The organism is Pelagimonas sp. (assembly GCF_050633425.1).
In the GTDB taxonomy this organism is placed as follows: domain Bacteria; phylum Pseudomonadota; class Alphaproteobacteria; order Rhodobacterales; family Rhodobacteraceae; genus Pelagimonas.
Window position 1 is genome coordinate 1 of record NZ_JBOEGM010000008.1, and the last position, 57671, is coordinate 57671.

Sequence of the window (57671 nt, forward strand, 5' to 3'; positions counted from 1 at the left end):
TCGGCGCAAACGCAGCGAATTGGCGCTTTGTCCCGCACTGCCGACTTGCAACCCGAAATTTCGCTGCAAGGCTCATCAATGGCCGGTTTTCTCGCGGCAATGCGGCGTTTTCATGCAGTGTTGCCAGGATGGCGGCAGGACTTTGCAAACTCCGCTAACTGCGCTTCGCGGACATTGGTGCGATCCTGGGTCGCAGGGTGCTGCCCACTTCGCCCCAAGATGACCGCTGTCAGCCCTGAGCGGACATGATCTGCTGGCCGCTTCGCGTGTGCAGCATCTACGGGTCGGGCGGATTGCCGACATTCGCTGCGTTTGTGAAGGAGCCGCGCCAGACGGGCAAAAGCGGCCATTCCAAGCTCCAAAAGTCTGAACATTGACACCGCGCTAGACCTCAGGTCTGCAAAGAGCAGATAACAGATAACATAAATTTGGCGGCGATTGCCAGCAACTTAGTAAAGGCGTTCCTATCCAGATTTGGGCCCAAAACATAGGTGTCGTGACGAGGAAGAATCCTTCTGGTCATTCCCCGCAGCCATGTATCAGCCGAAGTCTGGATAGGAACGCCCTCAGTGATCAATAGTTGAACGATCAAAGCTAATCGGATAAAACGTAAACGCTTTTGACCCGGTAGTTTATCTGAGCTCAGTAAATTCTTTTTTCTACGCGAGCGAACATGCTTCTGGGGACTCCAAGTATAGATCAACACAACTGTAGCACATATGCCGTTTTCTATTCGAGGACTAAAATTGGCCCAAGATGAACGTCGAAACTCAATTTTGAAGGCAGCCATTGATGCTATACATCATGACGGTTTGCCTTTTATTTCCAATGATTTAATAGCGAAGAAGTCAGGTGTTTCACGACAGCTAATTAGGTACTACTTCAAATCCAAAGAAGAGTTGATGATTGAGATTTGCGATATGCTTGCGGCAGCATATCGCAAAGCCTTGGTTGATGTGGCGCTATCAAATGACTCGGCCAATCGTTTGGAGCAACTGCTCGATTTTTACTTTGACTTTTTAGAGGGCAAGACCAAGCCACGTGACGATCAGGTTTACGATGCAATGATGTCTTTGGCGGCGGGTTCACCAGCGGTAAAGGAAAACTTACGAGGGCAATACAGCTTGCTTGGTAGCGTCGTGTCACAAGAAATCACTGTCAATTACCCCAATATCACTGTCGAAGATGCCGATCAGCTTTCCTACCTCTTTGTGTGTTTGATGTATGGTCATTGGAAAATGGTTGCGACGCTCGGCTTAAATGAAACGCATAGGGTTATCACCCGCAAGGCTATCGATCGACTAATTTCATCGTATCAACAATCCCCTTCCAAACCAGAAGACCAGCCTAAAATCTGGTCAGTTTAAATAAGTGTTTTTCATTTTGAAAAAATTCAACTTGAATTTGCACCTCGAGGACTCAGGGGGTCTCTTTTTTCTTTTTGTTTTCAAAGCATTAAAAAATCTTAGGCAGCTTGAAATTCTTTTTCACATGGACAAACCCGTGGATAAATAATTGACACGCGTCAGTGTGGCAGCCCTAACTTGGTTAATTTTGTCAGCCTACATCATTTTGGGGACCTTTAACGGTCGCCAGTGACGTTCAATGGATGGATTATGCACAACGTTTTTTCAACGGACCTCGGGCTATGCTGTGACACACATGGCAACAACCGTTCTAGTCGCACCTCGTTCGCTCGTCGAAAGAGATTACTGGCGACGACAATCCTTGCGGCTATGCCAGGACTTGCATGGGCGGATGAAAATTCCGACATAGCCGGGGCCGTGACCGTTAACAAAGCCCTGATGGCCGATCTGGTGATGAACACCACGACAGCTTATTTGGCCGGCACGCCATTGGATGACGCCGTGGTTTTGGCACCGGTGTCTCCGGCTCAAAACTCGGCTCCCCTTCCGATTGAGGTCGACAATATACTCGTTGTATCCACGGCAGATGGCATACCAGCAATTGATGTTGGCGTGGCAGGCGAAGTGCACGTTTTCAACGGGGGTGTTGTGTCCAGTAGCGGATTAGCCTCATCGGCAATCGAGGTAGATGACACAGCGGCGGCGTTGTCAGTCGAGATCAGCGGTGGGGCACGGGTTGCGACGACAGGAAACAACAGCGCGGCGATCAACGCAGGTTCCTTTTCCAATTCCGTTTTGAACGTGAATATCAACTCAAGCGGCGCACTTGCGGCATTGTCCACCACTGGAGACAACGCAACGGGCATTCAAATGGGCGATGGCACGGGCAATCTGTCAACGGCTACCATTTCGATCATTGGTGCAACAACGTCCACCGACGGGCCGGGTTTGGTTTCCGATGGGGCAGATTCAGATTTGATTGTGGCCGATCTTGTCGGGCAATCTTCTGCCAGCGTTACTATCGAAAACTCCTCGCTTTTGGTCAACGGACCCGAGTCTGAAATCTTGCGCCTGTCACTAGGAGAAGCCAGCGATTCCTTGGTTTTGCTCGACAATAGCACGTTGCGTTCCACTGGGATTGAAAGCGCTCTTGTGATCATTGCAACCGCAGACAGCGGTATTTCAAACACCGCTATTGTTGGCAGTAATCTGTCCGCAACCGGCGCGCAATCCGGAGGTGTTGGTATTTTGACCTCCGGTGGTGATTTGCATTCGGACACAACGATTGTCGCAGATTCAACATTGCAGACGACGGGGGCGGCGCTGGTACTCGAAGCAGCAGGCTCTGGATCGACACGTACACTGGTAATAGAAGACAGCCAGTTTTCGTCGGTGGATGATGCTTCGCCCGCAATGCTTGTTGGGGGTGTTGGGGACAATTCCGCGGCGGATGTCACCATACGTCGCAGCACAATTTCAACAGACGGGGATATGTCGGAAGCCTTGCTTTTGGGGCGCAGCGGTACGGGATCTCAGCAGACTGTGATTATGGAAGGTGTTGATCTTAGCACGCGCGGAGCCGCGTCTACGGCGCTTTTGATAAATGGCGCATCTTCGCAAGGCGAATTGGCCTTTGTCGCAGTTGGGTTAGACTTAGCAACAACGGGTGATAACGCGCTGGGTTTTCAGGTGGCTCATCTAGCCGGGACTGACGGCCGAGATGCGATGGCGATATCGGATGCAACTATCTCCACCACTGGCAGAGATGCGATTGGGTTTAGTATTGGCGACGAGACGGCACCGGGTGCTGCATCAAACTACACGCAAGAATTTGCTTTCGCTGGTTTCGACATTTCTACGTTGGGCGACAACGCAACCGGAGTTTTGCTCAGCTTTCCTTCAGGCGACATCGCTGGGTCTACTTTTTCATTTGCCGCAGGTGACTTTGTCATTTCGACACAAGGGGCGCATTCTGCCGGGCTTATCCTCGGAACGTCGCCGATCAGCGCGACCGGTTCGTTGGCTGCTTCCACCTTAGGAGGGGCCCAGATTACCACCCTCGGGGATCACTCCTCGGCCTTTGTCCAACATGGCTTGGGGTCGAATGGCAGCGACAATACCGAAATGTATTTCCATGGTGACCTGACCTTATCGACCCAGGGTGAAAATGCGATTGGCTATGATTTGGTTGGGCTTGGTAATGACTCCAGACTGGCCTTGGATCCAACGGTTGTTTCTACCATGGGTGACGGATCACACGGGGTTCGGATCGCTGAAACGGGTATGGGTGCTCGTCAGACTGTTTCGCTAACCGGGCTGGAGGCATCAACGGGCGGGGACAATGCAACGGCGTTGCTTATCGGCGGACAGAGGCAATCAGCTTCGATTTTATCACTCGATATGCTTAATCTATCTCTGGCAACTCATGGTCATGGATCGCAGGGGTTTGAACTCACAGCTCTGCCGGGCTCTGACTCAAGCGCTGTGATCTCTGCCGATCAAATTGTGATCGACACCCAAGGCGATGGGGCAGACGGTTTTACATTAGGTGCGGCCAATCTAGTGGCCCCCAACCATGCCGGAACAACGAATGTTTCTCGGACGATTACCCTTAATAACTTGGATTTAACGACCTCTGGTGATGGATCAGCGGGATTGCGGATAGCAGGCATTGGCGACGGTGCCACCGACAGTGACCAATCAACGCTTATAACCAATACATCGGTTGCGACGTCTGGGCTTGGTTCAGTCGGAATTGATCTCACGACCTTCGGTAGTGACGCAGAAAATGCCGTGGCCATCACGGCAATAGAAACCGTTGATATCACCACTGCGGGTGACAATGCGACGGGTTTACGCATTTCCGGGGGCGGAACGGGCGGCAATCAGCATTTGCTGACACATGGGTTAGAAGATTTGACCATCGTGACCACCGGTGCGATGGCGACCGGGATTGATCTGACCTTTGCTGGAGCATCGATGCCAAATGAGAGCGTTGATGTGATCGCAACAGACCTTGATGTGAGTGTTTTCGGTGTCGGATCCGACGCAATGGTTATCACAGGCACGCCGGTTGGAAGCCGCCCTATGTCGGTGCGCATTGACTTGGAAGCCGATGACCGTTTGGCCTCTGCTGACGGATATGCCTTTCGCGAAACTGGTATGAACACGAGTTTGACTGTTCAAGGCACCGTTGCCGGGGCAATGGATTTTGGCACGGGATCTGATTTTCTGACATTTGCAGGGGCGGATTTGGACGTCACAGGCCTGCGCGGTGTTGATGCCGGTGACGGCACAGATACTTTGATCTTTGATCAAGTCAGCATTGATTTCACCAATACTGACAGAGGTTTCGAGAATTTCGAACGGATGATTTTTGACGATTCCAATATCACTTTAGATGGTCTTGATATCGCACAAGGATCAACCTTGCACGCAAGTGGTAGCAGTCGCTTAACCGGCGATGTGACTGGCGGCGGTCAGATATCGCTAAACAACGGTTTGGCAACGGACGTTTTCACTATTGACGGCGATATCAGGGGGCCTGTCACCTTGTCGATGGACGCTATCCTAGACAGTAGCGAAGATGCAGATTTGCTGATTGTACTTGGGTCTTTGGCTCCCGATGTCCAAGGTTCAATTGTGATCAACAACATCGGTGGATTAGGTGCACCCACCGGAGAAGAGGATGATGCTGGGATCCTGTTAGTAGAAATCCACGGCCAATCTGACGAAGCCAATTTTGCTTTGGCAGGAGAGAACCTTCAGGCAGGTGCTTTTATCTATGGTTTACACCATTCGACAGCAGGGGATTTCTATTTGCAATCGACAGGTGGGTTGTCAGATGCCGCGCACCTTTATCCCAAAGCCACGGATTTGGTGTTCACGGCGCATCATACTTTGACTGACTTGCCACGCGGGTTGACCTCTCGCCAAGGTGTCATCAGCAGCAAAAGCAAAACGCAACTTGCACCATGGGTGCGGGTGTTTGGCGGGACTGGGCAATTCGGATCAGAAACCGGGCGCGGTGATTATTCCGAAAACTCTGATACCACATTTTCCTATTCCGGACTGCAATTGGGGACAGGCTTTGAGCTCCCAACTTCAGCCGAAGGTGATCTAACAGTGCAGATGGCAGCACACTACGTGACCGGGGCGCAGTCGGTTCGACGTAGCGGTGATTTCAGCCAAAACGCCGGATCATTTGACACCGATGCTTATGGTGCAACGGTTGGGTTTACGTATGAGTTACCCTCTTATGGCTATTTCGAAACGGCATTGTCCTATAGCCGCGCGGAGTTTGAATTTGACACAAGTTCAGGAGCAGAAGCTGACACCACTGCAAAGGTCGTCACATGGGTTGCAGAAGCGGGCAGATACTTTGACTTGCAAAACGATTTGCGTCTAACGCCCTGGGCGCGATTGGCCTTGGAACAAGCGCGCGTGAATGGGTTTACCGATAGCAATGGCACCGATCAGGACAGCTATACCGTAAACCATATGTTGGTATCCGGTGGCATCAAAGCCGAAAAAAGCTTTACGTCTGCGCGTGGATTCGGTGCGATCTATGGTGGTCTTGGTTTGGCACATTACACGTCGACCGGCACAGACATCCGCTTGCAAGGCGTTGGCATTGATGATTGGCGTGACAATTCTACGTACGCTCAAATTGAACTCGGGGGCCGGTGGCAAAACGAAGCTGGCACGTCCGAACTGTCGTTCGACCTAGCTTCGGAACATGGGTTGACAGACACGTCAGATCACAACCTGAAGGTAGGTTTTGAGGTCGCTTTCCGGTTTTGAAACGATTTTTAGGCAAAGTGCATAGTATAGTTCTCAAAGCTGCAAAGGGCATGGAACAGTTTTTCTCAGAGCCGCCTAGTCGTTGGCTTTGAATTCTCTCGCTCAGGGGGGCAAAAAGCTGATGTCATCGCCGATGGACGAAGCGTAACCCGAGTGAGGAATAGCTAAGAACATTGAAAGCTCAAACAATGTCTTTGGTAAAAAAGACACATAGGCTGGAAAGGTAGAATACCGGTCCAAAAGAGGACCGTCTGAGGAGATGCTTGCCCAACCGGTCATAGGTGAACATGCTGAAAACTCTCACTTTGTCGGCTCAGCCGCACTTGGACCACTGAAAATGCTGCACTCCTTGTCGAACGGCCGGTTTGGCGAAGCTGCAACGAGGCATTTAGTAGATCGATGAAAGTCCGGTCACGGCCCACACTGCGCTTTGCACGTCCTCAAGCGCACCCTCTTGTCATCTCAGCCCATAGTCCAACTTCAAGACCGCCTCACGTTTCTGCTCCATCGAACTGCCACCATAATACACCCCGTAACTCATGGTTTTCTTCTGGTGCCCTAAGATGTCCGCAGAAAAGCTAAGCGCATGACTCTTGAGTACCAACACCCTCTTCCGCCAGACGAGCAAAAGCGCTACACAAACACTACACACGACGGCTAAAGTCGAGTACGTAAGTCATTGAAAGATAACACAGGAAGAGGTTGGTCATGTCCGTGTGGGGGCACCATTTTCTCTTTAAGATCAAGGCCGTACAGTGCAACGTGTTTGTCTTGCTTGTTCGTCGAAAAATCCGGAAGCTTATCGGAAGCCGATTTTTGCTGGCTTTCGCTGTTGCGTAAGAATCACTTCAAAAGAAAACTTTTCCATCGCCGTTCGTCGGCTGGCAGGCGATGAAAGTCTGAATGGGTCATAGTGACCAAGTACTTGCAATGCGACGCCATCGGGACGCTACCTTTTCGAAGGCTGTATAAGGGCCTTCGAGAGTAGTGGCGGGCCTAAGTCAACGCAGCCTATTCTGAACGGAGATGGCACGTAGCGGTTCAGTACACAGGGGGCGGATAGTGTAAATTCGCCGCGCCTGCGAAAGCTTCGTGCTGGACGGTCACAAGCGGCCATTCATGTCCAACCTGAGCTTGCCCTCATGCTACGCTCCGTACCAAGGTCAGCAATGCGCAGGAAGTAACCTTTGCAAAGTGGGGCAATCCCCCTGACAACCCAACTTCGCCACGCTGCAACGCCGCGAAAAAACCGGTCATCGGTAAACCTTGCAGAAAAAATGGCGCGAACCGTCGAAGATACGTCCTCACACTGGGTATTAGAAAGAATGCAGAGTAAAAATGAAAGGGCGGCAGCAATATAGATGTTGTTGCAAAGTGGAACCAAACTGTGCAAGTTCTTCTCGCGCCATGTCGTGAGGTCAGGTTTTGTTGAAGTTCTTTTCTTCTGTTATCGCATTTGCGCTTTGTTTGGCATCGAGTGCCGCGGCTGATGACAAGACAAAATGCAGGTTTGGCTTTGAAGTTGATAGCCAATCATCCGCATTTCAGGCGTTAACAACACCAAATAACTTGCCCTTTCAAGGCGTGTGGCAGTCAACACGACGTGCCCCTGCTGCGACAAGAACCTTTGCAAAACACATTGGTCGTCTTCAAGTTTGCTTAACAACCGCAGACGGCAAACCGGTGCTTGTCCGGAATGGGCTTTCTACGGTTCAGATCAAGAGCCCATATTTGACCTTCTGTACCGCCGCCCTTTTGCCAGACAACAAATTGCTAACCAATGCGCACTGCTTTTTCGATCAGCGTTTCGTCGACGCCGGTTTAACAGTCGAAGAGGCGCGCGTTGATTTCAACTATTTGTCCAAGGATGACCATGGGGCGGTCCGTTCCTATGATGTGTTACCTACTGAACTCGCGCTTGATCGCGATCTTGATGCTATGGTTTTGCAGTTAAAAGACAATCGCGCCAATGAGGATTTGGGTGGGCATATCCCAATGCGCATGATGGCAAAGGTCGAACCCTTTCAAGAGCTGCGTATGATTCATCACCCGAACGGCGGTCCTCAGCAGTATTCAGTTGGGACCTGTCAGGTGCACAGCCTTCAACAAGAAATCCCAGACGATCGATCCCCGTTCAGGCATACTTGCGAAAGCATGGGCGGGTCTTCGGGGTCATTGCTGCTTGATGCGCATACACTGGCCGTCGTCGCGCTACATAATACAGGTGGGCTGTCTTCTGAGCGCGACAGTTACAACGGTGCGCATAAGATCGATAAAATCAACGCTGTTTTAGGTCTAGAGTTTACGGAGTTCACGCCAAACACCCCACAGATGTCTGTTGCGCAACAGGCCTTTAGCGATATCATCTTGATGGACACCGCATCACAAAAGCTGGCAGCGTTGCGCCTTCTCATCAAAGACTTCCCCGATGATCCGATCGAGAAACAGGTCAAGTTAATGATTTCTAGGTTGGAAATTCAACAAAACCAAGAAGACATTCGCGAGCAGGATGTAACGCGCACCCAGGCGGACAAGACCCTAACTGCATCGTTGCTTCTTTCTGATCCAGAAGATCAAATAAAAGCGTTGCAGAACCTGATAGGCAGGTTCAGTGACCAACCTGCGGCCAAACAGGCGGCATTGGTTCTAAAACGGTTGCAGTCACTCGAGGCCGATGGGGATGACGCTTTAACCGACGATGCTTCGGAGGTGCTCCATTTCACCGGGGTAACTAAGAAAGAACCTGAAGAGCCAAACTTAATTTTTACTCCCGTTTCGAAAGCAGCCAACCCTGATGACACTGATGCTGAAGAAACCATGAGTTTGGCGGCTATCAAAAAACAGGCTTCCGAAATTCTTGGTGATGTACAGCACCTTGATGTTGAAATCCACTTCCACGAAATCGCACAGGCCAAAGCGCTGCCAAACACGTATCTGGCCGCATCAAAGGCGCTCCAGGAAGTGCTCAGACAGCAGGGGTGCTCTGTTGGCCGCGGGCATAGCTTGAGCAAGAAAACCGTAGACGGGCAGTTTGGAAGAAACAGCGCCAAGGGCCTGGAAGCCTTTCAAGCTGCTAGCGCGAAGATCCCCCAATGTGCACCGACAGAAATCTTACCTCCGCTGAGCTCAGCTGAACGACAAATGGACGCCAAAGTAGCCAATTGGGTGCCCCGCGCATTGAGTAATATCTTGAACATATCCAAATGCATAGCCCATTCAGAACAACCGATTTGCGGCTGCTCTGATCCGGTGTTTGAAAACAAGGATGGCGTTTGCAGCCTCAAAACTTGTCCCAAAGGCAAGACCTTGAACCCCAGAACTGGAGCCTGCGCAGCGCCAGTTGCGGCCTGTGTTGGCGGCAAGGTTAGACGCGGTCAACGCTGTGTTTGCCCGTCAAACATGCAGGAAAACAGCAAGGGTCAGTGTTACTTGCCAAGAGCCACTCCGCCGCCAGCGGCCGCTAAGAAGAACTGCTTTGAATGGAGAGATGGAGAGACTAAATGTCTTTGAAAAGATTTCGCCTGCTTTTGAAGGTCGCATTGGTCGCAAGCATCTCGGCCACTTCGGTTTTCGCTCAAAGTCTCGTGGGCAAAGAGTTTGCCTGCCTCAATGGCGACCGCCAACAGAACTTCTTTGTCGGTTCTGACAGAGTGTTTGTCGCCTCCAAACGAACCCGTTCAATAGACAGGAATTGGACGATCCATACGGGCAGCACGAAAGGTGCGAATGTGGGCGGGGTTTTTGGGACGCTTGGGGAAATGCGGTTTAACAGCGTTTACTCCACCAATCGCATTTTTAAAGATGCGAATTACTTGAGAAAATTCAAAATAGAGATGACCAAGGGGGGCTGGGCCTGCCCCCGCCAAGGATCAAAAATGGGGAATTGCGGAAAAGAAGTCGTTATGGCCAGAAGTGACGGCAAGCGACTAATGATAGGCAACCATATCCTCTTCAGATCAGCAGGATCGTCTGGCAAAAATCACATCATCGGGTTGCAGGGGTATGGTTTTAATCACCCCATTCGTAAAACCGAGCGTTCAGAATACTGGACTATTTATCAGTTAAACTCTAACGGAAAACTGTCGGGCTACTTTTATGGTGGCGGACCTGACTTAACTGACAGCGGCCATAATGTGACATCGGCTGCGAGCTTGGTAAAAAAGATGGTCCCAGAAAAACTTGGCAATTGTGTGCTGCTAAACTAACGCTCTCGCTAGTCAATTGTTGTTGCGGAACCAACAACTTCGACTATTTCTCCGCCAATGGTCCGAAGAGACCACTTTTTTATTGTCTCAGCTGCTAGGCATGAGGGCGAATCCCCATTCAATTGAAAGACCGCTTGTTTCCCGTCTATGTGAGTCAGATGGCCTGTAGCGGTCAGAGTGCCCGTTGCACTCACCTCTGAACGTCCAAATACGATTGGGCAGTCATTGCTCAAATCCAGATCAAGAGGACCATCGTAGACGAAAAAATCCGCCAGAAAATCGGTTTCTAGCGAGACTGACAATGTGGTCACACCATCTGCAAAAGCGACAAAAACTCGGCTGGCTGTAACTTTTAGCTCGACTGGGCCTGCCAAAGCATCCAATTGAATCGTACCAGAACACAGTATTTTGCAGTTCTCGGGGTAATAGGTGACCGTAACATCTCCTTCTGGCACAATTTTTTCGAATTCACCTCGTAACTGAGCATCTGTTTTCGAGCTGTTATCACAGCCACAGGCCAGCGCAAAAGCTGGGGCCAACATCAAGGCCAGCATCAACAGAAATCGCATAAATTTTCCCGCCAGTTAAGTCGCCTAGATCCCTCAAGATTGTTATCACATTTCAAACGATGTCTAGACAGAAGATTGTCGAAAAAGCCCGCTTAGCTTACGTGCGGACACAATCTGATGCAGAGCTTGCAGCGAAGGACGGCCTTTCTCAATCCAACTGCATTAATGGGCTTTCATCAACCCAAAAATTTTAGCGGTTTTACAAACTCCGCTTCCTACGCACTCCCGACCTTGAAGCGGGGCATAACATCGCCAGGACCATCGGGACCAATCTAAATGTCCGCTTTCGGGAAATCAGGTGAGAGTTTTTGCTCCGGCAGAAGAGTGCTCGCCGCGCCTTGAGTTAATGTCCAAATAGGGCTGTCTCCCGTCATCCGGTGTTGCAGTGACAGCGCATCTTGGGCGGAAACCTGGCGCTGCACCGCTGCAAGGCAGCTCTGAGCCCATTTTGCAGGATGCTGCACGGCGCGTGAATGTCGGCTTCAGTCTCAGGTGGTTAAAAGGTGACAAGACCAACTTCAGCTTTCCTAAGTTTGTGCGCCCCAAGATTTTCAGCGTCTTTATCATTTGATCACAACGTAAAAATGACCGCTCTTGGCGCGGCTCGTATAGAAAACGATGCGAGATTGCGTTCGAACTTTCAGTTGGCGGTCTTGAGCCAATCTTAACCGCACTGCCGGATACTGCGCCAAAAAAGTGAGGATAAGCATGGGCGCGAACAACACACCACTGTTTGACTTGATCGAACTGTCGTCATTGAATTCGAACGCGACGTTCACGACCGCGCCCGGCGGAGGTGACGATATCATTGGCCTAGTCGACAACGCCACGTACACGGACGGGGATTCGTCAAACTCCGCTACGGAAATCGCTGAGCTTAACGAGACCTTCTCTACCAACGGTGGCACGATCACCATTGATGGGATGGAGTATAGCATTCAGCTTGTCGTCCCGAACGGGTTCGGAGACGATGTGACGATCACCTACAACGGTGGCGGATCTTCGGTCGACCTGTCGGGCGATGGGTTGTCCTCCGACATCACGTTCATCATTGCTTCACCTGTTGGCGGCGGTACCGATCGGTACTTCGCAGTAACCGACGATGCTGTTGGCGATCTGCCCAACATCACTTCGATCCAGATCCGCGATCTTGACTGGACCCCTTCGGGTGACGACGTTTTGATTGATCTGGACCAGAACAATGTCGTCACAGTCTGCTTTGTTAAGGGCACATTGATGGAGACAGAGACGGGGCCGCGTGCGGTTGAGGAGCTATCAACTGGCGACCTGCTCCAGACCCTGGACCATGGCCTGCGTCCGATACGATGGTGCTGGACGAGGACGTTTAGGTTTTCCGCCGAAACCCCGGACAAGCAACGTCCAGTACGCATTCAGCCTGACGCTTTGGCGCCGGGTGTTCCGCAACGCGAGTTGCGTGTTTCGCCGCAGCATCGAATGCTGGTGGCATCAAAGATCGTCGAGCGCTTGTTCGGGGTGGACCAAGTGTTGATCCCTGCAACCAAGCTCGTCGGCCAGCCCGGCATCACCCGCGACACTATGGTCAAGGTCGTCACTTATTGTCACCTCTTTTTGGGCAGCCATGAAGTGATCTTCGCCGAAGGCGCTCCAGCCGAGAGCCTTTTACCGGAAAAAGAAGCGTTGCGTGCTCTATCGCGTGCTGCCTACGCAGAATTAAAGGCAATTGTCGACACAAATGTCCCCCCGGCCCACCCAATCGTCGAGCGCGGCCCGCTGCTGCGCGAGCTCCTACGGCGACACAGTAAGAACTCTAAACCGCTCTGTGAGAAAAAACTCGATGTCCGTATGCCTCCGTGGAGGCGACCGAACGAGTTGGCATTTAGCGTAAGGTGATCGCCCACAAGTTGAAAGTAGCCATTCGGAAACTAGCCACCGTTTTCTTGCTGGTTCTCGCTGAAGCAGCCGCTGGTTCGGCCGCAGCGAACGACAGCAAGGTCCCGCAGTCCTGCCGCTCAACCGTCAAAAATGCTGCACTGTGTGTCGAATGGCAGGTTTGGTGAAGCCGCAATGTAGCGCAAGGTCATTCAGCCAACAGCTGGTAAGGGCCGAATTTGTGCGAAACTATCCTGTCAGTTAACATTCATCGCACATTTTTTAAAATGGCTAACCGCACCTCTTTTGCTGTGGTTTTGTGCCGCGAGGGCTATGCTCCGCCTTTACTCACCGCGCAGCACTGATCCACGTCTCAAGCTTCGACTGTCCTCAAGACGTCTGTTCGGATGGCGGGGGCGCGGCTGGCGGTGTAGGTGCTGGTAGGGCGGAAAATCTTTCCTTCTTTTGGTCGTAGATGCCGTTGCTCAATTGAGTGGCCCTTTCTGATGTTGCGGATTTGAATAGATGAAGCCGTCGCGGTGGAAACCGCGATGCAGGGTAGGGATACATGGATGGAATGGCGTCACGGCATGTGGTGCGTCCGGTTGCGAGGTCGTGGTAAGCGGTCTTGATTTTGCTGACGAACGGGCGTGGCACCTCGCAAGCAGGGGGGAAGAAACCTGTGAGGTGCTGTGCATGGACGGTGTCGAACCACTCGGTTGCCTAAACGCAATCCGCCTTCATATCCTGATCAATGTGTTGCTCAAATCGGCCGCGGCGGTTGACGAGGACATCGAAGAGCGGCAACCGATCCGCGCGGTTATCCAGCGCGCAGATGGGTTCCTATGCTGGGGAGAGTCTTTGTGAAACTTGATTGGCCCATGTCCCGCCAGATGGCGGCAATGGACAATGAAGCAACTGGCGAGGTGCCTTGATGCGCTGACGACGGTTCCCTTTACAGCGGGTCTTGCTTTGGCGGCTGCAAAGAAAACTGAACCGGGCACGCAGGTTACGGCTCCTCTGGAGCGGGTCCATGGAAGGCCGGCTCAGTCTGTGGAGCAGCTGGTAACGTCGCAGCCATCAGCAAGCGCATCTATTTCGCAAGCTATGCCAACTCCCGCGAAGGCTCATGACAGATTGAGTAAGGCTGTCGCCTAAGTGGTTATTGAAAAACTCCTGCCTCGACTGATGGGGGCATGGTTTCCCGACACAGGAAAATTTCATGAAACGAAACTTTTTCGGCTGAGCAGGCGGCGATCAGCTCGGCAAAACCTGACGCTCGATGAGACTTTTCAGAGACCGCAGGCAAGGGGATCGTACTTCTAGATGTTCTTTGTTCGTCTCGCGCCCAGGTTTGAGTTGCGCCCTTTTTGCGCCTTGCTGACCTTGGTGCTGGCCGCAGCAAAGGTTGGCTCTCCGCCTCGTTTGCAGAGCCTCGGGTAGACAACGATATTTAAGGGCATCACGCACGCGGTAAGCTGTTCTCAGAGCATCGCAATGGTGGCTCAGGGCAGGTCACTTTGTAAAGTTTCTGCATGCGGATCGGCGAAACTATTGGGTGTGCCGCACTCGCGCAGGACGAACATCTGTTTTGCCTGCTGCGATGCGTATGTTCCAAGGCGCAGACCCCACTGGTTTGCGCTTGCCAGTGTGGTTCACGGCTTCGAAAAGCTCACGGTCGTCATGTCTGATCAATCTCGGCTGACGGATGCACAGTTGGCGCGCCTTTGGCCTTTCTTTGCGATGTCCCTTGGCAATCCTAGCGTGGATGATAGGCCAATGTTGAACGTGACCATCGCCTTTGACCGCAATGGTTTACGGTGGCGATCCGCTTCTAAAGCCTATGGTCGACACAGTTGAAACCGAGCGAAGCGTCAATGGGGCCTCGCAGGTGCCGCAAGTGCTTTGGAAGTGGTGGGGCGATGCAGAGTTTTGCCCGGATGTTGACGGGGATGGCTGCCAAGCGTGGCAAGACGACGGCCATCATCAAACCACTGCCTGGGAAGTGAACGCGACCTATCCTAAGGCCCGCCGAATGGCGACTCGCATGGGCGTGTCACTCGGGGGGCGGCACGTCGAAATGGTCGTACCAAAAGCGGTATGAAGACAATGCTGCAGGCTATTTGGGATAACCGTCGACCTCAGTTTGAGCTGTGTGTCACCGGCGGTCAGCGCTGCCATGACATTCGCGCGCGGTCTTCGTTGAAAGCTTGCTGAAGGTGGTCGGTTAGTACGTGGTCGGTTAGTACAAAGCCATCAAGGGCCGTGCGGCAGGGGAGGTGCTATTACCCTCTTGGGCACCTTTGAAACAGCAGCCCAACATTCGCCCCGTTTCACAATGGCCGTCGCGTTCATAGTGGCCCGGTGGGACCATGTGCCCGAGGTGCTTTGCGCTGTTCGACAAAGGAAACAACAACATCCTGCGTGAAACGTGACCCGAATGCATTGTTTTCGTGGCTGGCAGCACCGTCATGTCACCTGGCACGCACATGGGGCGCAATGCCATGGGCTGTCTCTAGAATATAGGGGAGCAGCTCTGTTTGGATACGTTCACTGTTCCACAATTGTGATGAGACCGAGCATTGGATGGCCGCAAAGGCACGGCCGTCCGGTCCTTTTATCGGGGCCGAGATCCCCGTTTGGTTCAAAATTATCTGGCTTTGCGACAAGGCATACCCCTGGTGTTCTGCTTCCTCGATGCTGCGGGTGATGTCGGCTTTGTCCAAGGTGGTCTGTGGGGTGAGCGCGTTGACGCTCCATGTGTTGATCAAGACGTCGCGCTCTGCCTTTGGAAATGTTGATAAGATCGCGCGCCCTGCGGCTGAGCTAAGTGCCGGCAATCTGCGTCCAACGATACTGGAGGAGAACTGGCTGCTGCGTCCCGGGACACGGCTGATATAAAGCACGTGATCGCCCGACAATTCGGCCAAATTGACCGTCGCGTCCAGTCGGTGTGAGAGCTCGATCAGCTTTGGCATGGCCAATCGGACGAGCGGATTGGACCAAAAATAGGCATAGGCCATTTCCAACCAAGCGTGCGAAGGACGAAACCGTTTGGTCACCGGATCTTTGTCCAGCATCCCTTCAATATGCAGCGTATTGGCAAGGCGCTGGACCGCGCTTTTTTCCAATCCGGTACGCTTTACCAGCTCCCCAAGAGACAATTCGGTCGCCGATTCGTCGAAGGTGCGCAAGATTTGCAGGCCTTTGGCCAGGGAACCGACGTAGAGGGTGTTCTGCTTTTTGTCCATTTTTTACGCTCTTGCAGGATTAAAGGGCGGTGTCAGGCATTTTTCCTTGACGCTGCGGCTTTGGATGCGGATCAATGTATTTATGAGTAATATAAAGTATTAAATAATAATACAACAACAAACACAATCCTCAACGGGAGACTATGATGACACCTGCACTTCTAAGGTCCACGGCCATCGCACTGGCGCTTTGTACATCCGGCGCGGCTTATGCAGACAAGGCAAATGACACCATGTCAGTGGCTTTCACGAAAGAACTGGAATCTGTCGACAGCTATATGAACTCAGCCCGCGAAGGGATCGTGATTCAGCGCGCTGTCTGGGATGGTCTTTTGTACCGCGATCCGGTGACCAATGAATACAAGGGCAATCTGGCCACGTCTTGGGAATGGATCGACGATCTCACAATCGAATTCAAGCTGCGCGAAGGCGTCACCTTTCATAACGGCGAAGCCTTCAACGCCGATGATGTTGTCTACACCGTTGATTTCGTCTCCAACCCTGAAAACGGTGTCAAAACCCAGCGCAACGTCAATTGGATGAAATCCGCTGAGAGAATTGACGACTACACCGTGCGTATCCACCTGAAATCGGCCTTTCCTTCGGCGATCGAATTCTTGTCTGGTCCGGTGTCCATCTATCCCAATGAATACTACGCCGAAGTTGGCCCCGCGGGCATGGCGCTAAACCCTGTTGGAACGGGTCCTTACAAAGTGACCGAAGTTGAGCCGGGTCAGCACTTTGTTTTGGAAGCCTACGACGGCTATCACGACAGCCCCAAAGGCAAAGCAACGATCAAGAAAATCGACATCCGCACCATCCCAGACATCAATACCCAGATGGCCGAAATGTTTAACGGCACGCTGGATTTGATCTGGCAGGTTCCATCGGATCAGGCTGGGAAACTTGGTCAAATGGATCAATTCCAAGCGGTGAACGAAAGCACCATGCGGGTTGGTTTCTTGTTGCTGGACGTCGCTGGCCGCACACCTGACTCACCCTTTACAGACCTGAAAGTTCGTCAGGCCGTCGCACATGCGATTGACAGAACCGCCATCGTTGATGCGCTCCTGAAAGGCAGCAGCCAAGTTATCAATTCGTCATGTTTCCCAAGCCAATTTGGTTGCGACACCGACGTGACATCCTATGACTACGACCCAGAAAAAGCCAAAGCGCTTTTGGCCGAAGCAGGTTACCCAGACGGGTTCACGACTGATTTCTATGCCTACCGCAACCGTGACTACGCAGAGGCGATTTCCAGCTATCTCAACGCGGTTGGCATCAAAACCAACTTCAACATGTTGAAATATGCCGCTTTGCGCGATTTGTCAGCGACCAGTGGCGTTCCTGTGAACTTCCAGACATGGGGCTCATATTCGATCAACGACACCTCCGCCTTCACGGGCCAGTTCTTTAAACTGGGCGATTTGGATGCGGTCCGCGACCCTGCGCTGGCCGAGATTTTGGACGTCGCAGACACCTCCACCGATCCGGCTGTGCGTGTTGAGAACTACTCCAAAGCGCTCAACATGATCGCGGACAACGCCTACATGGTGCCGATGTTCTCCTACAACACCAACTATGTGTTCACCAACGAAGTCGACTACACGCCAACCCCGGACGAAGTGCTGCGGTTCGCGACGATGGCTTGGAAATAGGGGTTTCCCTATGGGCCGGGCATTGCAGTGCTCGGCCCGTTTTAGCTTTCGATCCCTTTCCTAGAAACGACCAATCGCGTCGCTATTATAGGTGACTCTTCGTGCTCAAATTCATCCTCAAACGGTTGGGGCTGGCCTTTTTGGTTGCCATAACCGTCTCCATCATCAGCTTCATTCTGTTGTATCTTTCCGGCGATCCCGCAACGGCGCTTGCGGGTGAGGGGGCGACCTCTGCCGATATTCAGGCCATCAATGAACTCTACGGTTTTGATCGGCCCTTGGTGATGCAATACCTGTCATGGTTCGGCGGCGCATTGACCGGTGATTTTGGCGAAAGTTACTACTTCAAGATGCCGGTATCGACCCTGTTGGCAGACCGGCTTTCGGTCACGATGTTGCTTGGGGTTTGCGGCATCAGCTTTGCGCTTTTGACCGCCGTGCCATTGGGTGTTTTGGCGGCAATGCGCCCCAATTCTCTGATTGATCGCTTCTCACTCTTTCTGTCCGTCGCAGGTCAGGCGATGCCGTCCTTCTGGTTCGGTCTGATCCTCGTTGTTGTCTTTTCGATCAAACTGCGGTGGCTGCCGGCCTCGGGGGCGTCAACGCCTGCGCATTTCATCTTGCCGACGATTGTTTTGGGCTATTACGCCATGCCTGCCATCATGCGTTTGACGCGGGCAGGGATGCTTGAGGTGCTGTCCTCCGACTACATCCGCACGGCGCGCGCCAAGGGGGCACCCGAACATGTCGTCTTGTTCAAACACGCCCTGCGCAACGCGATTATTCCGGTTGTCAGCCTCGCTGCCGTGCAGATGGGCTTCATGCTTGGCGGGTCTATCGTGGTTGAATCCATCTTTGCGCTGCATGGCGCGGGGTTCTTGGCCTATGAAAGCATTTCGCGCAACGATTTGCCCACGGTACAGGCGCTTATCCTGATTTTTTCCATGTTCTACATCGTGTTCACGTTCTTGGCCGATGTGCTCAACGCGTGGCTTGACCCACGCATGAGGAGCTCGTGATATGACAAACGTTACCCCCTCAACACTTGGCCCGGATCCGCTGTTGCAAGAGGTTGTCGGCCTGACACCCGCGCAAAAAATGCGCAAACGTGTCTTTGGCCATCATGGTTTGATTTTTGGCGGGATCGTCTTTGGTCTGCTGGTGTTGGTGGCGCTCTTTGCCCCCCTGTTGGCGCCCCATGATCCCTATTCGCAAAGCTTGATGGCGCGGATGCAGCCGCCTGTGTTTTTGGATGGCTCCTGGGAGCATCCGCTCGGCACCGATCACCTTGGGCGCGATTACCTGTCGCGGTTGATTTATGGCGCGCGTGTGTCGCTGTTGATCGGTGTGGTCGCCGCTTTGATTTCTGGCACCATCGGCACCATTTTGGGTGTCTGTGCTGGGTATTTTGGCGGGCGCGTTGACGCGGTTGTGACCTTTTTGATCAACGTGCGTTTGGCGATGCCTGTGGTTTTGGTCGCCTTGGCGGTGGTGGCGCTGTTTGGCGGCTCGCTGACTGTGGTGATCTGTGTGCTTGGCTTCTTATTGTGGGACCGCTTTGCCGTGGTCATGCGCTCCTCGACGATCCAAGTGCGCAACCGTGATTATGTCACGGCCGCCTCTGCCATCGGGGCCTCGACACCGCGTATCATCCTGTCGGAAATCATGCCCAATATCCTCAACAACTTGATCGTTGTTGTGACCTTGGAAATGGCCCATGCCATTCTGTTGGAAGCGGTGCTGTCCTTCCTCGGTTTGGGCGTACAACCCCCAACCCCGTCATGGGGCCTTATGGTGTCCGAGGGCAAAAACATGATGCTGTTTGAACCTTGGCTGGTGTTGATCCCCGGTGCCGTGCTGTTCGTTTTGGTGTTGGCCATCAATCTTTTGGGTGATGGGTTGCGCGATGTCACTGCCCCAGAAAGTCGGAATTAAATCATGACACAGTCACATGAACCCCCCGTGCTCTCGGTCAAAAATCTGACGATTGATATTCCTACCGAAACCGGAACTCTACATGCTGTCCGCGGCATTGATTTCGATCTCAAACGGGGTGAAACCCTATGTATCGTGGGCGAAAGCGGGTCGGGCAAATCTCTGACCTCTCTGGCTCTGATGGGATTGTTGGGCCGAGGTTTGCGTCCACGCGCCGATAAAATGGACTTTGATGGCATTGAGCTGACCAAGGCCAATGCCAAGACCATGCGGAACTTGCGCGGCAAACGGATGTCGATGATTTTCCAAGAGCCGATGACCTCGCTCAATCCGGCCTACACCATCGGTGATCAACTGATGGAGGCGCTTTTACTGCACGGCGGCAAGAGCCGCTCCGTGGCCCGCGCACGCGCCATCGAGCTGCTGCAAAAGGTCGGGATCACCGCCGCAGAAAGCCGCTTGTCGCAATATCCGCACCAACTGTCTGGCGGGTTGCGCCAACGGGTGATGATCGCCATGGCCCTGATGTGCGAGCCCGAGTTAATCATCGCGGACGAGCCGACCACGGCGCTCGATGTGACGATCCAGGCACAGATTTTGCGGCTTTTGATGGACCTGCAAAAAGAGATGGGCATGGCGCTGATTTTCATCACCCATGACCTTGGCGTGGTGGCGCGGATCGCTGACAAAGTGGCGGTGATGTATGCGGGCCAGCTGGTGGAAACCGGCGATGCCAAAGAGATTTTCAAAGCCCCATCCCACCCCTACACCCGTGGTCTGATCAATTGCATTCCTTTGCCCGGTACGACTGCGCGCGGCTCAAAACTTGGCACTATTCCGGGCATCGTTCCGTCTTTGATCGGCGATGTGACAGGCTGCATTTTCCGCACACGCTGCGCCTATGCAAGCGACGCCTGTCGCGGTGACATTCCGCGCCATGTGTCGGGCGATGGCAGTCACGCGTTTCGCTGCGTGGATGACACGGGCTTTGCCCAAAAAGAAACACAAAACGCGGAGGTTTCAGCATGACCAAAGCGACCACACCGGTGCTTGAACTGCGCAATGTGACCAAGACCTATACCGTCAAACAAGGGTTGTTTGGTACGGCCAAACCCTTGACCGCGCTCAACGATATTTCGCTCAAACTCGAACGCGGTGACGTTCTGGGGCTTGTCGGAGAAAGCGGATGCGGCAAGTCGACGATGGCCAAAGTCTTGCTGGGTTTGGAAAAACCGACAACGGGCGATGTTTTGTTTGATGGAAAACCGCTGGGCACCGAAAACCGGATGGAGGTGGCCCGTCGCATTCAGCCGATCTTCCAAGACCCGTATTCCTCGCTGAACCCACGCAAAAGCATCGAAGATCTGATCGCCTTGCCATTGCGGGTGCACAACGTTGGCGACGAAGCCTCGCGGATGAAATCTGTGCGCGAGATTTTGGATATCGTCGGGCTGCCCAGCCGTGTGTTGAACACCTATCCAAGCCAAATGTCAGGCGGGCAAAGGCAGCGGGTCGCCATCGCGCGTGCGCTGGTGATGAAACCTGAAATCGTGATCTGCGACGAGCCAACGTCAGCCTTGGACGTGTCAGTTCAAAGTCAGATTTTGAACCTGTTGGGCGAGCTGCGCGAAGAGCTGAACCTGACCTATATGTTCATCAGTCACAACCTGGCGGTGGTGGAACATTTGGCCACAAAGGTGGCGGTGATGTATCTGGGGCAGATCGTCGAGGAAAACACCGTCGAAGGTCTGTTTGATCAAACGCGCCACCCTTATTCCAAGGCGCTTTTGGACTCTGTGTTGACGCCTGACCCCGACATGGACGTGCCTGATACGCAGCTTGGCATGGCTTATCCAAACCCGATTGATCCGCCGTCAGGATGCCATTTTCACCCGCGTTGCGCGCTTGCCACTGAGTTTTGTAGCGATCATGCACCGCGGAGCCAGTCGTTCGAGCATGGGCGGATCAAGTGTCATTTGCATGATGCTGAGACCTCAATGGGAACGTGACGCGGCGCAAGGCCGATCATGCCAAAATGCTGGCATACGAAATTCAAAACCGAACAAAACCGACAAGGATAATAGGGTATGACCCGCGCAGACGCAGTGAGCCAAGCAACCGAGTATTTTGAAAGCGGTCGCCTTCAGTCCGAGCTTGCGGATTTGGTTAAATACAAGAGTGAAAGCCAAAATCCTGCCCAAGAGGCCGTGCTGGAACAGTATTTGGTCGAAGCCATTCAGCCGCGCCTTGAGGCGATGGGTTTTGAGTGCAGCATCCATGAAAACCCGAGCACGAAAATCAAAGGCGGGCCGTTTTTACTTGGCGCGCGCGTTGAGGACCCGGCCTTGCCCACGGTTTTGACCTATGGCCATGGTGATGTGATCTGGGGGCAAGAGGGCGAATGGCGGGAGGGCCTGACGCCGTTTGAATTGATCGAAGAAGGCGAGACCCTGTACGGACGCGGCTCTGCGGACAACAAGGTGCAGCACTTGGTCAATATCGCAGCGCTTGAGACCGTGTTGAAGACGCGCGGCAAGCTTGGGTTTAACGTCAAAATCGTCATGGAAATGAGCGAAGAAATCGGCTCTCCCGGTTTGTCCGAGATGATGGACATGCATCGTGAATACCTGAAAGCCGATGTGTTTATCGCCTCAGATGGCCCCCGCCTTAGCCCCGAGCGCCCGACAATGTTTATGGGCGCACGCGGTGGGGCTGGTTTCGATCTGGTTGTGGACCTGCGCGAAGGGGCCCATCATTCGGGCAATTGGGGCGGGCTCCTGGCCGATCCTGCGATCATTTTGACCCACGCCTTGGCGACAATCACTGACGCGCGTGGGCAAATCCAAATCCCCGAATGGCGGCCCACAAGTCTCAGCCAAGAGGTCCGCGACGCCTTGGCGCTTTTGCCGATGGACCACACAGATGACCCCAAGGTGGATGAGGATTGGGGCGAAGAATCCTTGACCCCAGCGGAACGGGCTTACGGCTGGAACAGCTTCACGGTGCAGGCGATGAAGGCCGGCATCCCCGAAGCACCGGTGAACGCCATTTCGCCTATGGCCTTTGCCCGCTGTCAGCTGCGCTATGTGGTGGGTACGGATGTGGGTGACATCGTGCCAGCCCTGCGCCGCCATTTGGATGCCCATGGGTTTCAAGCTGTGCAGGTTGTGCAATTGGACAAGGGCGTGTTTGGCGCGACCCGTTTGAACCCAAGCCACCCTTGGGTGAGCTACGTCAAAGCCTCTTTGAAAGAAACCACAGGCAAAGACCCGCATGTGATCCCCAACTTGGCTGGGTCTTTGCCGAACGATTGTTTTGCCGATGTTTTGGGTCTGCCAACGGTGTGGGTGCCGCACAGCTATATGGGCTGCAAACAGCACGCGCCCGATGAGCATGTGTTGAAATCCGTCTGCCGCGAAGGCGTCGAGGTGATGACAGGTCTGTTTTGGGACATCGGGACATCCGTTCCGGAGGTCTCCTCAGACGCTTAAGCGATTTGAGAGCGCACTCACCACGTGTTGTGCGCTCTCTCAGGCCGGGCGTTGCGGGGATGTTTGCAGCCGTCAGGACATTGACGTTTGCTGCAACCGTCCTCTCTTGTGACCAATCAGAAAACCAGTGCCTGACATTATCCCCCAAAAGGAAACGATCCCGACGCAGCGCAGGATGTTGAGGTCTGAGGTCGAGACTCCGGTAATGCGACGACATATTCTGCAAGATGACCGTTTCTGCCAAATGATCGTCAACAAGATGTCGTTGGCGTTGGGCGGGTTGTGGATCAAGACCGACACATCGGACCCACGGCCGCTGAGATCGGCACAGTGGAAGCCGCGTTTGGACATGGGGTGTGGCCGCAAGGTGCGAGCAAGGAGAGACGGTCGTCGTATCTCTGAGAAAGCAATCTCACACTTGCCTCTCAAGGTCGCGGGCATGACGGGTTTGGTGACGCCACGGCCCAGAACTTTCAGCCCAGCGTTTTCATTGTTTCGAACGGTGCGTCTGATCCGATCACACCAAGCCCCCTAAAACGGCTCGGTAGCGGCGGGCCTGAGGATGATTGGCCAAAAGCCAAGGGCAAAACCCGCGCGCAACCAATTTCAGCACGCCTTTGTTGCCCACCCCTGCGGTCGCTGTTTCAGGTGGCATCACTCCGTGCAACCGCCTGTCATCCCAATAGAAACCTTAGCTGCATCTCGAGTTGGCATTGCCCCATCTGTTGGCCAGACACGATCGGTCGGTTTAGCATTTGCGCGGTCTCGCATAGCGCGGTTGGCGTGTCACGCGTGATGACATCACAGACCAGCGCCGCAGATTCGATATCCTTGCTGGAGAAGGGCACCGGGTCTCCAATGCTTTTCCCAAGCGTTGTTGCATTGATCAGGATGGGGCAGGGGCCGGCGCTTTGCGAAAGGGGTACATCCGGCCAATACTCAGCCAGCAGCGCTTGGAGAGCCTGCGCACGCGCGTCATTCGTTTCCGCAAGGACCAGTTCGGAAATCCCGTTTTCACATAGCGCATCGACGATGGCGATTCCGGCACCACCGCCCGCCCCAAGGATATGCGCTACGCCATCTTTGATCTTTATCCCCGTTGCATGGATTGCCGCGCACATCGCCAACCCATCCGTCGCATCGCCGATCAACCGTCCGTTTTTGCACCTCACCGTGTTCACAGCCCCCAACCGGGCTGCGCGTGGCGTGCATTCATCCATCGCCGCGAAAGCCGCCTGTTTGTGGGGATACGTCACCGAGCACCCGATCATGTTGGCACTGGCGCGCAGGACATCCCAAAACCCATTCGCGCCAGAAACGGGGACATCCATGGGAACCATAACAATGTCCAACCCTCTGTCTTGGAACAGCAAATTGAACGCAGGCGGTGAAAAAACACCTGAAACCGGATGTCCGATAATCGGGAAAATCTGGGTGGTTCCTGTGATGGGCATTGGGGGCCTTTCCAAAAACGGTCTTGACTCACTCTCCGAAATTCCAGCAATAATATCCAACATTTTCTGAAAAGGTGGATAAATTGCTTTTTGGTGGTCGAAAGTCTGAGGACGATACCGTTGTTGAAATGCTGGCCTCAGCGATCCGGCGGGACATCTCCTTTGGTGTGTTGCGCCCCGATCAGAAACTAAAGCTCACGGATCTGCGCCAGTCTTATGGCGGTTCGAACCATTCCATGCGCGAAACGTTGCGAATCCTCACCTCGGAAGGTGTGGTTGAGGCGACCAACCAGCGCGGCTTTCGCGTGACATCCGCCACCGAGGATGACCTGCGCGACATTCTTTTGGTTCGGCTCGAAGTTGAAAAACTGGGCCTGAAACGATCCCTGGAATTTGGCGATGTGGCTTGGGAAAGCCGTGTGGTTGCGGCTTTGCATGCGGTGCGTCGGGCCGACGCCCTTGTGCAAGACTGCCCCGATGACGTGACCGCCCTTGAGTGGGACGAGGCCTGCCGCGACCTCAGCATGGCGCTCATCTCGGCGAGCGGCTCACCGCGGCTGATGGATATGGCCGCACAGTTTTACGGCCAGTCGCGCCGCTTTCGGTTGGCGCTTCTGCGTGAGGGACGCATTGACTTTGCCGCCCGCGCCGCACGTCGCACCTCGTTACAGGAGGCCATCATAGCGCGGGAGGAGGCCCGTGCGATGCGCCTTCTTGAGGAGGAAATTGGCGCGGATTTAGGGGCCTGAACACCAACGATACAGTACAAATAAGATCATTAGGGAGGATACAATGGTCACTTTCAACAGACGTCAGACAATGGGTTTGCTTGGTGCCGCTGCGGCCACTGGGCTGGCGACACCTGCGCTTGCGCAAAACAAGAAAATCGTGGTTGGCGCGTTGCGCTTCACATCACATTCCGCCAGCTTTATCGCCGCTGAACGGGCGTATTTCAAAGACGCCGGTCTTGATGTCGAACTGCGGTTTTTCCAAGCGGCACAGCCGATGGCTGTCGCGATTGCATCGGGTGACGTGGACTATGCTGTCACTGCGATTTCTGGCGGGCTGATTTCGCTTGCCGACAAAGGGGCGATCAAGGTGATCGGCGGCGCGCTGAGCGAAGAGCCCGGCATCGACGGTCAGAAAATCCTTGCCTCAGACGCAGCGTTCCAAGCGGGTCTGACATCGCCTGCGGGCCTTGCGGGCAAGAAGTTCGGCATCTCAACGGCCGGGTCTTCGTTCCACTATATGGGCTCAAAAGTGGCGCAGGCAGAGGGTGTCGATGTTTCCTTCACACCCTTGCAAAAAGTCGGGGCCATCATTGGTGCGCTTAAGTCCGGCCAAATCGATGCATGGTCGATCGTGCCCCATATTGCCAAACCTTTGGCAGGCTCGGGTGCGGTGCATATCATCGGCAATATTTCCGACTACCTGCCGAATTACCAGGTCACGACCGTGTTCACCTCGGCCAGAAATGCAGATAGCGAACGGCAACAGACATCGGACTTCCTCAAGGCATTCAGCATGGGGGCTTCTGACTACAACTCGACCATGATCGACAAGTCTGGTGGCGAGGACGGTGTGAACGAGATGGTCGATCTGATCCACAAATATGTCTATTCGGACCGCGAACGCGCCAAGGCAGCGCCATCGATCATCAACGGCACAATGCGGATCAACGAAAACGCGCGGTTGAACACGGCTTCGGTACAAGATCAGCTGAGCTGGTTCCAATCCGAAGGTCTGATCGACGCCAGCATCACCATGGATACCTTTGTCGACACCAGCTTCGTCGAGACCTTCGAAGCCTAAGTCACGACCAAAGACTGGCCGCCCATGTCGCGGCCAGTCATTCTATTTTTAAGGGCAGCTTCATGGACATTCGGCTTGATGCGATCAGCCATTCCTATGGCGACACTGAGGTTTTGCGGGACATCTCGCTCGATATTCCGAATGGCAAGATCGTCTGTTTGGTGGGGCCGTCGGGCTGTGGCAAGTCGACCTTGCTGCGCCTGATTGGCGGGCTGGAACGCGCATCCAAAGGGCGCGTCCTGCAACTTGGCACGCCGCCCGAGGGCTGCCTCAACCCACTCACCTATGTCTTTCAGGACTTTGCGCTTCTGCCTTGGCGGTCGGTTCACGGCAATATTTCTCTCGTGCTCGAAGATCACGGGATCAAGGGGGGGCAGGCGGATGCGATCATCGCAGACGTTCTGGCCCGCACCAAACTGAGTGACTTTAGCAAAGCCCTGCCACGGCAACTGTCGGGTGGCATGAAGCAGCGAGTCGCGATTGCGCGGGCGCTTGCTGTGAAACCGGCAGTGATGCTTATGGATGAACCCCTATCCGCGCTTGATAGCCAAACACGCGAATTGTTGATGGACGACCTTGTCGCTCTTTGGACACGCCAATCCTTTACCGCCGCCTATGTGACCCACAACCTCGCCGAGGCAGTGCGTCTGGGGCACCGGATTGTTGTGCTGTCGCGGCGGCCGGGTGAAATCCGTGAAGTGGTTGAGATTGACATGCCGCTGGCTGAGCGCAGCCACGGGAATGCCGAGCTGGAACAGATCCAAACACATCTTTGGGATATGATGCGTGACGAGGCCCGCGCGGCCGACGAGGAATTGCTAAATGTCTGATCCAATGGTCAAAACCCAACCTATTGAAGTCCGTTTCCGCGGCGGTGGCTTTGCTCCAAAGGCACGGCGCTGGTTTGGGCTGGGTGTCTTTGTCTTTCTGATCGCGATCACAGAAGTCGGAACCCGCCAGGGGTGGATCTCGGCCCTCACTCTCCCCAAACCATCTGATGTTCTGGCGACCTTTGGAGAGCTGTGGAACAGCGGTCTGTTGTTCAAACATCTTGTTCCCTCGCTCCAACGGCTTGCGGTGGGGGCCGCGATCGGGGCGTCGATTGGCATTATTGTCGGTGTCATGATCGGGCTGTTTTCCTATGTCCGAGCCGGGATGGTGCCCTTGGTTGCAGCGATCTTTCCGATTCCCAAAATTGCGCTATTGCCGCTGTTTGTCATCTGGTTTGGGATTGACGAGGCCAGCAAATACGCGCTGATCGCCTTTGGCACCTTTACGCCGACGGTCGTGGCCACCTATGGCGCGGTCGACAATGTGGACCGCTCCCTTATTCGCATGGGACAGAGTTTCGGGCTGTCGTGGTTTTCGATTGTACGGAAAATCGTGCTGCCGGGCGCGATGCCGGGAATTTTGTCGGGGCTGCGCATTTCACTGGCCATTGCCATCATCTTGCTGGTCGCTGCCGAAATGCTCGGGGCGGAATACGGGATAGGGGCCTATATTCTCGAAGCCGGATCGCTTTATGATCTCGAACGGCTCTTCGCGGGCGTTGTGATCTTGTCGCTGCTGGGGGTCATCCTGAGCACCTTCATCGGATTTGTCGAACGTCGCCTGCTTGGCTGGCGCGCATGAGCCGCAAGCCCGAATGCGACTATGATGTGGTCGTCGCGGGCGGCGGTGCTGGCGGTGTCGGTGCGGCTTTGGGGGCCGCGCGTGCGGGGGCGGATGTTCTGCTTGTTGAAAAATACGGCTTCTTAGGCGGGGCTGCGACCACGTCAAATGTGCTGGCCTATTGCGGTTTCTTTCAGCAAGGCAAAACACCGATCAAAGCCGTGGGTGGGGTCGCGGATCTTGTGTTGGATGAATTGCGGAGCTTGGGCCTTGCCTGCGATCCGTTTTGTTCTCCCACCACGCTGAACTGGATTATCCTGCTGGAACCCGAGGCGGTGAAGCTTGCGCTGGATCGGGTCTTGATCAAAGCAGGCGTTGACGTTCTGTTGCATACCCGCGTGGCGGCGGTCGCCCGGACAGCGGGTCGCATTCAATCGGTGACACTTGCGGGAATGGAGGGTCGGCGGCGCGTTGCTGCCCAGGCTTTTGTTGATGCCACGGGCGATGCCAACCTTTCGATGTTGGCGGGGCTAGAGTGTCGGATCGGCAATGATCGCGGCCATTTGCAGGCCGCGTCTGCACCCATCCGGATTGGCGGGCGCGACCTGTCCGTCCCGATCAACCGCGACGCCGTGATTGCCGCGTTTGAGATTTATAACCGCAGGGGCAAATATCCGTCGGCACGCACTGATGGTGGAATTTTCACCGATGTCCCGCGCACCGGGGAAATGTGGTGGATGATGTTCGATCACGCGATGCCCGATCTGTCCTCCGAGAGTTTCACCCAAGCCGAGCAAGCGGCGCGCGGGGCTGCACATGACTATGTAGAGGTTCTCCGCAACCATGTGCCAGGGTTTGAGCAGGCCTATCTTGCATCAACCGGCCCCCAAATCGGCGTCCGCGAAAGCCGTCATCCCCCAGCGCGCTATGACTTGACGGCCGAGGACCTGCGATCTGGCCGTCAGCGTCCCGACAGCGTGGCCAAAGCGGCCTGGCCGATCGAAGATCATTCCGAACCGGGAAAACCGGTGTATCATTCGGTCGGTGGCGATGGCTTTGCTGATATCCCGCTGGATTGCCTGCGCGCCAAAGGGTTGGACAACGTCTTTTACGCAGGTCGGTTGATCGGCGCGGATGCGGCGGCCTATGGCTCTATCCGTGTCATGGGCACAGCCTTTGCCACCGGAGAGGCCGCAGGTCGCGCTGCCTGCCAGACAACATAGGCGGGTGCCACACAACCTGTCGCGGGGACAATCGCGCAGCGTTCCCAAACAAGTGCAGCGCCGGTGCCTTGTGGTCAGCAAGTGGTGAACCGTTCCCAGAACCCATGCGTTTTTCAACCCGCTGATGTTGCGATCACACCGGTTGGCACGACACCGAAAGCTAAAAGACAGCGTCGATCATACCGGCAGGCCACCAATCGGCCATTCACCCCTGGAAATGTTCAAAACCACGCCCCCAACTGCGTCGTTGGGAGCCGTGTAACGCTTTGGAACTCCAAGGGGCGAAGAAACACGGCCCAGAGTATTTGCTGTCATTGGGTGGTCTTTGGTCTCGCAGCATGTGACACCTGCAGTACAGGCAATGCCCGGCAGATGCAGCAGTCGGCACCATCTCCCTCATCCGCTAGGGGGCCTTATTCCCTTGATCAATCAATTCGTTCAGGTTTTGGGTGAACCGTAAAAGCAGATCGCAGAAAACGCTAATTTCGGCCGGATCAAACCCTTTCATGAGAAAACTATTCTGGCTCGACGCGGCTTGCAGAACCTTGTCGTGCAGCGCCCGGCCCGATGGGCTTAGCGTCAAACCACGGCTGCGCCCATTTGCATGAAGCTCGCCCAGTTTGATCAAGTCACTTTTGGTCAGCCGGCTCACACTGCGACTGACCGTTCCCTTATCGACACCAATGGTGTTTGCGGCCTGCGCAGAGGTGACCCCCGGCGTCCGGGCCAGCAACAAAAGCATCCGCCAATCCACCGTGCCCAGCCCGAAATTGTCGCTAAAGTAATTTGAGGCCCCTTCGGTAAACTTGTTGGCCGCAAAGGACATCAGCATGGCTGGCGTGCGCGAAATACTCAGCGTTTGAAATGTCTCACCCGTATTTGGGTCTTCGACATCAACGAAATACATATCGTCGCGAACCGGAGCTTTGTTTTGGTTTTCCATGCGCGTCTCTTACTCCGATACGGGGTCTAAGCCAACGGTTTGTCTCCTGCCAAAAAGGCAATATGTTGCGCGTGCAACTTAATGTTGCAAGTGCAACGTTATATCGGTATCGTTTTTGTATTCCGCCATGACACCATGCGGATCAGAGGAAATACAGGAGCCTTTTTAGGGCATTAGCGGTCAGAATAGGCGATTCGCCTTCCATCCCCGCCAATGTCCGGAAACAGCGCCGAACTAGGGAGAGAGATTTATGCTTGATATGGGCATGACAATCGGCGGCCGTCAGGTCGCCGGACAAGAGAGCTTTGCCGTAATGAACCCTGCCACGGGCGAGGTCATCGGGAACATCGCAAACGCCAGCCTCGATGATCTGGACCGCGCCGTCAACGCAGCCAAAGCCGCGTATCCTGCGTGGTCCGCCTTGCCGGATGCAGACCGTCAAAAGGTGATCAACACCTTGGCCGACGCGCTAGAGGCCCGCGCCGGTGATCTGGCTGAGCTTTTGACGCGTGAAAACGGCAAGCCTCTGGGGGGCATCGGTTCCCATTTTGAATTGGGCGGTGCCGTTGTCTGGACACGGTCCACCGCCGCGTTGGACATGCCGGTCAAGGTCTTGCAAGACACGGACGAAGGCCGCATCGAATTGCACCGCAAATCCTTGGGTGTGGTTGGGTCGATCCTGCCTTGGAATTGGCCTGTCATCATTGCGATTTGGCACATTATGCCCGCCCTGCGCGCTGGTAACACAGTGGTGGTCAAACCGTCGCCGTTTACGCCGCTTTCCACCATGCTGGCCGTTCAGATCATGAATGAGATTCTGCCTGCTGGCGTGTTGAATGTCGTCACGTCTGACGACCAAAGCGCAAGCATCGGCGCGGCCATGGCCCAACACCCCGATATCCGCAAAATCGTCTTCACCGGGTCAACGGCGACCGGCGAAAAGGTCATGCAGAGCGCGGCCACCACGATGAAGCGTCTGACGCTGGAATTGGGCGGCAACGATGCCGGTATCATTTTGCCGGACGTGGACCCAAAGGCGATTGCCGAAGGTCTGTTCTGGGGGGCCTTCATCAATACCGGCCAGACCTGCGCCGCGATGAAGCGTATGTATGTGCACGAAGATATTCACGACGCGGTTGTCGAGGAATTCGTCAATGTTGCCAAAAACATGCCTATGGGCAATGGCATGGACGACGGCGTGCTCATGGGCCCGCTGACCACGCCCTTCCAGCATGAAAAAGTCGCGCATCTGGTCGAGGCCGCAGCCCAAGACGGCACTGTGCAAATGGGCGGCACATCCGGTGACGGCCAGTTCCACGAAACAACGATTGTGACTGATTTGGCGGACGATCATCCACTTGTCACCGAAGAACAATTCGGCCCCGCCGTGCCGGTCCTACGCTACCGCGATGTCGAAGACGCGCTCGAGCGGGCGAATGCATCGGACGCCGGGCTTGGCGGCTCGATCTGGACCAACGACATGGACAAGGCCAAATCGCTGGCTCTGCGCATGGAATGTGGCTCTGTCTGGATCAACAAACACGGCGCATTGCAGCCCAATGCCCCCTTTGGTGGCGTCAAGAAATCCGGCCTCGGTGTCGAATTTGGCGACGAGGGCCTGATGGAAAATACCGACATCCAAGTCATTCATCAGTGACGAGAAACTAAACCTTGCGCGCCGCTGCGCGGTGTGGGGCAGGCCGGGAGGACCGGCCCCACACCGTGGCGCGCAAACAGGATGCAGACATGATCACGAGGGAGAGAGACATGAGAAACGCGCCAAAATCAATTATTACCCAAGCAGCAACCGGCCTGCTTGCAACCACGTTAATGACCGGATCGGCAACAGCCCGCGAACCCGGCGTCTTGCCGACAATCCCACCGGGGGCCTCCATGGGCGTGCCAATCGCGGCACCAGCCCCTATCGCAGGTCTTGCCGCAAGCAGCCGTAACGGCCTGTCATTCCAGAAATACTATGACTCCGACGGAAACGAGACCCCCACGGATATCACGATCCGCGACACGGTTTTACAATTCGCAATTGTTCCCGGAAACGAAATCCTGGGCGGACAGTACCGCGCCTTCTTGTCCATTCCCTTCATTGACATCGAGAGCGAAGATATTCCAACCCCCTTTGGACTGGCCAGTGGATCGAGCTCCGGTCTGGGCAGTATCGAAATTCGACCGATTGATATTTCGTGGCAAACCGCTCCGGGCATTTTCGTCAATGCTGGCCTCAGTGTTTTCACCCCTGGCGATTGGGACGAAACGCGCCTGGTCAATCCGGGTCAGAACTTCTGGAGCATCGCGCCAAGCGTTGGTGTCAGTTATCTTCGCGACGGCTGGAATGCCTCTGCGCATCTGCTTTATTTTGCCAACTTCGAAAACAAAGACAACGGGTACACATCCGGCGACGAAGTGCATCTCAACCTGACCGCGATGAAAGATGTCGGCAATGGTTGGAGCTTTGGCGGGGTCGGTTACCTGCGCGAGCAAGTCAGCCGCGACAAGAACCCAGACGGGGCCTATGGCGGTATGTTGGGGGGAGATGCGTCACAGCGCGGTCTTGGCCTTTCGGTGTCCAAACAAGTCGGCCCGATGAATTTCAACGCCATGTACACCAAGGACCTGAGCGTTCGGGATTCCGGTGGCGGCGATCGTTTGTGGGTAAACGCGATCATCCCAATCAAGCGCTTCGGCCAATAACCCCCCCGACACCTCAAACAATTGTGGGGCAGCGCCCGATTTGCGCTGCCTGCTTCTCCCATTGCCCAAAGGAACAACGCAATGACCACGCAAATGATTGATCCGCCTCGCAAGCAGGAGCGCCGCTTGTCCAAGTCACTGCTGCTTTGGGGGGCTTTTTGTCTGATGCTGGCGTTCTACAGCCTCTTGGTCTGGGACGCGGGTTATAAACTTCAGCCACAAAACTACGACCCCGAACATGCCCAGTTGTATGACAAGATCGAAGCGGCAGGCAATCAGGGCGTGCCCTATGCGCAAATCGCTGACGAGGCGCTTGAGGCCTATCCGCTTTGGAACAATCTGACAGCGATGGTGACCGGCACCTATTTCGGGTTTGGCAGCAACGGCAATACGGACCCTGTGCGCTACTACAACAGCATGGAGCCGGTCGAGAAATCCGCGCTCAGCCTGCACATGATCCTGGGTGGGGCGGTTCTGATCCTTGGCATGTTCCAGTTCACCCCGTCCTTTCGCAAAAAGCATCGCAAAGCCCACCGCGCCATTGGCGGGGCCTATATCCTGGCGACGTTCGCGATGTGTTTTGCCGCGATCTACCACATGGTGCATACCGGCATTGAGAACACCTATCAGGGCTTTGCCTTCCATGTTCAGCTGTGGTTCCTCGCGCTCAGCACGATCATCGCGCAGGTGCTTGCAATCGTCTTCATCAAAAAGCGGAATTTCGCGCTGCATCTGGGGTTGCAAGTCTACACGTTCGCAGCCTTCCTGAACGCGCCGATCCAGCGCTATGACTGGGCCGTGTTAGGGTCATTCTACCCGCACCTGACCCAAGGCGAGGTGAACAACCTCGTGAATATTCTGACCTTCTGGCAGTGTTTGCTGATTGGCTATGTGCTGTTTGCGTGGAACCGATCTTCTGCGCCGGTGCGCTCCAAACCGGTTGAAATTGCACCGCAACCCATGGGGTTAAAGATCTTTCTGGGCCTTGCAACCGTGGCGGCTGTGCTAACCGTTCTGGCCAGCTATGTCTCCGGCACAGGTCTTAGCGGCTGGAGTGTCGCACAGGGCGTTGCCCCCGCCAGCACCTTGGCCGCCGAAGCGGCGCTTTATGCAGGCAAGCCGATGCAAACCGCAGTCTTTGGAATATTGAGCGCCGCGGCCATCGGCTCGGGCATGTGGTTGATGATGCGGGATGACACCTCCCGCCTTGCGCGCAATATCTTTTATGTCAGCGCGATTTTGGGCGGTCTGCAACAGATCCTTTGGGGGCTGCAACTGGGCGACCCTGTCATGGCCGTCACATCGGGGGGCGGTTTCTATATCGTGTCTGGTCTCTCGCTCACGGGGTTTGCCGTGCTGGCGCTCTTTTTCCAAAGCCGAGGCCGCGAAAACCTCTGGCACGAGATCATGGTCTTTGCCGTGAACTTTGCCTTTGCCCCGGCGCTGATCGTTTGGGGCCACGGTTTGTGGTATCTGCTTGATGTCATCCCGACCTTCTACCTTGAGCGTGGTCATGGCTATGTGCTTGGTGCAGGGGCCGCGATCCTGACGCCCACGTTCAACGGCTTCATCGGCATGATGACCAGCCGCGAGACACAGTCTCGGGCCCTTTGGTAAGGCAGTTTCAAACCCCGGCAGGCCCTGCATATCGGGCCGGCCACCACACCAGTTTGGACGGGATAAAGATGCTTCAGACACATTTCGATCATTGGCCTGTGGGCCTGCCCAAATCACTGCCGCCCGCGACCCATACGTTGGATGATAACCTGCGAGATGCGGTGGCGCGTGTACCAGACAAAGCCGCGTTGATCTTTTACGGGGCCACCAAGACCTATGCCGCCCTCGGCTCCGAAGTGACGCGTATCGCGGGCTATCTGCAAGAGGTCTGCCACCTTGCCAAGGGGGACCGTGTCGGCATCTATATGCAGAACTCCCCGCAATTTGTGGCCGCCTTTTACGGTGTGATCCGCGCCGGTGGTGTCGCCGTCCCGATCAACGCCATGCATCGGCAGGACGAGGTGTCGTATATCTGCACAGATGCGGGCATCCGAGTGGTTTTCTCTGCCCAAGACACTGTTGCCAATGTCGCCCCGCTCCTTGGTTCTGGCAAACTCGACCATGTGATTGCGGCCCATTACGGATCAGAATTGCCGACGCCGCTTGCGGTCCCGGTGCCTAATTTTGTCACGACCACCGCCGCTGCACCCGGTCCCGGAGTCGTCGACTGGGCCGATATGATGGCGATGGATTGCCCCCATGCGCCGGTTGCGCTTGGCGTAGATGACGTGGCTGTCATGCCCTATACCTCGGGGTCGACCGGGCGGGGCAAGGGCTGCATTCATAGCCACGCCTCGGCGCTCCATGCCCTAAACGTCATCGCCACATGGTTCGGCTATACCGGCGATGAGGTCCATCTGGGCGCAACGCCCATGTTTCATATCGTCGGCCTGCAGGGCATCATGAACGTCGCAATTGCCACAAAGGCAACGATTGTGATCATGTCCCGCTGGGATCGCAAGGCCGCCGCCGCTCTGATCGCGCGTTATGGCGTGACCCAATGGTGTACAGTGCCCACCGCCATCATTGATCTGCTAAATGCCGAAGGGCTGAAAACGGACGATCTTAGCAGTTTGCGTCTGATCTATGGCGGTGGCAGCGCGATGCCAGAGGCGGTTGCAACCCGGCTGCACGATCTGACCGGGCTACAGTTCGTCGAAGTCTATGGCATGACGGAATCCATGGGGCCGATCACCCACAATAGCGTCGAAACCCCCAAAAGCGGCTGCGTCGGCTTTCCTGTGATGAACACAGATCTGGTGCTGCTTGACGTTGACACTTTGACACCGGTGCCTGCCGGAGAGGTCGGTGAAATCGCTGTGTCGGGGCCGCAAATGCTGCGCGGCTATTGGAACAATCCCGAGGCGGATCACGAGAGCTTTGTCACGTTGGAGGGCAAACGGCTTTTGCGAACGGGTGACCTTGCCTATGCCGACGACCAAGGCCGCATCACCATCGTTGATCGGCTCAAACGCATGGTGAATGCCTCGGGCTACAAGGTTTGGCCTGCCGAGGTCGAAGCCCGTCTTTACCAGCACCCCGCCATCGCCGAAGTCTGTGTGGTTGGCGCAAAGGACACCTATCGCGGCCAGACCGTCAAAGCCGTGGCGGTTCTCAAACCGGGCGCAACGCTCACTGCTCAAGAATTCACCGCCTGGGCCCAAGACCACATGGCGGCCTACAAGGTCCCTCGTTTGCTTGAGCTTGTAGACAGCCTTCCCAAAAGCCCCGCAGGCAAAGTGCTGTGGCGCGACCTGCAAGACATCGAAGACGCAAAGGTAAATCCATGACAGACGCAGTGATCGTATCAACCGCGCGCACCGGCCTCGCCAAAAGCTTTCGCGGATCGCTGAATGCGACCCACGGTGCGGCGCTGGGCGGGCATGTGATCAGGCACGCCGTTGCCCGCGCGGGGATCGCGGATGAGCAAATCGAGGATGTCATCCTGGGCTGCGGTTTCCCCGAAGGCACCACCGGCATGAACATCGCCCGCCAGTCCGCCTTGCGGGGCGGCTTGCCCGTCAGCGCGCCGGGCCAAACCGTGAACCGGTTTTGCGCCTCCGGCCTCCAAGCCATCGCAATGGGCCATGCATCGGTACAGATGGGGCACGCCTCTGCCGTGGTTGCAGGCGGGGTCGAGAGCATTTCAATGGTTCAACCGACCCTGAACACCAACGCGATGCAAGACGCGTGGTTGGCTCAAAACAAGCCCGCCGTTTACATGGAAATGATCGACACTGCCGATATCGTTGCCGCCCGCTATGGCATCAGCCGCGACGCACAAGACGCGTTTTCCCTGCAAAGCCAGCAGCGCACCGCAGCAGCCCAACAAGCCGGTCTGTTTGATGCAGAAATCGTGCCAATGGACACCGTGATGACGATCAAGGACCGTGAAACAGGTGCCGTCAGCAAACAGGCGGTGACTGTAACATGCGATGAATGCAACCGCCCCACCACGACGCTGGATGATCTTGCGGGCCTCGCTCCGATCAAAGGCCCGGATCAATTCGTGACGGCAGGCAATGCCTCGCAACTGTCCGATGGGGCCTCGGCCTGTGTGGTGGTCTCTGAGGCACTGGCGGCCACGTCAGATGCGATACCGCTGGGGGCGTTGCGGGGCTTTGCCGTGGCCGGGTGCGAGCCTGACGAAATGGGCATCGGCCCGGTTTTTGCGATCCCCAAATTGTTGCGGAAGGCGGGGTTGCATGTCTCGGACATTGATCTGTGGGAAATCAACGAGGCCTTTGCCTCGCAGGCGCTCTATTGCCAGCAAAAACTGGACATCGACCCCGCCCTCCTAAACGTCAATGGCGGGTCCATTTCCATCGGCCATCCCTTTGGCATGACAGGCGCGCGTCTTACGGGCCATCTCTTGCTGGAAGGGCACCGCAGAGGCGCAAAATACGGTGTGGTCAGCATGTGTATCGCCGGGGGCATGGGCGCGGCTGCGGTGTTCGAAATCTTCTGATCTCACGCATGGTCCGCACCGCCAAGACGGGGCCTGACACGTCCAAATGATCGGAAGCGGGGGCTCAATGTTGGACGAGACAAAAGCGTAAACCGAGTGGCCTCAGCGCGAGATCTGCAATATCCGCGCCCGCTGCAATGAGCGTCAATGCGGGCTGAGACTGGGGCACAGAGGTGCAGTGATCAAGGACACCTCGATTGCGACGCTGGCTGTTGCGCCCTTGCGCGCCCTCCCGTCGCCCTGCTTAATACCTTCAAACAGGGGCAAACGGCGGGCAAACGGGCACCATGACACAACGGGTTTTTATCACCGGCGGGGCCGGGGGCTTGGGGCGCGCCTTGGCGCAGCAGCTCACCGCGACCGGCGCGCAGGTTCTGATCGGCGATATTGACCACGCCGCAGCCCAGAAAACCGCGACAGAAATCGGTGCCACCGCCATCCGCTGTGATGTGACCTCAACTGATGATCTCAACGCCGTCGCCACGTGGTTGCAAACCACCTGGGGCGGGGTCGATCTTGTGATCAACAATGCCGGTGTCGCCCAGATGGGGCCGCTTGATCAAACCCCCATCGACGATTGGCAATGGATCATTGATATCAACGTCTTGGGCAGCGTGCGCTGTGCCCAGGCCCTCGCCCCGATCATGCCGCCCGGCAGCCAGATGCTCAACATCGCTTCCATGGCGGCCATGCTCTATCTGCCAAATTCTGCCGCCTATAATGCCTCCAAGGCCGCCGTTCTGGCGATCAGCGAAACCTTGATGCTGGAATGGGAGCCGCGCGGCATTTCCGTCCATGTCGCCTGTCCAAGCTTTTTTCGCACCGATTTGGCCCGCAACATGCGCGCGTCAGACGGTGCGACGCGCGCCATGACCACGCGTATGGTGGAACGCGCCCGAATAAGCGCCGATGACGTTGCCGCCACGATCCTAAGTGGGCTGGCCAAGGGCACGCCCCATATCCTCACCCATAAACCGGCGTTTAAAAGCTGGCTCTTCAAACGCTATTTGCCCTTTTCCATGTATCTCAACATGATGCGCAAACAACTGGCGGCGCTTGATGCCCGGCTCAAGACCCCCTCAAAATCAAAGCGCTAGGCGGGGGCATGTGACGTCACGAAACCGCTGACCTTGCGTGGCGTCGTGATTGGCGCGCGCCCGGCGGTGACCTAACCCCAGCGCAACGTCGCGCGCGAGGGCCATAAATCATGACCACTTCCCTGAACCTGCCGAAAAACCACCTCAATGCCGTGCTGGATCGCATCGCCTTTCTGCCCGAACCTTTGCGCCTGCGGGCCTTTGATGTCTTCCTCGGTCGTTTGATCCGGGCCTATTCCACTGTCGGCATTCGCACCCGTGTGCTCACCCCGGATCGCGTTGAGATGAGCCTGAAAAACCGCCGCAAGTTCCGCAATCACGTCGGTGGCATTCATGGGGTTGTCTGCCAGATGCCCGGCGAATTTGCCGCTGGCATCCTGCTTGCGCATTGGGTGCCCAAAGGCGCGGTTGTGGTGGTGCGCTCTTTGCAGGCCGAGCTGCACAAACCCATCCGCGGCGACATCCACGCAGTTGCGACGCTGCCCCAAGACCAATTGCGCCCGGCGCTTACGCTTGAAAAGGGGGAGGTCACGGTCTCGATCCAGCTCACGGATAGCACCGGCGAACAACCCATTGCCACCGATATCACCATGGCGTGGTTTCCAAAATCAGCGCGCTCAAACTGACGCAAGGTTGTGCTGGTTCCATCAGTGTCAGGCCTCCTAATGTGGGGCAGGCTGAGGGGGGAATACATGCGCAAAATCTTGATGAGGGCAGGGGCCAGCCTTGCCGCTATGGTCGGAATATTGGCCGGAGTATTGGCCTACAACACATGGGCATTCACGCCCCAACCGGTCGCCGATGCCACGCCGTATACCCTTGGTGCTGACCTTGATGGCGCTGTTCAAACGCTCTCTCGGGCGGTGAAATTGCAAACGATTTCCAATGCCGGTCAACAGGCGGATTTTGATGCTTTCGCCACCCTGCTAAATTCGGAATTCCCAAACATTGCCAGTAACTTGGAGCGCTTATCTCTGGCGGAAAATACCTTGCTCAATACTTGGCAAGGCTCTGATCCCGGTCTTGCGCCTGTGCTTCTGGCCGCCCATTCCGACGTGGTTCCCATTGCCTTTGGCTCGTTGGATCGTTGGACCTATTCCCCCTTTTCCGGCGAGATCGCCGATGGCTATGTCTGGGGGCGCGGCACCTTGGATAACAAGGGCGCCTTGATCGCCATTATGGCCACGGTCGAGCACCTTCTCAGCACCGGTTTCGCCCCCAAACGTACTGTTTACCTGTCCTTTGGCGGCGACGAAGAGATCGGTGGCAAAGGGGCGCAGGCGGTGGCTGACCACCTCATGTCCCAAGGCATCACTCTCGATTGGGCGCTCGATGAAGGCTCCTTTGTTCTCCAGGATATCATCCCCGGTCTCGACGTGCCCGTGGCAAGCATCAACCTCGCAGAAAAGGGCTATGTCACCGTCAAACTGGTGGCGCGCGCGCCCGGTGGGCATTCGGCGCTGCCGCCTCGGATCACCGCTGTCGGGCGCATCGCCCGCGCTGTGGATCGCCTGCAAACCACCCCGGTTCCCGGCGGATTAACCGACGTCTCAGGTGCGTTTTTCGACAGGCTCGGCCGTCATTTCAGCCTTGAAAAGCGCGTGTTATTCGCCAACACATGGCTGTTTTCGCCACTGTTGAATTCGGTTCTCTCTGACGCATCCACCACAAACGCAATGCTGCGCACCACCACCGCCCCCACCATGCTCGCCGGTTCCAACAAGGAAAACGTCCTCGCTGCCGAGGCTTCGGCAACTGTCAATTTCCGCATACATCCGCGCGACAGCATCGACAGTGTCGTGGCCCATGTCCGCGCGACGGTTGACGACCCCGAGATTGAGCTTGTGTTCAGCAAACACATCTCGTCCGAACCGTCCCCGGTCGCCGATGAAACCAGCCTCGGCTATGCGCATATCCAAACCTCAATCACCCAGGCCTTTGGCCCCTTGGCCACGGTGCCCGGCTTGACCATCGCCGCGACCGACGCGCGCCACTACGCCAAGGCCGCGAAAAATGCCTTTCGGATCAATCCCTTCAAAGTCACCAACGATGATATTGCCCGCTTTCACGGCATTGATGAACGCCTCTCGATTGCCAACCTTGAGGCCGGGATGAACTTCTACGGCGCGCTTTTGACCAAACAATAACGCGCCATAAAACGATCAGAAACAGGATCAGGGGCGGAACTCATCCTTGATCTCTTTCATCGCCAAACGGTCCACCATCCCAGGCGCGAACAAGCGTAACCACCGTCCAAATCGGGCCTTCGGGGTCATCAAAACCTCACGCTGCCCACGGTCCATGCCGTTCAGAATAAGCCGCGCACAGGTCGCAACGGGCATCGCCTTGTCGTCCTTAAGCATTGACACACCCGGCGCTTTGCCACCCAGTGCAAAACCTTGCTTGCGAATGGCGGTGTCGATTGTGCCGGGATAGGCCAGCATCACCCGCAACCCTTTGTGGCCAAGTTCGGCGCGCAGGGCTTCCAAAAATCCGTTCATCGCAAACTTGGTGCTGCAATAGGCGGTGCGCCCGGGCACGCCGACCAATCCGGCCAAAGAACTGACGCCGACAACCAATCCCTTGGTCGCCAAAAGATGGGGCAGGGCGGCGCGGGTCAACCAAACCACCGACCAATAATTCACCACCATCAACGTTTCATACCACGCCAGATCATCGTCACCGGTGTCGCTAAAATTGGCATGGGCCGACATCCCGGCATTGTTGATCAACACATCAATCCGGCCGAGCCGCGCCACGGTTTCGTCGATCAAATGGCGGCAGGCTGCGCGATCCGTGACATCGGTCACAATAACCTCAACATGCGTGCCCATCCCGCGCATCTCTTGTGCGACGGCGTCCAACGCGCCTTGCCGACGTGCCGCCAAAACCACCGCCGCGCGGCCCTTGTCGCGGGCTGCTATCTGGCGGGCCAACTCAGCACCGATCCCCTCTGAGGCTCCGGTGATCACGATCACCTTCATGCGGCGGTCCCAGAGCGGCGCGTCACCCAAATCCCAAACAAAACAGCCGTCACATACATCGACACCGAATACAGCGCAGCGGGCAAGGCGATTTGGAAATTTGCCAGCACAGACAACGCGATATAAAGCGCCAATGTGGAATTATGGATGCCGATCTCAAAGCTGATTGCCCGCGATGTGCCCTCATCCAATCCGCTGGCACGCGACACGAAATACCCGGCCAACAGGCTCACCAGATTGAAGGCTATCACCGCCGGTCCCAAAATGGCAAAACTCTCGGCCAAGGCGGCGCGTTCAGAGACAATCGCGATCAAGGCGAACCCGGCCAGAACCAAGGCTGAAAAAATCTTGAAAGGTTTTTGAGCGCGCGCGGCAAATGCCGGTGCAAACCGCCGAAAGGTCATGCCGATCGACACGGGAACCAGCACCACAGCCACCACCTGAGCCACCTTGCCAAATTGCAATGGCACCACCGCGCCATCTGCGCCTTCGGGCGAAAAAATGGCAATGGCGATGTTGGAAATCACCGGCAAAGTGATAATCGCCAGCACCGTGTTTATCGCGGTAAGCGAGATGTTCATCGCCACTTTTCCGCCGTATAAGTGGCTGAAAAGATTGGCAGTCACACCGCCGGGCGAGGCGGCCAAGATCATCATCCCAACGGCAAAAGCCGCCGGGAGACCAAAGGCATAGACAATCGCCAAACAGGCAATCGGCAGCAAGATGATCTGCAAGACCAGCGCCAAAACCACCGCGCCCTTATGTTTGGTCACGCGGGCAAAGTCTTGCACGCTTAGCTCAAGACCCAGCCCAAGCATCACCAGAGCCAATGCAATCAGCAAAACATCTGGCAGAACCTCGATAATATCCATGCGCGTCTCCTCCCAAATCCGCTGTAACCTGTGGTATTTTTTAAGTTGGCTTTAGGTCGGCGGCGGCGGCGCGCCCGGCTTGGCGCCCCGAGAACAGGCACCCGCCCAAAAACGTCCCCTCAAGCGCGCGATACCCGTGGTATCCCCCGCCACCAAATCCAGACACTTCGCCCGCTGCATAAAGCCCGGTCATCACCCGCGCACCGCGCCCGTCCTCTTGTACAAAACAGCGCCCGCCCAGATCGGTCTCAATCCCGCCAAGGGTTTTTCGCGTCAGGATGTTGAGCCTGACCGCAATCAACGGCCCATGTTTTGGGTCCAAAATTTTGTGCGGCTTGGCGGTCCTCAGCAGCTTGTCTCCGATATAGTTTCGAAAGGTGCGCAACCCCATAATCTGTTGATCTTTTGAGAATTTATTGTCGATCTGCCGGTCGCGATCCTCGATCTGGCGGCGCAAAACATTGGCATCAATCAGGTTTTTTCCGGCAATGGCATTCATCTTGTCCACCAGCGCGTCCAAGGTCTCGGCAACGGCGAAGTCTTCGCCATGCTCCTTAAACGCTTCCACCGGTCCGGTTGCCTTGGGGCCAATTGCACGCCCCGCCACCATCTTCCAATTGCGCCCGGTCAGATCGGGGTTTTGCTCTGATCCCGACAGCGCAAATTCCTTTTTGATGATGCTCTGTGTCAGCACAAACCAACTGTAATCATAGCCGGTTTCCAGGATGTCGTGCAGCGATCCCAAACTATCGTAACCGGGATAATTGGGGGCCTTCATGCGCTGCCCGGTGGCGTCAAACCACATCGAACTGGGCCCCGGAAGGATGCGAATGGCATGGTCGGGCCAGATCGGGTTCCAGTTGCGCACCCCTTCCACGTAGTGCCACATCCGGTCCTTGTTGATGGTGTTCACCCCCGCCGCCTCAGAAATGCTGATCATCCGGCCATCCACATGGGCGGGCACGCCCTTGATCATCGTCTCTGGCGCTGTGCCAAGCCGCTCTGGCCAGCTTTGGCGCACCAAGTCCAGATTTCCGCCAATACCGCCCGAACAGATGATCACGGCCCCGGCACGCAGCTCAAATTCGCCGGTCACATCCCGATTGGTCGGGGCCCCACGCGGCGCATCATCGGGGGCAAGTATTGACCCTGAAACGCCAACGGCACTTCCGTTTTCAATAATTAGATCATCGACTTGGTGGCGAAACTTAAAGCTGATTTTCCCGGTTTCTTCCAGCGCCCGCGCGCGGCGTTCAAAGATTTCCACCACACCGGGGCCTGTGCCCCAGGTGACATGAAAGCGGGGCACGGAATTGCCATGGCTTGACGCATCCACTCCGCCACGCTCGGCCCAACCGACAATCGGGAACAGCGATAAACCCAGCCCGCGCAGCCAGTCGCGTTTGTCGCCTGCGGCGAATTCCACATAGGCCCGCGCCCATTTTTGCGGCCAATGATCCTCGTCGCGATCAAACCCGGCCGAGCCCTGCCAATCGGCCCAGGCCAAATCAAAACTGTCCTTCACACCAAGCCGCCGTTGTTCGGGCGTGTCCACCATGAACAACCCGCCCAGCGACCAAAACGCCTGCCCACCCAGATTGGCTTCGCTCTCCTGATCGACAATAACAACGTGCAACCCGGCTTCTGCGGCCTCGGTTGCGGCAACAAGACCAGCCAAGCCGGCCCCGATCACAATGGCGTCTATGTGCTGGCTCATAAGTCGTTCCCCCTCCCGTTCACTATTGTATCGAACGCAAAGAGAGGCAAAGGATGAATCTCGCTCGACGCCGCGTCATTCAAAGGCCTCACCGCCGCCTTCAAAAACGGTAAGCTGAACGAGCAACTGAACCGCCTATGTCGCTCAGATCAGGCCTGCAGAGACCCACCCTCACGGCGCGGCATGACCCAAGACCCCCTGACGAAGACGCCCGGAAACCAGGATGTCTGCCCGTGAATTTCTAGGCTTACCTTGCGTTCACCCGGTATTTACGCTCTAGTCCCTTAGACGGGATAGATTCCCGGGGGGATAGTAATGAAGAGCGACCTCACCGTCAGGCTCGCCGACCGTCTGTCACGGTTGCGCGCCGACAAGGGTTGGACCTTGGACCAGTTGGCCGGCGCAAGTGGCGTCAGCCGTGCAGCCTTGTCTCGGCTGGAAAATGCCGAAGTCAGCCCATCTGCGGATGTGCTGGATAAACTCGCTGCTGCCCATAGCATGAGCCTGTCGCGCCTTCTGGCGATGACAGAAGCCAGCTTTCCGGCTCATATCGAACGGGATGAACAAGCGATCTGGCGGGACTCTGACAGTGGCTATGCCCGCCGGATTGTCTCCCCCGGTGCGGCTGCTTTGGCCGGTGAAATCGAAGAATGCCGATTGCCACCGGGCACCGAAGTGACCCAGGACGGCCAGGATCTCCAAGGTCAAGAAGTCCACCTTGTTGTCTTGTCCGGGTACATGCATGCCGAGCAAAGCAACCACAGCTATAGCCTTGGTCCGGGGGATGCTTTGCGGTTTCGACAGGCCGGAGCGCTGCGTTTGGTGACGGCCAAAGGCCAAGGCTGCAAATTCATGATGTGCCGCCTCTCGGGCTAACTACGATTGCGCGTCTTTCGGCCCCAGGAAAAAGCGGCGAAACAGCCAAACCCATCGCTGATCGATTTTTCGCCGAAAAATCGCCCCCCACCTTGGCCAAACTCAACAGTTGGGAACGTTCACAGCCAGCCCCCCAAGCGACGTTTCCTTGTATTTCTCATGCATGTCATGCCCGGTTTGGCGCATTGTTTCGATCACCGCATCCAGCGGCACCAAGTGCTGCCCATCCCCGCGCAGCGCCAGTGACGCCGCCGACACCGCCTTGATGGCCCCCAGCCCGTTGCGCTCAATACAGGGCACCTGCACCAAGCCTTTGACCGGATCGCAGGTCATGCCCAAATGATGCTCCAGCGCAATTTCTGCGGCGTTCTCAACCTGTTCGGCACTGCCGCCCATCACCGCACAGAGCCCGGCTGCCGCCATGGCCGAGGCGCTGCCAACTTCGGCCTGGCACCCGGCTTCTGCGCCCGAAATCGAGGCATTATACTTGACCAACCCGCCAATCGCCGCTGCCGTCAGCAAAAACTCCGGCACTTTTGACCCCACAGCCCCCGGCACAAAATCGAGCCAGTAACGGATCACCGCCGGCACAACACCCGCCGCCCCATTGGTCGGGGCGGTCACGACCTGACCGCCATTGGCATTCTCTTCGTTGACCGCCATCGCATAGGTGCTCATCCAGTCATTGATCGTGTGCGGCGCAGTGAGGTTCATGCCGCGCTCGGCTTCCAGTTGCTCAAAAATCCCGCGTGCCCGCCGCCGGACCTTCAGCCCGCCGGGCAGCACCCCGTCTTGCGCCAAACCGCGATCAATACAGGCGTTCATGACCTCCCAGAGTCGCGCCAACCCGCGCTCCAAATTCTCCGAACCACCGCGTGACACTTCATTGGCGCGCTTCATCTCAGCAATGCTCTTGCCCGAGGTTCGGGCCATCTCCAACATCTCAGCCCCGCTGTGAAACGGAAAAGGGATCGGTGTGCCGTGATCCACATCCTCCCCCGAGGCCAGCTCCGCTTCGGTCAACACAAACCCGCCGCCAATCGAATAGTAAGTCTCTTGCAAGATCACATCGCCCTGCGCATCCACCGCCATCAAAATCATCCCATTGGCATGACCGGGCAGGGCAGGACCAAAGTCAAAGACCAGATCTGTCTTGGGATCAAAGCGCAGCGGGCCAAGCCCCTCTGGCACCACCTCTTTGGTGTCTCGGATTTGGGCCAAAGCGGCCTCGGCGCGGCCATGGTCATATTCTGCCGGTGTGAACCCGGCCAAGCCCAAAACCGTGGCCCGATCTGTGGCATGGCCCACCCCGGTAAAGGCCAATGATCCGTGCAAGGAGGCCCGGAGGCCGATGGCACGAAACGGGGCGCTGCGCAGCGCCTCCAGAAACAGGCCGCCTGCCACCATTGGTCCCATCGTATGGGACGATGACGGGCCAACGCCCACTTTGAACATGTCAAAGACTGAAAGAAACATCGGTGTCTCGTCTCCTGTGATCGGGTGTGGAATCGGCCCAAAGTCATGATCGGTATAGGGCAGGGGCCTGCGATGAAAAGGTTCAAAAACGACGGGTTAGCCGCCTTGGTTTCCTATAGTAAACAAAATCCCCGATTGGAACCCCGCCTTGCCCAAGCGATTTGCCATTAAATCGCACTCCCCTCGGGTGGCTTGGCCAGGCGCGGTGCCGTAAACGGTGTCGGTCCAAGCCCCTCAGCCCGTTGCGCGGCCTGTGTCGCGGCGCGTTGCTCCAAATTCTGAACCACCCTGTGCAGCCCCGGATAGGCTCCGAGTTCAAACCAATCTGGCCGGACTTGCGGATAGAGCGCGCACCACCGCAAGCAACACGCCACATAGTAGTCAAAAACCGAGACCTCTGCGCCCCCAAACCAGCGATGCCCAGCCTGGGCCTGATGCTCCAAAAGCTGTAAATGCCCGGCCAAAACCGTTTGCATATGCGCCCGTAACAGCGCTTGATCCGCAGATGTATCGCCAAGGTATTTTTCGGGGTAAAACGTCATGCGCAACCCCGATTGCAGCGTATTTGACATGAAAAACAACCACTTCAAGAAGGCACCGCGATCCGCATCGCTTGGTGCCGGGCCCATCATGGCGTGCCGATCCACCAACCAAAGCGCAATCGCTGCGGTTTCAGAAATCGGTCCGTCTGGCGTCTCTAACGCGGGAATTTGTCCCGAAGGGTTTAGCTTCAAATAGGCCGCCCCGCGTTGCGCTTCGGCTTGGCGATCCACCAGACAGGTATCATAGGGCAGGCCCATTTCCTCCAGTATCAACCGGATGATCAGGGACGCATTGTCGGGCGCATAGTGCAATATCAGGTCAGCCATAGGGCAACGATAGGGGGCTTTGCCGCGCCGGTCTGCCCGAATACGCCGCCTCATCACGTAAAAACGCACTGCCGCATCACGATCCTGCTCGCGCAAATGTGTGCACCGGTCGCTTGCCTGCCCGCCAGCCGCGCGCGCATTCTTGACCAAAGGAGACACCCCATGACCGCACCCATCAACACAGGTATGAACAGACGCCGCTTTTTCACCGCCCTCAGCGCTGCTGTCACAGCAACCCTGGCCTCCCGCCCCGCCTGGGCCGCGCAATACGAAGTCACCCGGAGCGATGCTCAATGGCGCGCCATGCTGAGCAATCTGCAATACAAGGTCATGCGCGCCGAGGGCACCGAACGCGCCTTTTCCTCGCCGCTCAATGATGAAAAACGCACAGGCACCTTTACCTGCCGTGGTTGTGATCTGGCGCTGTATGCCTCAAAAGACAAATTCGACAGCGGCACCGGTTGGCCCTCGTTTGTCCGGTCGATCCCCAATGCCATTGGCACCAAAACCGACCGCAAATTGTTCATGACCCGCACCGAATGCCATTGCCGTCGCTGCGGCTCTCATCTGGGTCATATCTTCGATGATGGCCCGGCCCCAACCGGCAAGCGCCACTGTATCAATGGCGTCAGTTTGAAATTCGTCGCGGCGTGATTGCGAATCCGATCCGGCAACACGCCCCTCGCACGCGCAACGGGCCCCGAGGCATAATAAACCTGGGACCCGTATCCGTGAGTGGTTGCAACTAGCTTGGGGGGACGTTGCGTCCTGTCATCTGAGTAGCACAACCGTCGCGTGTGTGTCTATCGCGAATTTCGCATATGCGGGTCACCTTTTCCCGCGCCAAGGTGCTCTCAACAGGCGCTAGGGCGCAACCACCTCTCTTTCAACACAAAAACGGCCCCGAAAGTCAGGGCCGTTTCACTTTATCTGCAAAAAGATAATCTACTTAAAGCTGCGGCTGTCTTTGATCTGGTCCCAGGCCCAAACCACCTCTTGCAGCTGATCTTCCTGACTACGATCGCCGCCATTCATGTCGGGATGCAGCACTTTGATCAGCTTCTTATAGGCTTTTCGGATCTCAGCCTTGGTCATCGTGTCCTTGGCTTCAAGTATATCAATTGCCTTGCGTTCGGTGGGCGGCAATTTGCGCCCTGCGCCACCGGCCTTACCGGGATTGCGCGTGGCATTGTCGCCCAAAACCTGATGCGGATCCTCAATTCCAAGCCGCGCCCAGGCCTTGGCCTCGGGGTCGCGGAAATCCTTGGTTTTGCGTTCCCACACCTTGTCCGCACTTTCCTGCGCGTTCATTTCCGCTTCGGTTTTGCCATCGAAAAAGCTCCATTTGGCGTTATATTCACGCACATGGTCTTTGCAAAACCAGAAAAAATCGTCCAGCACGTCCGGCGCTTTGGGGGCTCTGAATTTGCCCGGCTCGTCGCAACCGTCATGTTCGCACACCCGCGTAGATGTGACTTGTTCCCCTGTCATGCCCTTACGACCGCGTGGATTTTTCTTCTTCGCGGACTTGATCGACATGTCGAAACCAAAAGGATCATCTTTGCTCATCGGGCACCTCTTCTCGACTCGGACGCCAGAGTTTAGACTAATCTCAGCAATATTACAGGGGGCGAGAGGCCAAAAATGTCCAAACCGGCAGAAATTTACAAACGGTTGAACGATTCATTATCACCCACAACCATAGATGTAAGGAACGACAGCGCACAACACGGCGGTCATGCCGGGGATGATGGCTCAGGAGAGAGCCACTTTCACGTCACTTTGCGAAGCCCTGCCTTTGAAGGCAAGACGCGCATCGCCCGTCACCGTATGGTGCATCAGGCGCTGGGGGCCGATCTGGTGGCCTCCATTCACGCGTTATCTCTTGATTTGGATGTGTGATCCCAACAGGCCATCGCAGCACATGAAAAGAGGGCGGGCCGTAAATCGGCCACGCCCTCAAACTGATACTAAAAACGGATCAAATCCCCCCAACGGGTTCACTTTAACAATCACTCGTACATCACAGCTCCGCGAAATGCCGGAACACGGGTTGAGTACTCATCCCCGGTAACACTTTCTTAACATTTTCGTATGTTTTTCGTCAGTCAGGGATTCCTTACCCAAGGTAAGTTTTCACCGAATATTCCGCCAAATCATCACTGAACTGGCGGGCACCGACAGGGGCGGTCTTTATCAGATCACAACCGAAGCAGAACTTCGTCCAACAGGCGTTTGGCGACTGGCGTCAGGGGGCGCAAATCGTTCAACAGCACCAAAAAGGGCGGCACAACAATGTCTTCCTCAAGGTCCAAGATCGCCATCCCGGCGTTTTTGCGGGCCAGCGATTCCGCCACTTCTCGGGTTTGGGGGGATATAACGTGGGAGCTGGAATTCATACTCAGCGCCACCAAAAGCGATGAGCTGTTTGTAACCTTGGTCGGGATGGGCAAGCTGTTGGCCAGAAACACTTGTTCAAGCGCCTTGCGAATGGGGGACCCCGGTTCCTGGACCACAAATTCATGGGCCAGGGTATCGGCCAGCGATACTTTCCGCCCGGCCAAGGGGTGATCGGCCCCCACCAGCATGCGCACTTGTTCGGTGCGACCGGGGTGGGCCTGAAGCGGTTGAAGTTCGGTTTCTGATTCGACGCGGGCCAGCACAAAATCAAACCGGCCTTCCTGCAATCCACGGACCAGTTCAACCGACGGGGCCACTTCGATTGTCGGTCGAATGTCGGGGGCTTGTTCGCGCAGGCGTGTCAATGCCGGCACCAAAACACCGGCGGCGGGGCCCGTCACCGAGCCGACGCAGACCGCCCCGGACTGACCGGCTTGTTGCTTGGTGATATTGTCGGCCAGCGCGTCCAATTCCGAGAGGATAAAACGGGCGTGGCGCAAAAAGGTTTCGCCCAATGGGGTGGGGATCATGCCGCGCGGTTGCCTGTAAAACAGCGGGTTGCCGATGCCGATCTCGATTTCTGACAGCACCCGCGAGGCAGCGGGTTGTGACATGCCCGTGCTGGTGGCGGCAAGCTGAAGCTTGCCGCTGTCCATAATCGCGAGGATCAATCTGAGATGTGACGGTTTGAGCCGTTGGACAAAGTTGACATGCATGGCGGGGGTGTCCGAGTGGGGTGTCCGATTTTTGACATATCTAATCTGGTATGTCTGGCGACTGTATTTGCATTAGTATGATATGTCCACACCGTCTAAGCTGTGCAAATGGGAGGCTGCGCCATAGGAGAGGCGCAGACCACAGAGGAGGATCCCACAATGCTAAAAACTATTCTGGTGAGCACCGCGCTGGTAACAAGCCTGGCCACAGCTGCATTTGCCGAAGGCACGGTTGGCATTGCAATGCCAACCAAATCATCCGCGCGTTGGATTTCGGATGGCGAATCCATGGTTCAGCAATTCCAAGACGCTGGCTATGAGACGATCTTGCAATATGCTGAAGATGACATTCCAAACCAGCTGGCGCAAATTGAAAACATGATCACCAATGGTGTTGATGTGCTGGTGATTGCGGCGATTGATGGCACAACCCTGTCGAACGCGCTGGAAAATGCCAGCTATGCCGGCATCGAAGTCATCGCCTATGACCGGTTGATCCGCGACAGTGGCCATGTGAGCTACTATGCCACCTTCGACAACTTCAAAGTTGGCGTCCAGCAGGCTGAAACCCTGGTTGACGGTCTGGCTGCACGCTTTGGCGATGGCCCTTATAACGTTGAGCTGTTTGGCGGTTCGCCTGACGACAACAACGCCTATTTCTTCTATGATGGCGCGATGTCGGTTTTGCAGCCCCTGATCGACAGCGGCAAAGTCTCTGTTGTTTCGGGCCAAATGGGCATGGACACAGTCGGCACCCTGCGTTGGGATGGTGCTGTGGCGCAGGCCCGTATGGATAACCTGTTGTCCGCACATTACACCGATGCACAGGTCCACGGCGTCTTGTCTCCCTATGATGGTTTGTCGATCGGCATCTTGTCGTCGCTCAAAGGCGTTGGCTATGGGTCTGCTGACTCACCTATGCCGATTGTAACAGGCCAGGATGCCGAAGTTCCTTCGGTCAAATCCATCCTCGCAGGCGAACAATACTCAACAATCTTCAAAGACACGCGCGAATTGGCCCGTGTAACGGTTGGGATGGTTGAGGCTGTTTTGTCGGGTGGCGAGCCCGAAATCAATGACACCGAAACCTACAACAACGGCGTTAAAATCATCCCATCCTACCTGCTTGAGCCTCTCAAGGTGACGGGCGAAAACTGGGAAGAGCGCCTGATCGACACAGGTTACTACACCAAAGATCAGATCGAGTAATCTCTGTCTGACCCTTCGCGCAGGCCGGATCGCCTATGAACCGGCCTGCCATTTTGCGGGCAACAACAGCCTGCTGTCTTAAATTTCAGGATACTGCCATGCTGGATACGCTGCTGGAAATGCGGTCCATCACTAAAACATTCCCGGGGGTCAAGGCGCTCGATGATGTATCGCTTCGTGTAAAAACCGGTGAAATTCACGCGATTTGCGGTGAAAATGGTGCCGGTAAATCAACCCTGATGAAGGTGCTGTCAGGGGTCTACCCGTCGGGCAGCTATGACGGCGAAATTCACTATGACGGCGATATCGCCGCGTTTCGGGACATCACCGACAGTGAAGCGCGCGGCATTATCATCATCCATCAGGAACTTGCCCTTGTCCCGCTTTTGTCGATTGCCGAAAACCTGTTCTTGGGCAACGAAAACGCCAAAAACGGGGTCATCGACTGGCGCGAGACCAATCACCTGACCGAGAGCCTGCTGCGCAAAGTCGGGATCAGCGATCCGCCCACCACCTTGATCGACAAGCTGGGGGTCGGCAAACAACAGCTGGTCGAAATCGCCAAAGCGCTGGCCAAAGACGTGCGCCTGCTCATTCTCGATGAGCCGACCGCCGCCTTGTCCGAAGCCGACAGCGAAGCGCTGCTTGAACTGATGCTTGAGCTCAAAGCCCAAGGCATGACCCAGATCATCATCAGCCACAAACTCAACGAAGTCCGCAAAATCGCGGATACGGTCACCGTGATCCGCGACGGTCAGTCCGTCAGCAGCTTTGACGCCGCCGAAGGGATCACCGAAGACCGGATCGTCCGCGATATGGTGGGGCGGTCGATGGAAAACCGCTATCCGCACCGCACGCCCAAAATTGGCGAGCGTATCATGCGGGTGTCCAATTGGTCGGTCCACCATCCCGAACATTCCGACCGTCAGGTCATCCGCAATGTCGACTTTGACGTGTGCGCCGGTGAAGTGGTTGGGATCGCAGGGCTGATGGGTGCCGGTCGGACAGAATTGGCCATGTCGATCTTTGGGCAATCCTGGGGGCAGGGCATCACTGGCGAGGTTCACATGCACGGCAGACGCGCCGATGTGTCCAGCGTCGATCGCGCCATTGCGGCCGGGCTGGCCTATGTGACCGAGGACCGCAAAAGCCTTGGGCTGATCCTTGAGGATACGGTACAGCGCAACATCACGCTCGCCAATCTGCCCGAGGTCTCCAACGGTTCGGTCATCAGCGAACATGCCGAAACCCGAGTGGCTGAAAAATATCGCAAAGATCTCGCCATCCGCACGCCGGGTGTGTTCCAGAAAACCGTCAACCTCTCTGGGGGCAACCAACAAAAGGTCGTCTTGTCCAAATGGTTGTTTGCCGGCCCCGAAGTGTTGATCCTGGATGAGCCAACACGCGGTATCGACGTTGGCGCGAAATACGAAATCTACGGGTTGATCAACGATCTGGCTGCCGCTGGCAAAGCCGTCGTGATGATCTCGTCTGAAATGCCTGAACTGCTGGGGATGTGTGATCGCATCTACATCATGAATGAGGGGGCCTTTCTGGGCGAAATGCCCGCAGCAGAGGCCACCCAAGAGCGCATCATGTCGCTCATTGTGAACGAATAAGGAACCCAAGCCATGAGCACAGCCGACCCATCTCCGGCGCGCCAAGATAACAGCACCGGTATCGGTGCCTATCTCGCGGCCCACATGCGTGAATACGGACTATTGTTCGCGTTGATCGCCATTATGGTGTTTTTTCAAATCATGACGGGCGGCACTTTGCTGCGCCCGATCAACCTGACCAACCTCTTGCTTCAAAACAGTTATATCGTGATCATGGCGCTTGGCATGCTGATCGTGATCGTGGCCGGACATATTGACTTGTCGGTTGGCTCGGTCATGGGGTTTGTCGGGGCCCTTGCGGCGGTGATGGTGGTCAATTGGGATGTGCCCATTGCGGTCACCATGGTTGTCTGCGTGGTTGTTGGGGCCGTGATTGGCGGGGCCCAGGGCTATTGGATCGCCTATTGGAAAATCCCTTCCTTTATTGTGACCCTGGCTGGCATGCTGGTGTTTCGCGGCCTGTCTTTGTGGTTGCTCGAAGGGCAATCTGTTGGTCCGTTTCCGCGTGAATTTCAGGTGATCGCGACCGGGTTTGTTCCTGATGTTCTGCCCGGCGGTCCGGCTCTTGCGAGCGGTCTTGGCGTGCGCAATTTCAATGTCTTGGCCTTTTGCGTCGGGATAATTGCCGCCAGCTGGGTGGTGTGGTCCGGTCTGCGCCAACGCGCTCGTAACCTTGCCTATGGTATCGAAGATGAGCCGCGCGGTTTCTTTATCGCACGGACGGCGATCATCGCGCTGACCCTGGTCTTTTTGCTCTACAAACTGGCCACCTTCCGGGGCATGCCCAATGTGTTGCTCACCATGGGTGTCTTGACGATCATCTATGCATTCCTGACTGAACGCACGGTTCTGGGACGTCGGATTTATGCGCTTGGTGGCAATGTCAAAGCCGCAAAGCTGTCGGGGATCAAAACCGAACGTCTGACCTTCCTCGCCTTTGTGAACATGGGGATTTTGGCAGCGATTGCCGGGCTGGTCTTTGCCGCGCGGCTCAACACTGCAACGCCCAAAGCCGGGTTCGCGCTTGAGCTGGATGTGATTGCGGCGGTCTTTATCGGCGGGGCCTCCATGTCGGGGGGCGTTGGTAAGATTGTTGGCGCGGTTGTCGGGGCCTTTTTGATGGGCGTCTTGAACAACGGCATGTCGATCATGGGCATCGGGATTGATTACCAGCAAATGATCAAAGGGCTCGTGCTTCTCGCGGCGGTGATCTTTGACGTCTATAACAAGAATAAGGGCTAAGGGTATGACGTTTAAACCCGCCAAATGGCCCCGCCGTCTGAGATCTCAGGAATGGTATGAGGGCTCCAGCCGTGACGTGATTTACCATCGCGGATGGATGAAAAATCAGGGCTTGCCCCATGATATGTTCGACGGGCGCCCGATTATCGGCATCCTGAACACATGGTCCGATCTGACCCCGTGCAATGGCCATCTGCGCGAACTGGCCGAAAAGGTCAAAGCAGGCATCTATGAGGCCGGGGGGTTCCCGGTTGAGGTGCCGGTGTTTTCGGCCTCCGAGAACACCTTTCGCCCCACGGCGATGTTATATCGCAACCTCGCGGCCATGGCGGCAGAAGAAGCCATACGTGGTCAGCCGATGGATGGCTGTGTCTTGCTGGTGGGCTGCGATAAAACCACCCCAAGCCTGATGATGGCGGCGGCCTCCTGTGATCTGCCCTCCATCGTTGTCACCGGCGGGCCGATGCTCAATGGCTATTTCCGCGGTGAGCGGGTCGGATCAGGCACGCATTTGTGGAAATTCTCCGAGGCGGTCAAAGCCGGAGAGATGACCCAAAGCGATTTTCTCGAGGCCGAAGCCTCCATGTCGCGCTCGACGGGGACCTGCAACACCATGGGCACCGCCAGCACCATGGCGAGCATGGCCGAAGCCTTGGGCATGTCTTTGTCCGGCAACGCCGCGATCCCCGCCGTTGACAGCCGCCGCCGGGTGATGGCGCAGCTCTCGGGGCGTCGCATCGTGCAGATGGTCAAGGATGATCTCAAACCCTCTGATGTCATGACAAAATCGGCCTTCGAAAACGCGATCCGCACCAATGCCGCCATCGGCGGTTCCACCAATGCTGTGGTGCATCTTCTGGCGCTGGCCGGGCGCGTTGGCCTTGATCTGACCCTGGACGATTGGGACAGGTGTGGTCGCGACGTGCCGACTGTTGTCAACCTCATGCCGTCGGGCAAATACCTGATGGAAGAGTTCTTTTATGCCGGTGGTTTACCGGTTGTCCTCAAACGGCTGGGCGAGGCGGACATGCTGCACAAAGACGCGCTGACCGTGTCTGGTGGTCCCATCTGGGACGAGGTCAAAGATGTGCTCAACCACAATGAAGACGTGATCCTACCTGCCGATCGCGCCTTGACCAGTTCCGGTGGCATTGTTGTGCTGCGGGGCAATCTTGCGCCGCTGGGGGCGGTTCTGAAACCCTCTGCTGCCTCGCCGCATTTGATGTCGCACCGGGGCCGTGCCGTCGTGTTCGAAGACATCGACGACTACAAAGCCAAGATCAATGACGACGCCCTCGACATTGATGAAACCTGCATCATGGTCCTCAAAAACTGTGGTCCCAAAGGCTATCCCGGCATGGCCGAGGTCGGCAATATGGGCCTACCGCCCAAGGTGCTCAAAAAGGGTGTGACCGATATGATCCGCATCTCGGATGCGCGTATGTCGGGCACCGCCTATGGCACCGTCATCCTGCACACCTCTCCCGAAGCGGCCACGGGCGGACCTCTGGCTGTGGTGCGCGACGGCGATATGATCGAGGTAGACGTGGAAAACCGCCGCCTGCATCTGGATATTTCCGACCAGGACCTTCAAGACCGGCTGTCGAACTGGCAACCGACCCATGACATCGCCGCCTCAGGCTATGCGATGTTGCATCAGACCCATGTTAAGGGCGCTGACACCGGGGCCGATCTGGACTTCTTGACCGGGTGTCGGGGCTCTGCCGTTGGAAAGGACAGCCATTGATGAAACTCGGGCTCGTCGGCATCGGTAAGATTGCCTTGGATCAACATGTACCTGCCATCACGGACAGCGCCGATTGGGAACTCGCCGCAACCGTAAGCCGAAACGGATCTGTCGAAGGCGTCAGCGCCTTTGATGATCTGCAACTGATGCTGGACACGCGCCCAGACATCCGGGTGGTGTCACTGTGCTTGCCGCCGGTGCCGCGCTTTGCCTATGCCATGCAAGCGCTTGAAGCCGGGCGTCACGTGATGCTGGAAAAACCGCCCGGCGCAACGCTGGCCGAAAGCCATGCGCTGCTGGCCAAGGCCCATGAAAAAGGCGTGTCGATCTATGCGACCTGGCATTCGCGTCAGGCTGATATGGTCGCTGCCGCCAAAACCTGGCTGTCAGACAAGACCCTGGAGTCACTTCATATAACCTGGAAGGAAGATGTCCGGCGGTGGCATCCCGGCCAAGCCTGGATCTGGGAACCAGGTGGGCTTGGCGTCTTTGATCCGGGCATCAATGCGCTCTCGATCCTGACCGAGATTTTGCCCCATGACATTCACGTGTCCGCGGCAACGCTCGAAGTCCCCGAGAATTGCCAAACACCGATTGCGGCGCAGATCAGCTTTGAACACCCGCAGGGGGCCAAGGTCTCGGCCGATTTCGATTGGCGTCAGGAGGGGCCGCAAACCTGGTCCATCGAGGCCAAAACACCCGACGGAACGCTCATCCTGTCGGATGGCGGGGCCAAATTAGAGCTGGACGGAGTCCAGATCGGAACCGCATCCGCCTTGGCGGGCGAATACCCACGGCTCTATGCCCAGATGGCGCGCCTCGTCGGACAGGGCGGGGTCGATATGGACCTGCGCCCAATGACCTTGGTCTGCGATGCGTTCACGCTTGGGCGTCGCCTGACCGTTGCGCCTTTTCTTCCGTAAAACCTCACCAGTCACTCCCCAAAACACTCACTCCCAAACGCGTATCTACTCTTCGAACAAGGAAACCTCACCATGCAGCCTTTGACCGGCATTCTGCCCGTGGCCCCAACCCCGTTTCACGAGTCCGGCGAAGTCGACCAAGACGGCATGCGCCGGGTGCTTGATTGCGTGATCGACCAAGGCGTTGATGCGATCTGCATTCTGGCCAACTATTCCGAACAATTTGTGCTCTCCGATGAAGAGCGGGCGCTCTTGACGCGCCTGTCCTTGGAACATGTCGCAGGTCGGGTGCCGGTGATCGTGACGGTCAGTCATTTCAGCACCCAAATCGTTGTGGATCGCGCCCGCGAAGCCGAACAAATGGGCGCGGGCATGCTGATGATGATGCCGCCCTATCACGGCGTCGGATTGGTCCCCTCCGAGGTCGGCATTTTCGAACATTTCGCGGCTGTGTCCGATGCGATTTCCATTCCAATCATGGTTCAGGACGCGCCGCTTTCTGGCGTGACCCTCTCGGTGC

Annotated in this window: 46 protein-coding genes (1 of these 46 running past the window's edge); 35 read left to right on the forward strand and 11 right to left on the reverse strand. The window is 56.2% G+C overall.

Annotated features, from left to right (window positions below):
- Nucleotides 1–746 precede the first annotated feature (746 nt).
- From ACRBB0_RS05605 to ACRBB0_RS05620, 4 genes are all read left to right on the forward strand, one after another.
- A complete protein-coding gene (locus tag ACRBB0_RS05605) occupies nt 747–1367 on the forward strand; it encodes a TetR/AcrR family transcriptional regulator (RefSeq protein ID WP_431373425.1) in 621 nt (206 codons plus the stop codon).
- 369 nt (nt 1368–1736) lie between these two features.
- Nucleotides 1737–6170: an autotransporter domain-containing protein gene (locus tag ACRBB0_RS05610; RefSeq protein WP_431373426.1), complete on the forward strand. Its 4434-nt coding sequence runs from the start codon at nt 1737–1739 to the stop codon at nt 6168–6170.
- A gap of 1425 nt (nt 6171–7595) precedes the next feature.
- Nucleotides 7596–9680, forward strand: a complete 2085-nt coding sequence (locus ACRBB0_RS05615; RefSeq protein WP_431373427.1) for a trypsin-like serine peptidase — start codon at nt 7596–7598, stop codon at nt 9678–9680.
- The gene (locus ACRBB0_RS05620; protein ID WP_431373428.1) at nt 9671–10375 is read left to right on the forward strand and encodes a hypothetical protein; all 705 of its coding nucleotides are present in this window, start codon (nt 9671–9673) and stop codon (nt 10373–10375) included. The genes ACRBB0_RS05615 and ACRBB0_RS05620 overlap by 10 nt, the downstream gene beginning before the upstream one ends.
- Before the next feature lie 8 nt (nt 10376–10383).
- On the opposite strand, the gene ACRBB0_RS05625 is transcribed toward ACRBB0_RS05620, so the two are convergent.
- Entirely contained in the window at nt 10384–10944 is a 561-nt protein-coding gene (locus ACRBB0_RS05625) for a hypothetical protein (protein ID WP_431373429.1), read from the reverse strand.
- Between the two features lie 708 nt (nt 10945–11652).
- On the opposite strand from ACRBB0_RS05625, the gene ACRBB0_RS05630 reads away from it, so the two are divergent.
- The 3 genes from ACRBB0_RS05630 (at nt 11653) to ACRBB0_RS05640 (ending at nt 14899) form a co-directional block, all read left to right on the forward strand.
- Nucleotides 11653–12816 carry a Hint domain-containing protein gene (locus tag ACRBB0_RS05630; RefSeq protein ID WP_431373430.1) on the forward strand — a complete coding sequence of 388 codons (1164 nt, stop codon included), beginning with the start codon at nt 11653–11655 and terminating at the stop codon, nt 12814–12816.
- 675 nt (nt 12817–13491) lie between these two features.
- Nucleotides 13492–13662 carry a hypothetical protein gene (locus tag ACRBB0_RS05635; protein WP_431373431.1) on the forward strand — a complete coding sequence of 57 codons (171 nt, stop codon included), beginning with the start codon at nt 13492–13494 and terminating at the stop codon, nt 13660–13662.
- A 934-nt stretch (nt 13663–14596) separates the two neighbouring features.
- On the forward strand, nt 14597–14899 hold the full coding sequence (locus tag ACRBB0_RS05640) for a hypothetical protein (RefSeq protein WP_431373432.1): 303 nt from the start codon (nt 14597–14599) through the stop codon (nt 14897–14899).
- Between the two features lie 370 nt (nt 14900–15269).
- Here ACRBB0_RS05640 and ACRBB0_RS05645 read toward each other — a convergent pair whose 3' ends face one another.
- The gene (locus tag ACRBB0_RS05645) at nt 15270–16046 is read right to left on the reverse strand and encodes an IclR family transcriptional regulator (RefSeq protein WP_431373433.1); all 777 of its coding nucleotides are present in this window, start codon (nt 16044–16046) and stop codon (nt 15270–15272) included.
- Between the two features lie 146 nt (nt 16047–16192).
- Here ACRBB0_RS05645 and ACRBB0_RS05650 point away from each other — a divergent pair, with 146 nt between their 5' ends.
- From ACRBB0_RS05650 to ACRBB0_RS05675, 6 genes are all read left to right on the forward strand, one after another.
- Nucleotides 16193–17704: an ABC transporter substrate-binding protein gene (locus ACRBB0_RS05650; RefSeq protein WP_431373434.1), complete on the forward strand. Its 1512-nt coding sequence runs from the start codon at nt 16193–16195 to the stop codon at nt 17702–17704.
- A gap of 101 nt (nt 17705–17805) precedes the next feature.
- Nucleotides 17806–18723 carry an ABC transporter permease gene (locus ACRBB0_RS05655; protein ID WP_431373435.1) on the forward strand — a complete coding sequence of 306 codons (918 nt, stop codon included), beginning with the start codon at nt 17806–17808 and terminating at the stop codon, nt 18721–18723.
- Between the two features lies 1 nt (nt 18724).
- Nucleotides 18725–19639 carry an ABC transporter permease gene (locus ACRBB0_RS05660; protein ID WP_431373436.1) on the forward strand — a complete coding sequence of 305 codons (915 nt, stop codon included), beginning with the start codon at nt 18725–18727 and terminating at the stop codon, nt 19637–19639.
- A 3-nt stretch (nt 19640–19642) separates the two neighbouring features.
- Entirely contained in the window at nt 19643–20668 is a 1026-nt protein-coding gene (locus tag ACRBB0_RS05665) for an ABC transporter ATP-binding protein (protein ID WP_431373437.1), read from the forward strand.
- A complete protein-coding gene (locus ACRBB0_RS05670) occupies nt 20665–21648 on the forward strand; it encodes an ABC transporter ATP-binding protein (protein WP_431373438.1) in 984 nt (327 codons plus the stop codon). The genes ACRBB0_RS05665 and ACRBB0_RS05670 overlap by 4 nt, the downstream gene beginning before the upstream one ends.
- Nucleotides 21649–21726: 78 nt before the next feature.
- Complete coding sequence (locus tag ACRBB0_RS05675; RefSeq protein ID WP_431373439.1) at nt 21727–23130, forward strand: M20 family metallopeptidase; 1404 nt, start codon at nt 21727–21729, stop codon at nt 23128–23130.
- Nucleotides 23131–23804: 674 nt separating this feature from the next.
- Here ACRBB0_RS05675 and ACRBB0_RS05680 read toward each other — a convergent pair.
- Nucleotides 23805–24584, reverse strand: a complete 780-nt coding sequence (locus ACRBB0_RS05680) for a shikimate dehydrogenase family protein (RefSeq protein ID WP_431373440.1) — start codon at nt 24582–24584, stop codon at nt 23805–23807.
- A gap of 74 nt (nt 24585–24658) precedes the next feature.
- Here ACRBB0_RS05680 and ACRBB0_RS05685 point away from each other — a divergent pair, with 74 nt between their 5' ends.
- The 5 genes from ACRBB0_RS05685 to ACRBB0_RS05705 all read left to right on the forward strand — a co-directional run bounded on the left by ACRBB0_RS05685 (nt 24659) and on the right by ACRBB0_RS05705 (nt 29230).
- Entirely contained in the window at nt 24659–25333 is a 675-nt protein-coding gene (locus ACRBB0_RS05685) for a GntR family transcriptional regulator (RefSeq protein ID WP_431373441.1), read from the forward strand.
- 43 nt (nt 25334–25376) lie between these two features.
- On the forward strand, nt 25377–26396 hold the full coding sequence (locus ACRBB0_RS05690) for an ABC transporter substrate-binding protein (RefSeq protein WP_431373442.1): 1020 nt from the start codon (nt 25377–25379) through the stop codon (nt 26394–26396).
- Between the two features lie 62 nt (nt 26397–26458).
- Entirely contained in the window at nt 26459–27226 is a 768-nt protein-coding gene (locus ACRBB0_RS05695) for an ABC transporter ATP-binding protein (RefSeq protein WP_431373443.1), read from the forward strand.
- Nucleotides 27219–28028: an ABC transporter permease gene (locus ACRBB0_RS05700; protein WP_431373444.1), complete on the forward strand. Its 810-nt coding sequence runs from the start codon at nt 27219–27221 to the stop codon at nt 28026–28028. Before ACRBB0_RS05695 ends, ACRBB0_RS05700 begins: the two co-directional genes overlap by 8 nt.
- Nucleotides 28025–29230 (forward strand): FAD-dependent oxidoreductase, encoded by a 1206-nt coding sequence (locus ACRBB0_RS05705; protein ID WP_431373445.1) that lies wholly within the window; start codon nt 28025–28027, stop codon nt 29228–29230. The genes ACRBB0_RS05700 and ACRBB0_RS05705 overlap by 4 nt, the downstream gene beginning before the upstream one ends.
- A gap of 403 nt (nt 29231–29633) precedes the next feature.
- On the opposite strand, the gene ACRBB0_RS05710 is transcribed toward ACRBB0_RS05705, so the two are convergent.
- Nucleotides 29634–30173 (reverse strand): MarR family winged helix-turn-helix transcriptional regulator, encoded by a 540-nt coding sequence (locus ACRBB0_RS05710; protein ID WP_431373446.1) that lies wholly within the window; start codon nt 30171–30173, stop codon nt 29634–29636.
- A 250-nt stretch (nt 30174–30423) separates the two neighbouring features.
- On the opposite strand from ACRBB0_RS05710, the gene ACRBB0_RS05715 reads away from it, so the two are divergent.
- The 8 genes from ACRBB0_RS05715 (at nt 30424) to ACRBB0_RS05750 (ending at nt 40648) form a co-directional block, all read left to right on the forward strand.
- Nucleotides 30424–31830, forward strand: a complete 1407-nt coding sequence (locus ACRBB0_RS05715; protein WP_431373447.1) for an aldehyde dehydrogenase family protein — start codon at nt 30424–30426, stop codon at nt 31828–31830.
- Between the two features lie 110 nt (nt 31831–31940).
- Nucleotides 31941–32879, forward strand: coding sequence for a SphA family protein (locus tag ACRBB0_RS05720; RefSeq protein WP_431373448.1), 939 nt, complete (start codon nt 31941–31943; stop codon nt 32877–32879).
- An 81-nt stretch (nt 32880–32960) separates the two neighbouring features.
- Nucleotides 32961–34496, forward strand: coding sequence for a DUF2306 domain-containing protein (locus tag ACRBB0_RS05725; RefSeq protein ID WP_431373449.1), 1536 nt, complete (start codon nt 32961–32963; stop codon nt 34494–34496).
- Nucleotides 34497–34564: 68 nt separating this feature from the next.
- On the forward strand, nt 34565–36226 hold the full coding sequence (locus ACRBB0_RS05730) for an AMP-binding protein (protein ID WP_431373450.1): 1662 nt from the start codon (nt 34565–34567) through the stop codon (nt 36224–36226).
- The gene (locus ACRBB0_RS05735) at nt 36223–37404 is read left to right on the forward strand and encodes an acetyl-CoA C-acyltransferase (protein WP_431373451.1); all 1182 of its coding nucleotides are present in this window, start codon (nt 36223–36225) and stop codon (nt 37402–37404) included. The genes ACRBB0_RS05730 and ACRBB0_RS05735 overlap by 4 nt, the downstream gene beginning before the upstream one ends.
- A gap of 287 nt (nt 37405–37691) precedes the next feature.
- A complete protein-coding gene (locus tag ACRBB0_RS05740) occupies nt 37692–38501 on the forward strand; it encodes an SDR family oxidoreductase (protein WP_431373452.1) in 810 nt (269 codons plus the stop codon).
- Nucleotides 38502–38611: 110 nt separating this feature from the next.
- Entirely contained in the window at nt 38612–39127 is a 516-nt protein-coding gene (locus ACRBB0_RS05745; RefSeq protein ID WP_431373453.1) for a DUF4442 domain-containing protein, read from the forward strand.
- Nucleotides 39128–39193: 66 nt separating this feature from the next.
- Complete coding sequence (locus tag ACRBB0_RS05750) at nt 39194–40648, forward strand: M20 family peptidase (RefSeq protein WP_431373454.1); 1455 nt, start codon at nt 39194–39196, stop codon at nt 40646–40648.
- Nucleotides 40649–40675: 27 nt separating this feature from the next.
- Here the strand turns inward: ACRBB0_RS05750 and ACRBB0_RS05755 are convergent, their stop codons facing one another.
- The 3 genes from ACRBB0_RS05755 to ACRBB0_RS05765 are packed head-to-tail and all read right to left on the reverse strand — an operon-like array spanning nt 40676 to nt 44074.
- The gene (locus ACRBB0_RS05755) at nt 40676–41485 is read right to left on the reverse strand and encodes an SDR family oxidoreductase (RefSeq protein ID WP_431373455.1); all 810 of its coding nucleotides are present in this window, start codon (nt 41483–41485) and stop codon (nt 40676–40678) included.
- Nucleotides 41482–42357, reverse strand: a complete 876-nt coding sequence (locus tag ACRBB0_RS05760) for a bile acid:sodium symporter family protein (protein WP_431373456.1) — start codon at nt 42355–42357, stop codon at nt 41482–41484. Before ACRBB0_RS05760 ends, ACRBB0_RS05755 begins: the two co-directional genes overlap by 4 nt.
- A gap of 40 nt (nt 42358–42397) precedes the next feature.
- Nucleotides 42398–44074 (reverse strand): FAD-binding dehydrogenase, encoded by a 1677-nt coding sequence (locus tag ACRBB0_RS05765; protein ID WP_431373457.1) that lies wholly within the window; start codon nt 44072–44074, stop codon nt 42398–42400.
- 315 nt (nt 44075–44389) lie between these two features.
- On the opposite strand from ACRBB0_RS05765, the gene ACRBB0_RS05770 reads away from it, so the two are divergent.
- Nucleotides 44390–44950, forward strand: coding sequence for a helix-turn-helix domain-containing protein (locus ACRBB0_RS05770; RefSeq protein ID WP_431373458.1), 561 nt, complete (start codon nt 44390–44392; stop codon nt 44948–44950).
- Between the two features lie 102 nt (nt 44951–45052).
- Here ACRBB0_RS05770 and ACRBB0_RS05775 read toward each other — a convergent pair whose 3' ends face one another.
- Together ACRBB0_RS05775 and ACRBB0_RS05780 are read right to left on the reverse strand one after the other, a co-directional pair.
- Nucleotides 45053–46426: an L-serine ammonia-lyase gene (locus ACRBB0_RS05775; RefSeq protein WP_431373459.1), complete on the reverse strand. Its 1374-nt coding sequence runs from the start codon at nt 46424–46426 to the stop codon at nt 45053–45055.
- A gap of 167 nt (nt 46427–46593) precedes the next feature.
- Nucleotides 46594–47295: a glutathione S-transferase family protein gene (locus tag ACRBB0_RS05780; protein WP_431373919.1), complete on the reverse strand. Its 702-nt coding sequence runs from the start codon at nt 47293–47295 to the stop codon at nt 46594–46596.
- A 186-nt stretch (nt 47296–47481) separates the two neighbouring features.
- Here ACRBB0_RS05780 and msrB point away from each other — a divergent pair, with 186 nt between their 5' ends.
- Nucleotides 47482–47949 carry a peptide-methionine (R)-S-oxide reductase MsrB gene (gene msrB / locus ACRBB0_RS05785; protein ID WP_431373920.1) on the forward strand — a complete coding sequence of 156 codons (468 nt, stop codon included), beginning with the start codon at nt 47482–47484 and terminating at the stop codon, nt 47947–47949.
- A gap of 291 nt (nt 47950–48240) precedes the next feature.
- Here msrB and ACRBB0_RS05790 read toward each other — a convergent pair whose 3' ends face one another.
- Nucleotides 48241–48864, reverse strand: coding sequence for a J domain-containing protein (locus ACRBB0_RS05790; protein WP_431373460.1), 624 nt, complete (start codon nt 48862–48864; stop codon nt 48241–48243).
- Nucleotides 48865–48939: 75 nt separating this feature from the next.
- On the opposite strand from ACRBB0_RS05790, the gene ACRBB0_RS05795 reads away from it, so the two are divergent.
- Nucleotides 48940–49197, forward strand: coding sequence for a BolA family protein (locus tag ACRBB0_RS05795; RefSeq protein ID WP_431373461.1), 258 nt, complete (start codon nt 48940–48942; stop codon nt 49195–49197).
- A gap of 299 nt (nt 49198–49496) precedes the next feature.
- Here the strand turns inward: ACRBB0_RS05795 and ACRBB0_RS05800 are convergent, their stop codons facing one another.
- Complete coding sequence (locus ACRBB0_RS05800; RefSeq protein WP_431373462.1) at nt 49497–50411, reverse strand: LysR family transcriptional regulator; 915 nt, start codon at nt 50409–50411, stop codon at nt 49497–49499.
- Nucleotides 50412–50570: 159 nt separating this feature from the next.
- Between ACRBB0_RS05800 and chvE the strand changes: the two genes are divergently transcribed.
- From chvE to ACRBB0_RS05830, 6 genes are all read left to right on the forward strand, one after another.
- Nucleotides 50571–51620 carry a multiple monosaccharide ABC transporter substrate-binding protein gene (chvE, locus tag ACRBB0_RS05805; RefSeq protein ID WP_431373463.1) on the forward strand — a complete coding sequence of 350 codons (1050 nt, stop codon included), beginning with the start codon at nt 50571–50573 and terminating at the stop codon, nt 51618–51620.
- Nucleotides 51621–51721: 101 nt separating this feature from the next.
- Nucleotides 51722–53239 carry a multiple monosaccharide ABC transporter ATP-binding protein gene (gene mmsA / locus ACRBB0_RS05810; RefSeq protein ID WP_431373921.1) on the forward strand — a complete coding sequence of 506 codons (1518 nt, stop codon included), beginning with the start codon at nt 51722–51724 and terminating at the stop codon, nt 53237–53239.
- A 12-nt stretch (nt 53240–53251) separates the two neighbouring features.
- Nucleotides 53252–54481 (forward strand): multiple monosaccharide ABC transporter permease, encoded by a 1230-nt coding sequence (gene mmsB / locus ACRBB0_RS05815; RefSeq protein WP_431373464.1) that lies wholly within the window; start codon nt 53252–53254, stop codon nt 54479–54481.
- 4 nt (nt 54482–54485) lie between these two features.
- Nucleotides 54486–56228, forward strand: coding sequence for an L-arabinonate dehydratase (gene araD / locus ACRBB0_RS05820; protein ID WP_431373465.1), 1743 nt, complete (start codon nt 54486–54488; stop codon nt 56226–56228).
- A complete protein-coding gene (locus ACRBB0_RS05825; protein WP_431373466.1) occupies nt 56228–57151 on the forward strand; it encodes a Gfo/Idh/MocA family protein in 924 nt (307 codons plus the stop codon). Before araD ends, ACRBB0_RS05825 begins: the two co-directional genes overlap by 1 nt.
- A 72-nt stretch (nt 57152–57223) precedes the next feature.
- On the forward strand, nt 57224–57671 hold the beginning of the coding sequence (locus ACRBB0_RS05830) for a dihydrodipicolinate synthase family protein (RefSeq protein ID WP_431373467.1). Its footprint extends 467 nt past the window's final position; 448 of the gene's 915 nt are visible here — the first part of the coding sequence; the start codon lies at nt 57224–57226; the stop codon falls past the right edge of the window.

What these genes read in the sequence shown, in the direction of transcription:
- ACRBB0_RS05670 (WP_431373438.1), top strand. Translation starts at nt 20,665, where the DNA reads ATGACCAAAGCGACCACACCGGTGCTTGAACTGCGCAATGTGACCAAG.
- ACRBB0_RS05720 (WP_431373448.1), top strand. Translation starts at nt 31,941, where the DNA reads ATGAGAAACGCGCCAAAATCAATTATTACCCAAGCAGCAACCGGCCTG.
- ACRBB0_RS05790 (WP_431373460.1), bottom strand. Translation starts at nt 48,864, where the DNA reads ATGAGCAAAGATGATCCTTTTGGTTTCGACATGTCGATCAAGTCCGCG.
- ACRBB0_RS05775 (WP_431373459.1), bottom strand. Translation starts at nt 46,426, where the DNA reads ATGTTTCTTTCAGTCTTTGACATGTTCAAAGTGGGCGTTGGCCCGTCA.
- ACRBB0_RS05690 (WP_431373442.1), top strand. Translation starts at nt 25,377, where the DNA reads ATGGTCACTTTCAACAGACGTCAGACAATGGGTTTGCTTGGTGCCGCT.
- msrB (WP_431373920.1), top strand. Translation starts at nt 47,482, where the DNA reads ATGAACAGACGCCGCTTTTTCACCGCCCTCAGCGCTGCTGTCACAGCA.
- ACRBB0_RS05735 (WP_431373451.1), top strand. Translation starts at nt 36,223, where the DNA reads ATGACAGACGCAGTGATCGTATCAACCGCGCGCACCGGCCTCGCCAAA.
- ACRBB0_RS05665 (WP_431373437.1), top strand. Translation starts at nt 19,643, where the DNA reads ATGACACAGTCACATGAACCCCCCGTGCTCTCGGTCAAAAATCTGACG.
- ACRBB0_RS05660 (WP_431373436.1), top strand. Translation starts at nt 18,725, where the DNA reads ATGACAAACGTTACCCCCTCAACACTTGGCCCGGATCCGCTGTTGCAA.
- ACRBB0_RS05730 (WP_431373450.1), top strand. Translation starts at nt 34,565, where the DNA reads ATGCTTCAGACACATTTCGATCATTGGCCTGTGGGCCTGCCCAAATCA.
- ACRBB0_RS05800 (WP_431373462.1), bottom strand. Translation starts at nt 50,411, where the DNA reads ATGCATGTCAACTTTGTCCAACGGCTCAAACCGTCACATCTCAGATTG.
- ACRBB0_RS05625 (WP_431373429.1), bottom strand. Translation starts at nt 10,944, where the DNA reads ATGCGATTTCTGTTGATGCTGGCCTTGATGTTGGCCCCAGCTTTTGCG.
- ACRBB0_RS05750 (WP_431373454.1), top strand. Translation starts at nt 39,194, where the DNA reads ATGCGCAAAATCTTGATGAGGGCAGGGGCCAGCCTTGCCGCTATGGTC.
- ACRBB0_RS05700 (WP_431373444.1), top strand. Translation starts at nt 27,219, where the DNA reads ATGTCTGATCCAATGGTCAAAACCCAACCTATTGAAGTCCGTTTCCGC.
- ACRBB0_RS05705 (WP_431373445.1), top strand. Translation starts at nt 28,025, where the DNA reads ATGAGCCGCAAGCCCGAATGCGACTATGATGTGGTCGTCGCGGGCGGC.
- ACRBB0_RS05695 (WP_431373443.1), top strand. Translation starts at nt 26,459, where the DNA reads ATGGACATTCGGCTTGATGCGATCAGCCATTCCTATGGCGACACTGAG.
- ACRBB0_RS05765 (WP_431373457.1), bottom strand. Translation starts at nt 44,074, where the DNA reads ATGAGCCAGCACATAGACGCCATTGTGATCGGGGCCGGCTTGGCTGGT.
- ACRBB0_RS05635 (WP_431373431.1), top strand. Translation starts at nt 13,492, where the DNA reads ATGGACGGTGTCGAACCACTCGGTTGCCTAAACGCAATCCGCCTTCAT.
- ACRBB0_RS05710 (WP_431373446.1), bottom strand. Translation starts at nt 30,173, where the DNA reads ATGGAAAACCAAAACAAAGCTCCGGTTCGCGACGATATGTATTTCGTT.
- ACRBB0_RS05620 (WP_431373428.1), top strand. Translation starts at nt 9,671, where the DNA reads ATGTCTTTGAAAAGATTTCGCCTGCTTTTGAAGGTCGCATTGGTCGCA.
- ACRBB0_RS05645 (WP_431373433.1), bottom strand. Translation starts at nt 16,046, where the DNA reads ATGGACAAAAAGCAGAACACCCTCTACGTCGGTTCCCTGGCCAAAGGC.
- ACRBB0_RS05715 (WP_431373447.1), top strand. Translation starts at nt 30,424, where the DNA reads ATGCTTGATATGGGCATGACAATCGGCGGCCGTCAGGTCGCCGGACAA.
- ACRBB0_RS05740 (WP_431373452.1), top strand. Translation starts at nt 37,692, where the DNA reads ATGACACAACGGGTTTTTATCACCGGCGGGGCCGGGGGCTTGGGGCGC.
- mmsB (WP_431373464.1), top strand. Translation starts at nt 53,252, where the DNA reads ATGAGCACAGCCGACCCATCTCCGGCGCGCCAAGATAACAGCACCGGT.
- ACRBB0_RS05755 (WP_431373455.1), bottom strand. Translation starts at nt 41,485, where the DNA reads ATGAAGGTGATCGTGATCACCGGAGCCTCAGAGGGGATCGGTGCTGAG.
- ACRBB0_RS05725 (WP_431373449.1), top strand. Translation starts at nt 32,961, where the DNA reads ATGACCACGCAAATGATTGATCCGCCTCGCAAGCAGGAGCGCCGCTTG.
- ACRBB0_RS05760 (WP_431373456.1), bottom strand. Translation starts at nt 42,357, where the DNA reads ATGGATATTATCGAGGTTCTGCCAGATGTTTTGCTGATTGCATTGGCT.
- chvE (WP_431373463.1), top strand. Translation starts at nt 50,571, where the DNA reads ATGCTAAAAACTATTCTGGTGAGCACCGCGCTGGTAACAAGCCTGGCC.
- ACRBB0_RS05780 (WP_431373919.1), bottom strand. Translation starts at nt 47,295, where the DNA reads ATGGCTGACCTGATATTGCACTATGCGCCCGACAATGCGTCCCTGATC.
- ACRBB0_RS05680 (WP_431373440.1), bottom strand. Translation starts at nt 24,584, where the DNA reads ATGCCCATCACAGGAACCACCCAGATTTTCCCGATTATCGGACATCCG.
- ACRBB0_RS05610 (WP_431373426.1), top strand. Translation starts at nt 1,737, where the DNA reads ATGCCAGGACTTGCATGGGCGGATGAAAATTCCGACATAGCCGGGGCC.
- ACRBB0_RS05675 (WP_431373439.1), top strand. Translation starts at nt 21,727, where the DNA reads ATGACCCGCGCAGACGCAGTGAGCCAAGCAACCGAGTATTTTGAAAGC.
- araD (WP_431373465.1), top strand. Translation starts at nt 54,486, where the DNA reads ATGACGTTTAAACCCGCCAAATGGCCCCGCCGTCTGAGATCTCAGGAA.
- ACRBB0_RS05795 (WP_431373461.1), top strand. Translation starts at nt 48,940, where the DNA reads ATGTCCAAACCGGCAGAAATTTACAAACGGTTGAACGATTCATTATCA.
- ACRBB0_RS05825 (WP_431373466.1), top strand. Translation starts at nt 56,228, where the DNA reads ATGAAACTCGGGCTCGTCGGCATCGGTAAGATTGCCTTGGATCAACAT.
- ACRBB0_RS05745 (WP_431373453.1), top strand. Translation starts at nt 38,612, where the DNA reads ATGACCACTTCCCTGAACCTGCCGAAAAACCACCTCAATGCCGTGCTG.
- ACRBB0_RS05630 (WP_431373430.1), top strand. Translation starts at nt 11,653, where the DNA reads ATGGGCGCGAACAACACACCACTGTTTGACTTGATCGAACTGTCGTCA.
- ACRBB0_RS05650 (WP_431373434.1), top strand. Translation starts at nt 16,193, where the DNA reads ATGACACCTGCACTTCTAAGGTCCACGGCCATCGCACTGGCGCTTTGT.
- ACRBB0_RS05770 (WP_431373458.1), top strand. Translation starts at nt 44,390, where the DNA reads ATGAAGAGCGACCTCACCGTCAGGCTCGCCGACCGTCTGTCACGGTTG.